This is a genomic window from Amycolatopsis sp. NPDC051903 (assembly GCF_044452505.1).
Taxonomy (GTDB): Bacteria; Actinomycetota; Actinomycetes; order Mycobacteriales; family Pseudonocardiaceae; genus Amycolatopsis.
Map to the genome: position 1 here is coordinate 1 of NZ_JBITBT010000045.1, position 55835 is coordinate 55835.

54 protein-coding genes (1 of these 54 running past the window's edge) are annotated in these 55835 nt (G+C 70.1%); 31 read left to right on the top strand and 23 right to left on the bottom strand.

Going from position 1 to position 55835, the window contains the following annotated elements:
• Positions 1-219 precede the first annotated feature (219 nt).
• From ACIA77_RS45270 to ACIA77_RS45295, 6 genes are all read left to right on the top strand, one after another.
• On the top strand, positions 220-1152 hold the full coding sequence (locus tag ACIA77_RS45270; RefSeq protein ID WP_395892368.1) for a cyclase family protein: 933 nt from the start codon (positions 220-222) through the stop codon (positions 1150-1152).
• Between the two features lie 332 nt (positions 1153-1484).
• Positions 1485-2219 (top strand): FadR/GntR family transcriptional regulator, encoded by a 735-nt coding sequence (locus ACIA77_RS45275; protein WP_395892369.1) that lies wholly within the window; start codon positions 1485-1487, stop codon positions 2217-2219.
• A 20-nt stretch (positions 2220-2239) separates the two neighbouring features.
• Complete coding sequence (locus ACIA77_RS45280) at positions 2240-2611, top strand: cupin domain-containing protein (RefSeq protein ID WP_395892370.1); 372 nt, start codon at positions 2240-2242, stop codon at positions 2609-2611.
• Positions 2612-2714: 103 nt separating this feature from the next.
• The gene (locus tag ACIA77_RS45285; RefSeq protein WP_395892371.1) at positions 2715-4079 is read left to right on the top strand and encodes an MFS transporter; all 1365 of its coding nucleotides are present in this window, start codon (positions 2715-2717) and stop codon (positions 4077-4079) included.
• A gap of 38 nt (positions 4080-4117) precedes the next feature.
• Complete coding sequence (locus ACIA77_RS45290; protein ID WP_395892372.1) at positions 4118-5047, top strand: polysaccharide deacetylase family protein; 930 nt, start codon at positions 4118-4120, stop codon at positions 5045-5047.
• Between the two features lie 117 nt (positions 5048-5164).
• A complete protein-coding gene (locus tag ACIA77_RS45295) occupies positions 5165-5938 on the top strand; it encodes a maleylpyruvate isomerase family mycothiol-dependent enzyme (RefSeq protein ID WP_395892373.1) in 774 nt (257 codons plus the stop codon).
• Positions 5939-6024: 86 nt separating this feature from the next.
• On the opposite strand, the gene ACIA77_RS45300 is transcribed toward ACIA77_RS45295, so the two are convergent.
• The 3 genes from ACIA77_RS45300 to sigJ form a co-directional block, all read right to left on the bottom strand.
• A complete protein-coding gene (locus ACIA77_RS45300) occupies positions 6025-6534 on the bottom strand; it encodes an OsmC family protein (RefSeq protein ID WP_395892374.1) in 510 nt (169 codons plus the stop codon).
• Positions 6535-7130: 596 nt separating this feature from the next.
• Entirely contained in the window at positions 7131-7589 is a 459-nt protein-coding gene (locus ACIA77_RS45305; RefSeq protein ID WP_395892375.1) for a carboxymuconolactone decarboxylase family protein, read from the bottom strand.
• A gap of 140 nt (positions 7590-7729) precedes the next feature.
• Positions 7730-8620: an RNA polymerase sigma factor SigJ gene (gene sigJ, locus ACIA77_RS45310; protein WP_395892376.1), complete on the bottom strand. Its 891-nt coding sequence runs from the start codon at positions 8618-8620 to the stop codon at positions 7730-7732.
• Positions 8621-9033: 413 nt separating this feature from the next.
• Here sigJ and ACIA77_RS45315 point away from each other — a divergent pair, with 413 nt between their 5' ends.
• Positions 9034-9438: a hypothetical protein gene (locus tag ACIA77_RS45315; RefSeq protein WP_395892377.1), complete on the top strand. Its 405-nt coding sequence runs from the start codon at positions 9034-9036 to the stop codon at positions 9436-9438.
• Between the two features lie 201 nt (positions 9439-9639).
• Here ACIA77_RS45315 and ACIA77_RS45320 read toward each other — a convergent pair whose 3' ends face one another.
• Entirely contained in the window at positions 9640-10656 is a 1017-nt protein-coding gene (locus tag ACIA77_RS45320; protein WP_395892378.1) for a hypothetical protein, read from the bottom strand.
• Positions 10657-10726: 70 nt separating this feature from the next.
• Positions 10727-13630 (bottom strand): CHAT domain-containing protein, encoded by a 2904-nt coding sequence (locus ACIA77_RS45325; RefSeq protein ID WP_395892379.1) that lies wholly within the window; start codon positions 13628-13630, stop codon positions 10727-10729.
• Positions 13631-13815: 185 nt separating this feature from the next.
• Here ACIA77_RS45325 and ACIA77_RS45330 point away from each other — a divergent pair, with 185 nt between their 5' ends.
• Positions 13816-14217, top strand: coding sequence for a hypothetical protein (locus ACIA77_RS45330; RefSeq protein ID WP_395892380.1), 402 nt, complete (start codon positions 13816-13818; stop codon positions 14215-14217).
• On the top strand, positions 14214-15113 hold the full coding sequence (locus ACIA77_RS45335) for a hypothetical protein (RefSeq protein WP_395892381.1): 900 nt from the start codon (positions 14214-14216) through the stop codon (positions 15111-15113). The genes ACIA77_RS45330 and ACIA77_RS45335 overlap by 4 nt, the downstream gene beginning before the upstream one ends.
• 4 nt (positions 15114-15117) lie before the next feature.
• Here ACIA77_RS45335 and ACIA77_RS45340 read toward each other — a convergent pair whose 3' ends face one another.
• On the bottom strand, positions 15118-16140 hold the full coding sequence (locus ACIA77_RS45340; RefSeq protein ID WP_395892382.1) for a hypothetical protein: 1023 nt from the start codon (positions 16138-16140) through the stop codon (positions 15118-15120).
• Positions 16141-16543: 403 nt separating this feature from the next.
• On the bottom strand, positions 16544-17881 hold the full coding sequence (locus tag ACIA77_RS45345) for an acyl-CoA dehydrogenase family protein (protein ID WP_395892383.1): 1338 nt from the start codon (positions 17879-17881) through the stop codon (positions 16544-16546).
• A 136-nt stretch (positions 17882-18017) separates the two neighbouring features.
• On the opposite strand from ACIA77_RS45345, the gene ACIA77_RS45350 reads away from it, so the two are divergent.
• Positions 18018-19220, top strand: coding sequence for a LytTR family transcriptional regulator DNA-binding domain-containing protein (locus ACIA77_RS45350; RefSeq protein WP_395892384.1), 1203 nt, complete (start codon positions 18018-18020; stop codon positions 19218-19220).
• A 60-nt stretch (positions 19221-19280) separates the two neighbouring features.
• Here ACIA77_RS45350 and ACIA77_RS45355 read toward each other — a convergent pair whose 3' ends face one another.
• The gene (locus tag ACIA77_RS45355) at positions 19281-20897 is read right to left on the bottom strand and encodes an MFS transporter (protein ID WP_395892385.1); all 1617 of its coding nucleotides are present in this window, start codon (positions 20895-20897) and stop codon (positions 19281-19283) included.
• Positions 20898-21206: 309 nt separating this feature from the next.
• Positions 21207-22274: a LacI family DNA-binding transcriptional regulator gene (locus ACIA77_RS45360; RefSeq protein ID WP_395892386.1), complete on the bottom strand. Its 1068-nt coding sequence runs from the start codon at positions 22272-22274 to the stop codon at positions 21207-21209.
• A 158-nt stretch (positions 22275-22432) separates the two neighbouring features.
• Here ACIA77_RS45360 and ACIA77_RS45365 point away from each other — a divergent pair, with 158 nt between their 5' ends.
• The 6 genes from ACIA77_RS45365 to ACIA77_RS45390 are packed head-to-tail and all read left to right on the top strand — an operon-like array spanning position 22433 to position 27580.
• Positions 22433-23422, top strand: a complete 990-nt coding sequence (locus ACIA77_RS45365) for an asparaginase (RefSeq protein ID WP_395892387.1) — start codon at positions 22433-22435, stop codon at positions 23420-23422.
• A 52-nt stretch (positions 23423-23474) separates the two neighbouring features.
• The gene (locus ACIA77_RS45370) at positions 23475-24365 is read left to right on the top strand and encodes a polysaccharide deacetylase (RefSeq protein ID WP_395892388.1); all 891 of its coding nucleotides are present in this window, start codon (positions 23475-23477) and stop codon (positions 24363-24365) included.
• Positions 24362-25753: an MFS transporter gene (locus ACIA77_RS45375; RefSeq protein ID WP_395892389.1), complete on the top strand. Its 1392-nt coding sequence runs from the start codon at positions 24362-24364 to the stop codon at positions 25751-25753. Before ACIA77_RS45370 ends, ACIA77_RS45375 begins: the two co-directional genes overlap by 4 nt.
• The gene (locus ACIA77_RS45380; RefSeq protein WP_395892390.1) at positions 25743-26510 is read left to right on the top strand and encodes an SDR family NAD(P)-dependent oxidoreductase; all 768 of its coding nucleotides are present in this window, start codon (positions 25743-25745) and stop codon (positions 26508-26510) included. The genes ACIA77_RS45375 and ACIA77_RS45380 overlap by 11 nt, the downstream gene beginning before the upstream one ends.
• Positions 26507-27211 carry an SDR family NAD(P)-dependent oxidoreductase gene (locus ACIA77_RS45385; RefSeq protein WP_395892391.1) on the top strand — a complete coding sequence of 235 codons (705 nt, stop codon included), beginning with the start codon at positions 26507-26509 and terminating at the stop codon, positions 27209-27211. The genes ACIA77_RS45380 and ACIA77_RS45385 overlap by 4 nt, the downstream gene beginning before the upstream one ends.
• A 27-nt stretch (positions 27212-27238) precedes the next feature.
• A complete protein-coding gene (locus ACIA77_RS45390) occupies positions 27239-27580 on the top strand; it encodes a hypothetical protein (RefSeq protein WP_395892392.1) in 342 nt (113 codons plus the stop codon).
• A gap of 125 nt (positions 27581-27705) precedes the next feature.
• Here ACIA77_RS45390 and ACIA77_RS45395 read toward each other — a convergent pair whose 3' ends face one another.
• From ACIA77_RS45395 to ACIA77_RS45405, 3 genes are all read right to left on the bottom strand, one after another.
• Positions 27706-28071: a cupin domain-containing protein gene (locus ACIA77_RS45395; RefSeq protein ID WP_395892393.1), complete on the bottom strand. Its 366-nt coding sequence runs from the start codon at positions 28069-28071 to the stop codon at positions 27706-27708.
• Positions 28072-28137: 66 nt separating this feature from the next.
• On the bottom strand, positions 28138-30033 hold the full coding sequence (locus ACIA77_RS45400) for an amidohydrolase (protein ID WP_395892394.1): 1896 nt from the start codon (positions 30031-30033) through the stop codon (positions 28138-28140).
• A gap of 530 nt (positions 30034-30563) precedes the next feature.
• Positions 30564-31133: a TetR/AcrR family transcriptional regulator gene (locus ACIA77_RS45405; RefSeq protein ID WP_395892395.1), complete on the bottom strand. Its 570-nt coding sequence runs from the start codon at positions 31131-31133 to the stop codon at positions 30564-30566.
• 83 nt (positions 31134-31216) lie between these two features.
• Here ACIA77_RS45405 and ACIA77_RS45410 point away from each other — a divergent pair, with 83 nt between their 5' ends.
• Complete coding sequence (locus ACIA77_RS45410) at positions 31217-32134, top strand: NADP-dependent oxidoreductase (RefSeq protein WP_395892396.1); 918 nt, start codon at positions 31217-31219, stop codon at positions 32132-32134.
• Between the two features lie 61 nt (positions 32135-32195).
• Here the strand turns inward: ACIA77_RS45410 and ACIA77_RS45415 are convergent, their stop codons facing one another.
• From ACIA77_RS45415 to ACIA77_RS45430, 4 genes are all read right to left on the bottom strand, one after another.
• Complete coding sequence (locus tag ACIA77_RS45415) at positions 32196-33476, bottom strand: ATP-binding protein (protein ID WP_395892397.1); 1281 nt, start codon at positions 33474-33476, stop codon at positions 32196-32198.
• A gap of 92 nt (positions 33477-33568) precedes the next feature.
• Positions 33569-34786 carry a hypothetical protein gene (locus ACIA77_RS45420; RefSeq protein WP_395892398.1) on the bottom strand — a complete coding sequence of 406 codons (1218 nt, stop codon included), beginning with the start codon at positions 34784-34786 and terminating at the stop codon, positions 33569-33571.
• 113 nt (positions 34787-34899) lie between these two features.
• The gene (locus tag ACIA77_RS45425) at positions 34900-35142 is read right to left on the bottom strand and encodes an amphi-Trp domain-containing protein (RefSeq protein ID WP_395892399.1); all 243 of its coding nucleotides are present in this window, start codon (positions 35140-35142) and stop codon (positions 34900-34902) included.
• A gap of 538 nt (positions 35143-35680) precedes the next feature.
• A complete protein-coding gene (locus tag ACIA77_RS45430) occupies positions 35681-36235 on the bottom strand; it encodes a TetR/AcrR family transcriptional regulator (protein ID WP_395892400.1) in 555 nt (184 codons plus the stop codon).
• A gap of 131 nt (positions 36236-36366) precedes the next feature.
• Between ACIA77_RS45430 and ACIA77_RS45435 the strand changes: the two genes are divergently transcribed.
• Positions 36367-36918 carry a hypothetical protein gene (locus ACIA77_RS45435; RefSeq protein ID WP_395892401.1) on the top strand — a complete coding sequence of 184 codons (552 nt, stop codon included), beginning with the start codon at positions 36367-36369 and terminating at the stop codon, positions 36916-36918.
• A 125-nt stretch (positions 36919-37043) separates the two neighbouring features.
• Here ACIA77_RS45435 and ACIA77_RS45440 read toward each other — a convergent pair whose 3' ends face one another.
• Entirely contained in the window at positions 37044-39035 is a 1992-nt protein-coding gene (locus tag ACIA77_RS45440; RefSeq protein ID WP_395892402.1) for an ABC transporter ATP-binding protein, read from the bottom strand.
• A 683-nt stretch (positions 39036-39718) separates the two neighbouring features.
• On the opposite strand from ACIA77_RS45440, the gene ACIA77_RS45445 reads away from it, so the two are divergent.
• The 6 genes from ACIA77_RS45445 to ACIA77_RS45470 all read left to right on the top strand — a co-directional run bounded on the left by ACIA77_RS45445 (position 39719) and on the right by ACIA77_RS45470 (position 44212).
• Complete coding sequence (locus ACIA77_RS45445; RefSeq protein ID WP_395892403.1) at positions 39719-40045, top strand: 2Fe-2S iron-sulfur cluster-binding protein; 327 nt, start codon at positions 39719-39721, stop codon at positions 40043-40045.
• 95 nt (positions 40046-40140) lie between these two features.
• A complete protein-coding gene (locus ACIA77_RS45450; RefSeq protein WP_395892404.1) occupies positions 40141-41424 on the top strand; it encodes a Rieske 2Fe-2S domain-containing protein in 1284 nt (427 codons plus the stop codon).
• Positions 41425-41458: 34 nt separating this feature from the next.
• A complete protein-coding gene (locus tag ACIA77_RS45455; protein WP_395892405.1) occupies positions 41459-41920 on the top strand; it encodes a hypothetical protein in 462 nt (153 codons plus the stop codon).
• Positions 41917-42753, top strand: coding sequence for a 3-methyl-2-oxobutanoate hydroxymethyltransferase (locus ACIA77_RS45460; RefSeq protein WP_395892406.1), 837 nt, complete (start codon positions 41917-41919; stop codon positions 42751-42753). Before ACIA77_RS45455 ends, ACIA77_RS45460 begins: the two co-directional genes overlap by 4 nt.
• 26 nt (positions 42754-42779) lie before the next feature.
• Positions 42780-43634 carry an alpha/beta fold hydrolase gene (locus ACIA77_RS45465; RefSeq protein WP_395892407.1) on the top strand — a complete coding sequence of 285 codons (855 nt, stop codon included), beginning with the start codon at positions 42780-42782 and terminating at the stop codon, positions 43632-43634.
• Positions 43631-44212 carry a 2,3-bisphosphoglycerate-dependent phosphoglycerate mutase gene (locus ACIA77_RS45470; protein WP_395892408.1) on the top strand — a complete coding sequence of 194 codons (582 nt, stop codon included), beginning with the start codon at positions 43631-43633 and terminating at the stop codon, positions 44210-44212. Before ACIA77_RS45465 ends, ACIA77_RS45470 begins: the two co-directional genes overlap by 4 nt.
• On the opposite strand, the gene ACIA77_RS45475 is transcribed toward ACIA77_RS45470, so the two are convergent.
• Positions 44193-44633, bottom strand: a complete 441-nt coding sequence (locus ACIA77_RS45475; RefSeq protein WP_395892409.1) for an RpiB/LacA/LacB family sugar-phosphate isomerase — start codon at positions 44631-44633, stop codon at positions 44193-44195. The genes ACIA77_RS45470 and ACIA77_RS45475 overlap by 20 nt on opposite strands.
• A gap of 3 nt (positions 44634-44636) precedes the next feature.
• Positions 44637-45572 (bottom strand): ABC transporter substrate-binding protein, encoded by a 936-nt coding sequence (locus ACIA77_RS45480; protein WP_395892410.1) that lies wholly within the window; start codon positions 45570-45572, stop codon positions 44637-44639.
• 104 nt (positions 45573-45676) lie between these two features.
• On the opposite strand from ACIA77_RS45480, the gene ACIA77_RS45485 reads away from it, so the two are divergent.
• The 4 genes from ACIA77_RS45485 to ACIA77_RS45500 are packed head-to-tail and all read left to right on the top strand — an operon-like array spanning position 45677 to position 49515.
• Positions 45677-46822 carry a zinc-binding dehydrogenase gene (locus tag ACIA77_RS45485; protein WP_395892411.1) on the top strand — a complete coding sequence of 382 codons (1146 nt, stop codon included), beginning with the start codon at positions 45677-45679 and terminating at the stop codon, positions 46820-46822.
• Positions 46819-47529: a 4-carboxy-4-hydroxy-2-oxoadipate aldolase/oxaloacetate decarboxylase gene (locus ACIA77_RS45490; protein ID WP_395892412.1), complete on the top strand. Its 711-nt coding sequence runs from the start codon at positions 46819-46821 to the stop codon at positions 47527-47529. Before ACIA77_RS45485 ends, ACIA77_RS45490 begins: the two co-directional genes overlap by 4 nt.
• Positions 47526-48524 carry an amidohydrolase family protein gene (locus ACIA77_RS45495; RefSeq protein ID WP_395892413.1) on the top strand — a complete coding sequence of 333 codons (999 nt, stop codon included), beginning with the start codon at positions 47526-47528 and terminating at the stop codon, positions 48522-48524. The genes ACIA77_RS45490 and ACIA77_RS45495 overlap by 4 nt, the downstream gene beginning before the upstream one ends.
• A 4-nt stretch (positions 48525-48528) precedes the next feature.
• A complete protein-coding gene (locus ACIA77_RS45500) occupies positions 48529-49515 on the top strand; it encodes an ABC transporter substrate-binding protein (protein ID WP_395892414.1) in 987 nt (328 codons plus the stop codon).
• A 57-nt stretch (positions 49516-49572) separates the two neighbouring features.
• Here ACIA77_RS45500 and ACIA77_RS45505 read toward each other — a convergent pair whose 3' ends face one another.
• The gene (locus tag ACIA77_RS45505) at positions 49573-50817 is read right to left on the bottom strand and encodes an NAD(P)/FAD-dependent oxidoreductase (protein WP_395892415.1); all 1245 of its coding nucleotides are present in this window, start codon (positions 50815-50817) and stop codon (positions 49573-49575) included.
• A 90-nt stretch (positions 50818-50907) separates the two neighbouring features.
• Entirely contained in the window at positions 50908-51642 is a 735-nt protein-coding gene (locus ACIA77_RS45510) for a FadR/GntR family transcriptional regulator (RefSeq protein WP_395892416.1), read from the bottom strand.
• Between the two features lie 178 nt (positions 51643-51820).
• Here ACIA77_RS45510 and ACIA77_RS45515 point away from each other — a divergent pair, with 178 nt between their 5' ends.
• From ACIA77_RS45515 to ACIA77_RS45525, 3 genes are read left to right on the top strand one after another with little or no spacing between them, the layout of a single operon-like run.
• Positions 51821-52699 carry an ABC transporter ATP-binding protein gene (locus ACIA77_RS45515; protein WP_395892417.1) on the top strand — a complete coding sequence of 293 codons (879 nt, stop codon included), beginning with the start codon at positions 51821-51823 and terminating at the stop codon, positions 52697-52699.
• Positions 52696-53556, top strand: coding sequence for an ABC transporter permease (locus ACIA77_RS45520; protein ID WP_395892418.1), 861 nt, complete (start codon positions 52696-52698; stop codon positions 53554-53556). The genes ACIA77_RS45515 and ACIA77_RS45520 overlap by 4 nt, the downstream gene beginning before the upstream one ends.
• A 43-nt stretch (positions 53557-53599) precedes the next feature.
• On the top strand, positions 53600-54580 hold the full coding sequence (locus tag ACIA77_RS45525) for an ABC transporter substrate-binding protein (RefSeq protein ID WP_395892419.1): 981 nt from the start codon (positions 53600-53602) through the stop codon (positions 54578-54580).
• Between the two features lie 83 nt (positions 54581-54663).
• Here ACIA77_RS45525 and ACIA77_RS45530 read toward each other — a convergent pair whose 3' ends face one another.
• Together ACIA77_RS45530 and ACIA77_RS45535 are read right to left on the bottom strand one after the other, a co-directional pair.
• On the bottom strand, positions 54664-55542 hold the full coding sequence (locus ACIA77_RS45530) for an AAA family ATPase (RefSeq protein ID WP_395892420.1): 879 nt from the start codon (positions 55540-55542) through the stop codon (positions 54664-54666).
• Positions 55539-55835 carry the 3' end of a cupin domain-containing protein gene (locus tag ACIA77_RS45535; protein WP_395892421.1) on the bottom strand. Its footprint extends 774 nt past the window's final position, so the window shows 297 of its 1071 coding nt (coding positions 775-1071); the start codon falls outside the window, past its right edge — the gene reads right to left on this strand; its stop codon occupies positions 55539-55541. Before ACIA77_RS45535 ends, ACIA77_RS45530 begins: the two co-directional genes overlap by 4 nt.

The window sequence follows — 55835 nt, forward strand, 5'->3', positions numbered from 1 at the left end:
GCGACCTACTCGCCACCCACCGCCTGCTCTCGCTCCACGACGACAGCCTGCGCATCGCCGACGTCCGCTACCTCAGCGCCACCCTCACCAAGACCGGGGAATAGCGCTGGACAGCGCGGCGCTGGTCGATGCCGAGGTCCCGGGATGGCGCATTGGATGGTGGCACCGTCGCAGACCGCTTTGGTTCTGAGGAAGGCGTTTCTGCCGTAGAGTAAGGAGATGCGGCCACCCGACGAGATGAGCGGGGCCGACTTCCAGGTGCTCTACTCGCCGCTGCGCAGTACAGCCCCCGGGGCCGGCGCTCCCCGGGGCGCCTTGGACACGGTGACGCGCGAACAGGTTCTCGCAGCCATCCGCGAGGTTCGTTCCGGTTACCCGGTCTCGCTCGCCGCCCCGGTGAACACCCGAGCCGCGGCGGACGACGATGAGCCGGCCGAGTACCGGCTGACCGCCCCGGCCCGTGGCGTCGCGCCGCAGACCGGTTTGCAGTTCGCCCGGGACCGCTTCGCCATGAACGTGCACGGTGACGTCAACAGCCACCTCGACGCGCTCTGCCACGTCATCTACGACGGCACTCTGCACCGCGGCGTGCCTGCGACGGAAGCGTTCTCCCAGGACGGAGCGATCGAGCAGTCCATCGAACTGGCGCGGGACGGAATCGTCGGACGCGGAGTGCTTTTGGACATTCCCCGGCTGCACGGTGTTCCCTGGCTCGAACCGGGAACCCAGGTGACGGTTGAGGATCTCGCCGCCGCCGAGACGCGGCAGGGTTCGCAGGTCGGCCGTGGCGACATCCTCCTCGTCCGCGTCGGCCATCGACGGCGCCGCGACGAGCTCGGTCCCTGGGACGTGGCCGAGGCGAGGGCCGGGCTGCATCCGACCGCCGTGCGCTTTCCGGTCAACCGGCAGGTCGCCGCACTCGGCAGCGACGGCAACAACGACGCGGCCCCCAGCGCGTCGCGCGGCGTCGCTTTCCCCGTGCACGTGCTCGCCATCCACGCGGCGGGCCTGCACCTGCTCGACTACCTGCAGCTCGAGGATCTCGCGCGCCTCTGCGCAGAGGAAGGACGCTGGTCGTTCCTGTGCGTGATCGCGCCTTTGCGGTTGCCCGGTGCCACCGGTTCCCCCGTGAATCCACTCGCCATTCTGTGACCCTCCGCCGGGCGCTTCGGAAACGGCACTGCGGCACTGTCCGATGAGACTCAGCGTCGGTCCGAGGGAGGCCGGCCATGCTCCGGTGACGGTGGTCCACCAGGACCAGTGATCTTCGCATCTCGGCCGTGGTGTGGAGATCGGCCGCGCGCGGCGCTCAGGAGCGAAAGGCGCTTCGACGACGCTCTCGTGACCTCGCCTGCGCCCGGTCGCAGTACGAAGCCCGGCGCCTACGTTCCGTTATTTGCGCTGATCCAGCTCGGAAAATCGGCCCCCGGCCAGGCAGCCCGCCGGCCCTTGTGCGTCCCGAGGCACTGGTCTAACCTCTCAGGATGCAGTCGTCAGACCAGTCAGCTCTACCGCAGCGGCGGTACTTGCGCGTAGCTCAGGCGCTTCTGAGCGACATACAGCAAGGAGGCTTGCCCGCGGGGGCTCGACTGCCGTCGGACCGCGAACTCGCCACCAAGTTCGAGGTGTCGAGAGCGAGCGTTCGTGAGGCGCTCTTCGCGCTGGAACTGAGCGGTGCCATCACGGTGCGGCACGGGGACGGCACCTACGTGGCGGACCTGAGCCGGGGACTGTCGAAGCGCTCCGGGCACGAGATCGGCTCAACGCCCGAGCACGTCATCGCAGCTCGGCTGGTGGTCGAGCCACCGGTTTCCCGTCTGCTGGCGGCAAGTCCCGGTGATCTCGACCTGGACAAGGTGCAACGCGAGCTCGACCTGGCCATCCGCTTGATCGACGAGCCGGCGCAGCTTCCCGACTTCGTCAACCACTCGATGGCTTTCCACGCCGACCTGGCCGCGATGTGCCCGAACCACATTCTCAGTCACTTCGCGTCGGAGCTGGTCGAGATCGACCGGCAGCCCCTGTGGGTCTTGATCAACCAGATCGTGCTCCAGGACCACAAAAATCGTGTCCAGCTGATCAGCGACCACCAGCGCATCCTCGACGCAATTCGCAGCGATGGCCCCCAGGGTGCCGAAGACGCCATGAGGGATCATTTGCGCCTGAACAAGGAACAGCTCTTCCCCGGGCAAGCCGGGATCGAATGGCCAGGACTCTGACAAAATCTCGAAGGGGAAGCATGACCGACAGCGTCACGGGAAAATACGTTCAGGTTACCGCGGATCCCGCGAACCCCCCGGCCGACGGCCTGTTGCTGAGCGGAACCAACGTCCCCGAAATCCAAAATTCCCTCGGAGTTGCGACGATCCCACCAGGAGCGCCCCGGACGGAAACCATCGCGCACGCCACTTCCGAGGTCATGTACGTCGCCCAGGGAGTGGGTCGGCTGCACACCGACCAGGGAATCCTTGATTTCGAGCGAGGTCAGGCCATCTTCATCCCGGCGGCTTCCTGGCACGCGCTGGAGAACACCGGAACCGAGGACCTCGTTTCCGTGTTCTCCTTCCCCTCGCCTTCGCGGCCGTCAACGCGCGCCAAAAGGGTGTCTTGAGAAAAGACCGGAAACACTCGAAACAGGAAGTTGAATCATGGCATTCGACGCTAAGCCCGCCATGAGCCAAAAGCCCAGGTCGCTCGGTGAGATCATCGACGGCATGAGGCTCACCAGGACCCATTACCTGGCGCTCACCCTCGTGGTGCTGGGTGGCCTCTTCGAGGTGTTCGAACAGCTCATTCTCTCGGCGCTCGGGCCCTCCCTCGAAAAGAGTCTCGGGATCGACGCCTCTACTTTGGCGTTGCTCTCGACCGTGAGTCTCATCGCGATCGTCGTCGGTGGCATCAGCGGCGGAGTGATCGCCGACGTGCTGGGTCGCAGGAGCCTGCTGGCCGTCAGTCTCGGGATCTACTGCGTGGGCTCGGTGCTGTCGGCGATGGCTCCGAACTCGGTCGTCCTCGGCCTCACACGGGTGGTGACCGGCCTCGGGGTCGGCGGCGAGATCGCCGTCGGGCTCACGTACCTCTCGGAGTTGACACCGACCAAGGTCCGGGGCGTGTTCGTTTCCCTGTTCAACACGATCTCCGCGGGTGTCGGCTTGTTCCTGGCCTACGCCTACACCTTGCTGGTGATCGGCCCGTTCGCCTCCGCGGTCGGCGCCGGCGACAACGCCTGGCGGTGGGCCTTCGGCTTGCTCGGCCTTCCGGCTGTCCTGATCTTCTTCTTCCGCCGGTACCTGCCCGAGACGCCGGCTTACCTCCTGAGCCGGGGCAAGATCGAGAAGACGAACGAGGCTCTCACGCGACTGGCCACCGGAAGGCTGCGCCTGCGTAGTGGTGACATCCAGCACTACGTCGACGGCCGGACCGTCGCCGTCTCGGAGAGCGCGCAGCACGAGGGTTCCGCGTTCCAGGCGTTGAAGAGTGTGCTCACCAGGCCGCTTCGCCGGCGCACCCTCGCTCTGGGGATCGCGGCGTTCCTGGCTTGGGGTGCGGAGTTCAGCGTCGTCCTGCTCATGCCCATCATGCTGGTGAACCGAGGATATTCGGTGCAGGGCAGTGTGGCCTTCACCATGGTGCAGAACCTCGGCGGTCTCGTCGGATGCGCGATCGCCTCGTACGGCGGGTTCGCGATTTCCCGCCGGACCGTGGTTTGCCTGGGTTCGGTCTGCGGCGCGGCCGGCGTTCTCGCCTTCGCTCTGTTCGCTCAAGGTGCCACGCTCATCCTGGTGCTCGGCTTCTTGTTCCAGATCTTCGTGCTACTCGTCAACACCACCATCTGGACTTGGGCGCCGGAGCTGTTCCCGACCCGAGTCCGGGGTTTCGGCACGGCCGTCGTCGTGAACACCGGTTTTGTCGGCGGAGCGCTGCTTCCGCTGGTCGCCAGCTCTCTCCTGCAAGGTGTCGGTGAGTTTTGGGTGTTCGCCATCGTGGCCGTGATGTACCTGGGCTTGGCGCTGGCGGCGCTGTTCGTGCCGGAAACCCATCGCGTCCCCCTGGAAGTTCTTCACGGATCCGGCAAGTGAACAGGTTCTGCCGCAGTTCGATCGAGGATATGAGGTAGATGAAAGACATTTCCAGCAACCTGAGCCGAGACCTGATCGGATACGGCAAAGACGTGCCGGCGGTCCGGTGGCCGAATGACGCCAACGTGGCGGTCAACATCGTGGTGAACTACGAGGAGGGATCCGAATACTCCCACGAGATGGGAGACGGCGAGAACGACAGCCTCGCCGAAGTGGACTACGCCTTTCCTCCCCATTTGAGGGACCTGGCCAAGGAGTCGATGTACGAGTACGGCAGCCGGGTCGGCGTGTGGCGCTTGCTTCGCCTCTTCGATGAGTACGACATCAAGGCCACGTTCTTCGGCTGTGCAGTGGCCTTCGAACGCAATCCGGAGGTCGCGTCCGCGGCCCGGGAAGCCGGGCACGACCTGCTCGGGCACGGGTGGCGCTGGGAAGAGCACTGGCGCTTGACGCGCGAGGAAGAAGCCGACCGGATCAAGAAAGCTGTCGAGTCTTTCAAGGAGACGTGGGGGGAAGCCCCCAGCGGCTGGTACTGCCGCTACGGCCCCTCGATCAACACGCGGGAGCTGGTCGTGGAGCACGGGGGATTTCTGTACGACTCGGACGCGTACAACGACGATCTGCCGTACTACGTCGAGGTGAACGGTGTCCGGCAGCTCGTGGTGCCCTACTCGTTGACCTACAACGACATCCAGGGAACCCGCTCACCGAGCCTGTTCCTCGATTACCTCAAGCGCGGCTTCGACGAACTCTGGCTGGAAGGCTCACGGGGTCGTCCCAAGATGATGTCCATCGGCCTCCACCCCCGGCTGGTGGGACAGGCGGCCCGCACGGGAGCGTTGCGGGAGTTCATCGAGTACGCCCAAGCCAAGGGCGGAGTCTGGTTTGCCCGCAGGGCGGATATCGCCCGCTGGTGGGGCGAGCACTCGGACGAGTTCGTCACCGCGCGGGCGAACAGCGACAGCTAGGACCGCACCGGCAGTCGAGCGAGTGGGTAGCCGTGGCCGCGAGCAGCCCGGGAAGTTCGATCCACCGGGAACGGTGATCAGCGGAACACACACGTCCGTTCGGGAGTTGAGCGTGACATGAGTGAACTCGTGGACCGCACGATCGCAGCCCTCCGCGCCGAGCACGACACGCTCGCCGCCCTCGTGAGCACCCTTACCGACGAGCAGCTGGCCACCACCAGCGGCGCGGCGGACTGGACTGTCGCGCAAGCGCTTTCGCACCTCGGCAGTGGTGCGGAGATCGGCCGTGCGCCGATCGCGCGGGCGGCGGGCGAGACGGTGGCGGCCGAAGACAACCAGACGATCTGGGCTCGCTGGGACGAGTCGGCGCCGCGGGCGCAGGCCGAGGGGTTCCTGGAGCACAACGGCCGCTGGCTGGAAACGGTCGAGGCGTTCACGCCCGAGCAGCGCTCGTCGCTGGTCGTCGATCTCGGGTTCCTGCCGGAGCCGGTGCCGCTGGTGACCGCGCTGGGCATGCGGCTCAACGAGGTGGCCAACCACTCGTGGGACGTGCGCGTGGCCTTCGATCCGAACGCCGGGGTGGACGCCGGCTCGGCCGAGGTGCTCATCGACCTCATGGCCGGGCCGGTGGGCTTCATGCTGAGCTTCCTCGCGAAGCCGGCCGAGCTCGCGAACCCGGTGTCCGTCGCGATCCCCGGGGCCGGGCTGGTGATCGACGACGCGGTCACCGTGGTGACCGACCTCGAGTCCCCGTCCGCGACGTTCACCGGGCCGGCGGAGGCGTTCGTGCGGCTGATCAGCGGCCGTCTCAAGGCACCGCACGACAACGGCGTCACCGTCGACGGCAACGTCACGCTCGACGACCTTCGCCGCGTGTTCCCCGGCTTCTGACGGGATCAGCGGGCCCGGCCGAGTCGTCCACACAGGGGAGAGGCGATCTCGACGATCGCCTCTCTTCCGGGGCCGGCGGCGACGGTTCAGGCCGCCGCGAGCGTGACGTCGAACTCCGGCGGCGTGCGCAGCGACTGGAACACGACGCAGTAGCGTTCGGTGAGCTTCTTGAGCGTCGCGAGCTGGTCGGCGTCGGCGTCGGTGTCGAGGTCGAACGACAGGCGGATCGCGCGGAAGCCCACGGGAGCGTCCTTCGCGACGGCGAGCGTGCCGCGGAAGTCGAGGTCACCCTCGGCGCGGACGCGGCCGCCCCGGACTTCGAGGCCCAGCGAGGTCGCCACCGCCCGCAGGGTCACCCCGGCGCAGGCGACGAGCGCTTCGAGCAGCATGTCACCGGAGCAGGCGAGGGTGCCGTCGCCGCCGGTCGCGGGGTGCAGCCCGGCCTCGACGATCGCGCGGCCGGTCTCGACCTTGCAGGAGATGCCGAGGCCGTCGAGCTCGGCGTCGGCGTGCAGCGTGACGAGCGCGCTCTCCGGTTCGTCGCGGTACTTGTCCTTCAACGGGGCCTGGGTCGCGCGCAGCTCTTCGGAGTCCATGCGTCCGATTATGCCCGTGGACACCCGGCCTCCGCCGTGCTCGAGGGCGCCCTCCGGAATCGGGGGAGCGGTGCCAGCCGGCCCTGTTGCGCCGTCGTGCCTGCTCGCAGCGGTCGGAACGCGGCCCGCAGCTCGGCGGCGAACAGCTCGGGTTCTTCGCACGGCGCGAAGTGGCCACACCGTTCCGCTTCGTGGAAGTAGCCGAGGAAGGGAGGCGTGGTCCGCCCAGCTGCGCGATGTCCGCCGGATCTCGCCGGGGAACGTGCGAACCCGACCAGGACGCGGACCGGAGGTGTCTGTTCGGCCGGGTCGTTCCTCGTGGGCACAAGCAGGGTGGTGTGGAGGCCCAAGCCGTCGGGGCCTGGCGGCCCCTTGGTGTGCGCAAGCCGGCCCGGGCGATCACGCTGTCCGTCGAGGTCAGGCCGTTGCGGGACGGATCCTGCGCGTGACACCGGCGTTCCGCGCGTCCGTGACCGAAGCCCGCGCAGAGCCTGGCCGGTCGCGAAGACCGGGCAGGTGCTCGGCGTGGGCCTCGGCGGCCCAGCGCTGGACCCGTTGGTCACGGGCCGGACCGTGCCCGGCCGCCGGCGGCGGGGTCAGGCGGCGACCTGGTACCGGCTGGTGATCGCGACGCGGTTGAAGGCGTTCATCACGATGGCGAGCCAGGCGACCGCGGAGATCTGGTCCTCGGTGAGGTGGGCCGCGGCGGCGTCGTAGTCCTCGTCGGGGACGTGGCCGTCCGCCACGCGGGCGACGGCCTCGGTCAGGCGGAGCGCGGCGCGGTCGGTCTCGGAGAAGTATTCGGTCTCCTCCCAGGCGGGCAGCACGGCGATCCGGTCGGGGTTTTCGCCTTTCTTGAGGGCGTCGCGGGAGTGCATGCGCAGGCAGAACGCACAGCCGTTGATCTGGGAGGTGCGGATCCGCAGCAGCTCGACCAGGAGCGGGTCGAGCCCGGCTGCGGCGGCGTTGGTGTCCGCCTCGGCCGACAAGGTGATGAGGGCCTTGTAGGAGGCCGGGTGCTGCTTGTCGATGCGGACGCGCTGCGTGTTCGTCACGGGTTCCTTCGCTTCGTTCCGTGGCCCGCGCCGTGGAGTGCGATCCAGGCGCGCCGGGATGGCCGGTGGTGGTCAGGCAGAGGCGGTGTCCCGGTTCCGTCTCGCCAGGGAGACGAGGCAGCCCCACGGGGTGTGACAGCTCAGACGTGAGAAAGTTTGTCCGGGTTGATCACGCGGCGGTACGCGGTGATCAGGCCGTCGGAGATCTGCACGGTGTCGATGGAGTAGACGCGGCCCTGCCAGCGGCACACGAGGGCGAGTTCGCCACCCACCTCGACGAAATCGATGTGGTCCGGACGCCACATGCGACCCACTCGCACCATCACCTCGGCAACGCGCCGGCCCCCGTGGATGATCTTGCGGGCCGCCGAGACCTTGCCGCCGCCGTCGGTGACGTAGACGGCGTCCGGGTGCAGGAGCCGGACCAGACCGGCCAGGTCGCCGGATTCGTAGGCGGCGCGGAAGATCGCCAGCAGCCGTTCGCGCTCCGCCTTCGGTGCGTCCGCAGTGGACTGCTTCGCCTTGGCCACGCGCCGTCGAGCCCGCGACGCGAGCTGCCGGGAGGCGGGTACGGACACGTCCAGCACTTCCGCGATCCGGCCGAACTCGAGCCCGAAGACGTCGTGCAGGACGAAAGCCACCCGCTCCGGCGGGCTCAGCTCTTCCATGATCAGCAGCATGGCCGTGCTCACGGACTCGTCGACGAGCACCGGCTGCGCGGCGTCCGGCCCCGTCAGCAGCGGTTCCGGCAGCCACGGCCCGACGTAGGATTCGCGGCGCGACCGAGCGCTCTTGAGGATGTCGTACGACCGCCGCGCGGCGACCGTGACCAGCCAGGCCCGCAGGTCGGCGACCTCGTGCAGATCCGCCCCGGCCGCTCGCAGCCACACGTCCTGGGCCACGTCCTCGGCGTCGGCCACGCTCCCCAGCAACCGGTAGGCCACCCCGAACACCGCGGGTCGATGCGTCTCCCACTCGGCGATGAGCGTGTCCTGTCGCTCAGAGCTCCGGGGCGCCTGGGCGTCACCCATGCAGATCGCGTCCTCCTCCGACGTGCGGGTCCAGCGTACGGCCGCGGACCGTTCCCGGCATCGGTTCCCGGTGCGCACCCCGCGATCGGGCTCGGCTGCCTTGGTCGTAGCGGATTGTAGGCATGGGTGTGCACGGGCGAGGCGGGTGATCGTGGTGCGTGTTTGCGGGGCGTGTTTGCGTGCTGGTGGGGGACTCGGGACCTCCGGCTTGCCACTGTGCCGAACTTGGTCGCAATCCTCGTGCTGCGGTGGCGAAAATCGTCTCGTCCTCGACGGGGCGCAGCACGGTGCCCGCCCAGGTCGCCACCGTCTCCGGGGCGCCGTCGCCTCACCTTTCGCCCGCCTGCTTCGTCGGGTCCGGTGACAGCTTGTCGGTCCATTTCGAAGTCGGGCGCGGAAAAGGAGACGGTGACATGGCCACTCAGGTGACGACGAGGGCGAGCGCACAGCGCACGTCCTCGTTCCTGCAGCTCGCGATCGCGCTGCAGACGCTGACCATCTTCGTTCAGGCGGTCTCCGCCGGGCTGCTGCTGACCTCGTCCTACGGGGCGACCCTGCACAGCGTCGGAGCTCGCGTGATGTACGGGGCGTCGATGCTGTACGTCCTCGCGGCCGTGCTGGCGTGGAAGCCGGGCGGCGGCTCGCCCCGGTCCGTCGGGCACGCGGCGGGGTTCCTCGTGCTCGCGTCGGCCCAGGTCGTGCTCGGCATCGCCCACGTCCCGGCGGTCCACGTCCCCCTCGGTGTCGCGATGTTCGGCCTGAGCGTGCTGGCACTCGGCCGGGCGCTGAGGTCCGAAATCGGGCGGGCTCGCCGCTGACGCCGGCCAGGCCGTCGAACAGGTCGCGGGCGGTGTTTCGGCGTCAGCCCGCCGTGTCGACCAGGCTCGGGGTCCCGACGGCAGGAATACCGGGGCATGGCGGAGCCGATCTGCACGGGCTGCTGAACGTCGCGCGGTCTTCTCCCAGCCGCACCAGCGCCAGTGCTGCCGGATCAGCGCACCCCGCGGCAGCGCCTCGATTCATCCCTGCCAGTCGCCGATGCCTTCCCAGAACAGGGGGATGACCGCGCCGACCAGCTGGGACTGGCTCACCCGTTCCGCCTGCGCGATCGTTTCCGTCATCAGCCGGGCGCCGCCCTCGCGGTTGAGCTGGTGTCCGATCGACCTGATTTCGATGATGCGGGCGAGCCAGTCCGGCGGAGATTCGTAGCCGGTCACCGCGCCGACGATGATCGCGTCGAGCTGGCGCCAGTTCGACGCCAGTGATTTCTGCTCCTCGGTGAGGCCGGCGAAGTGCTGCTGGTTGGCGTCCATCAGCTCGGCGAGGCGGGCCGATACCTGCGCTCGCCGCTCTTCGGTCGCCGAATAGTCCGGCGCCGCGGTGGAATCGACGGACAGCGGACTGGTGCTCCGCTGTTCGTCGACCACGTAGAAGGTGATGTTCGAGGAATCGACCAGATTTCGCGCGCCGCACTCCGGGCAACGCGTGAGGGTGGTGGTCTGGTAGCGGACTCCGTCGATCCACCGGTGCGAGCAGCGGCCGCAGCCCACCCACACCAGGAAGTTGTTGTGGCTGCCGCGCATGGCCATCTGGACGCTGTCCGACGAGCCGGCGATGGAGCCCGCGGGCACCCGGCAGTCCGCGGACTCGGTCTCCAGCTGCCAGGGGCGCAGGTTTTCCAGGTAAAGCCCTTCGATATCCAGGCCCCACACCCCGTCCGGGGTTTCCACCACGAGGTAGTACAACTTGCGGTCGACGGCTTCCTCCCGCAGGAATTCCTTCGCCCGCTCCGCGTCGGGTCCGTTGAGCGTCAGGTACGTGGCCTGCCCGTTGAATTCCACCCCCGCCACGGTGAGCCCGAATTCGGCCACTTTTCTTTTCCAGGACGCCATCGCCGCGTTGTCGGAGAAGGTGACCGATCGTCCGTCCGCGCTCGGCCTCGGCGTCGGCGAGGTGGCCGGGGTAGGTGGTTTCACGTCTGCCGAGGCTTGCTCGGCTGCCGGGGTCTTCCGCGCGTTCCGCCTGAAAAGGCCCATTGCCGGAGGGTACCGCCCGCGTCCGCTTCCGCACCACCGCCGGACGATCCCCGCACTCCCGGCCGGTCGCTCAGCCGCCCGAGTGGAGATAGGCCGCCCAGCGGCTGGGCAGGGCAGGAGTCAGGTCGCGCATGGTACGTACCGCGTGGTGCAGCGCCAGCGCCGCACGCTCCGGTGCGGGCGGCCCGGTGCCGGCGGAAGTCAGCTCCGCGTAGAAGGCGCACGCTGCCGTGAGCGCGGTCTGATCGGTGATGGGCCAGAGCGTGCCGACGACGTTGCGGTAGCCGGCCAGCTGGAAGGCCGCGGTGAGGTGGGTGGCCTCGTCGGCCTGTTCCTGATTGGTCTCGGTCGTGCTGCAGGCGGACAAGTACGCCAATTGCGCGCTGTTCAGGTTCTGGCGCGTGATGGCGTGCAGCGTCAGCGGATCGGCGACGTGGTCGGGCAGCAGCAACCGGCTGGCCGACGGGTTGTGCAGATCAGCGTAGCCGTGACAAGCGAAATGGACGATCCCGTGCTCGGGCAGCCGTTCGGCCACAGTGGTGTGGCACACCGGAACGTCGTCAGCCGGAAGGACCGTCGCCGAGGGGATGAACTCGCGAACGAGAGCGGCTTCCTTGACGGTGCCGGCGAGCGGCGGGCTTCCGGGCGCCTCCGGCACGCCGACGAACAGCGCGGACGTCGTTGCCGGGCCGGCCCGGCGCGCGTGAGCCAGCGCGCGAATGCTGGGTGTGTAGGAACTCACGACCCGATCGAGCACGGCATCGGCGCTCTGCGGCGAACCGTGGCGGCCCGCGGCGTGGAGCGGAAGCAAGGTGACCACCCCGACCGGGCACCACCACACCCTGGGCCAGGGTTCGCCCACGAGCGGCGGTCCGGTGCGGCCGAGTCGCTTCAGCACGGGCTCGGTGATGTTTTCCCAGATCCACACGAGGATCTCGAGCATTCGTGGTTGCGCGGCGCGCCGCGCGCGCACCGGCTGATCCTGATCGAGCGCAACACCGCGCGCCTGGCGGAACGCGTCGGCCTGTTCGATCACGGCATCTCTCGTGACCGCTTCGGGAAGCTCGACCACGTGAACCGGATCTCCGGGATCGTCGCGGACGATCAACGCATACGCGCGCGATTCGTCGGCCACCACCGAGACGATCGGGCCGTGCGCCGCGTGCCGGCAGAGTTCGGCGATGGGCGTCGGCCGCTGAAAACCGGCCAGGCCGGGACGCAGCCGGATCTCGTCCAGAAGGTCGTCCCACTGCCGGCTGAGTTCCTCGCGGCGCGCGGCGAGTTCGCGCGGGTGCGGTCCGGCGATGTGTTCGCCGGACGCCGCCGCCGCGATCTCGTGATCGGCGGCGTTGATCCCGGTGCGCAGTTGCTCGAACCGCGGCAGCAGATCGGCTGCCAGCCGGCTCAATTCGGCGGTGTCTTCGCGAGTGTCCAAGGTCCCGGAGAACACGATCCCGCGGGTCTGCTCGAGCAGTTCGACCGCGTACCCCGGCCGCCCGGCCGCGATGGCCACGGCCGCGGCGGTCGCGGGCAACCGGTGCGCAGCGGCGACCCGGTGTTCCCGGTCGGCGCGGTCCACGTCCCGGAAACCCAGCTGTGGCAGCAAATCCGTCGCGAGCTCGACCATCCCCGCCGCGTGCCGGACGCGGCCGAGCTGAAGATCCGCGCTCGCGGCCCGCTGCGCCGCGGCGATGCGCCGGCCCGCCGACGTTCCGGTCATCTTCGCGACGGCGGAATACACCCGGCTGTATTCGCGCAGCGCGGAGGCGTCCTGAGTCCGGGCGAAAAACAGGCTGAGCACGTCGCCGAGGCCGAACAACGTGGCTGCCCGATCGGGATGGTTCGGCGCAGTGCTCGCCACCGCCTGTCTCGCGTGCTCGATCGACTCCTTGAGGCCTTCGACGTTGTTTTCGCGCTCGTTCAGGAAGACCTCGCGCAAAGCGCCGCTCAGGTACGACAGGTACCGGCCCCGGTCGGGGTGGTCGGCGGGCGCCGTTCCGGCCAGCTCGCGGGACACCTCCACGATCTGGCCGAGCAGCGAGAGGTCCGCCGATCGCTCGTACTGGACGGTCAACGCACGGTGGAGAACGTTCACCCGGGACAAGTAGTCCGGGTGGAACGCCGAGGTCGCGGCAACGGCCTTCCTCGCCTCCCGCACGGCCTCGCTCATCGTCCGGCCGTCGCCGGTTCTCGCGGCCAGGTTCGTCATCGCGCTGCCCAGGACGGACTGGATCTCCGCCCCGTCCGGATCGGTGTCCCGAACCTCCGCCACCGCGGCCCGCGAGAGGCTCACCGCTTCGCGCGCCATCGCCAGGTCGCTCGTTCGTTCCGACAGCATCCTCAAGTCATCGGCCAAGTTCGCGGCGGCCCTCGCGCTGTCCTCGCCGATGCCGGCCGCGACTGCGGAACGGGCAACGTCAACGGCTTCCCGCAGCGCCTGGGTGTCGCCCGTGAGCTCGTACTTCCGTTTCAGGGCAAGGGACAACGCGTGCAGCCGGGCGCCGCGCGCCTCCGGGGGGACCGCCGGCACCGCCTCCCGCATGATGCGTACCGCCTCGTCCAGCGCCGCCGGATCGCCGTCACGTCCGGAAAGGATCCACAACAGCGACGCGAGATCTGCCCGGTACGAACCACGGCGTGGATCGTTCTCCCGGGCTGCGGCGACGACCTGGCGAGCGGTTGCCACCGCATCGCGCAACGTGGGGAGGTCGTCTGTTTGCTCGAATTCCCTCCGCAAGGCGGCTGCCAGCTCGGCCAAACCGGCAACAGCCTCACCGGTCGTACCGGTCGGCTCGCCCGGCAACGGATGCGACCAGCGCAGCGCCTGCTCGAGATCACGCGGGTCGAGATCCGTGGTGCTCTCCAACAGCCGCAGCAGGAGCCGGCGCAGTTCCCCCACGTAGCGGCCGTGGTCCGGGTGGTCCGCGGCGGTGAGCGCGACCGCGGCCCGGCAGGTCGAGACGGCTTCGCGCAACGCTTTGAGGTCCGCCGTCCGCCCGGAGAGCCGCAGCAGCGCCGTGGCCAGCTCGGCCAGCCGTTCGGCCCGCTCCGGGTGGATCCGGGACAGCCCCTCCAGCTGCCACCGGAGGTACATGACGTGCGTTCGCAGGCTTTCTTCGGTTTCGTCCATCGGCCCCGGAATCGTGCGAGGATCACGGCATGCCGGATCTTACGCCCCTGCTGCGCCGCGTCGGCCGACTTTGCGCGAGTCTCGAGTCCGATGCCGAGCTGAGAGACGAGATCGACCGCGCGGGATTCGCCAGTGGGGGCTGGCAGGAGCTGGCCGGCGCGATCCGGACCGGTTCGGCGCGCGAGCTGACGGCGCTGCTCGACGCGATCGAGGATGCCGCCGCGGCGGCTGGTCTGGACGGAGTCACGCACCCGACGCGCGAGTTCCGGCCGCTGCCGAACGGCCTGCCCGAGTTCCGCGCGGTCACCGGCTGGCGATGCCCGCACCCGCACCGCTGCGGACGCGTCGAGCTGGCTGCGGAACCGGCCGGCTCGCCGCGGTGCGCGGTCACCGGCGACTCGCTGACCTGGATTTCGGTGGACAGCAGGTGACCGGTTTCCTCGAACAGCTCAGCGTCAAGATCGTCGACCGGTGGCTGGCGAATTTGCTGGTTCCCGGGCTGTTGTGGCTGTGCTGCGCGGTATTGGCCGTGCGGCTGGGCTGGGCGCACGCGGTCGATCTGCGAGCGGCGGAGGCCTTGGTACGGGAGCTGCCCGCCGGCCGATCGGCCGGGCAGGCCCTGCTGCTCGTGGCGGCGGCCCTCTTCGGCAGCGCGGTCGCCGGGCTGGCGGCCCTCGGCCTGGCAGCCGCACTGCGGCGCGCCTGGACCTGGCCTGGCACCACGGTTCCGGTGCGGTGGCTCCGGCAGTGGCGTGGCCGCCGGTGGCACGCGGCTGATCGCGACGCCGTCCGGCACCGGATCACCGCGCTGAACGCGGTCGAGGATTCCGCCACCACGGTCGGGCCGGAGTACGGCGACGCGATGGCCCGGCGAGACTCGATCAGCCTTGAGCCGCCGGAGCGGCCGACGTGGATCGCCGATCGCTGGTTCGCCGCGGGGCTCAGGATTCGGCGGGCGTACGGCCTGGATTTGACCGTCGCGTGGCCGAGGCTGTGGCTGGTCGCGCCGGAGGCGACGAGAAGCGATCTCACCGTTGCGCAGGCCGCCTACCAGAAATCCAGCGTCACGGTCGCCTGGGCGATCCTCTACGGCGTGGTCGGACTGTTCTGGGGACCGGCGCTGCTCATCGCGGTCTGCCTTGCGGTGACAGGCATCCTGCGGGCCCGGGAGGCGACCGGGAACCTGTGCGAACTGGTGGAGTCCACCTGCGACCTGTACGGCCCGTCGCTGGCCGTGCAGCTGAAGGTGCCCTGCCCCGACCGGCTGACGCCGGAGATCGGCCGGGAGATCACCGCTCAGCTGCGAAGGAAAGACATCCCCGGATGACGGGTCACTTCTGCCAGTCGCCGATGCCGTCCCAGTACAGCTCGACCGTCCGGGCCGCGACCCGGTAGTTCAGCCCCAGCTCCATGACGCGCTGATGCGTTTCCCGCAGCGCGCGCATGCCGCCCGAGCGGTAGGTCTCGTGTCCGATCGCCCGGATTTCGACGACCTCGCGCACCCAGTCCGCCAGCGGGCTGGGCGAAGAGCTCAGCGAGTCCAGAAAACCGTTGTCCCGGAGCAGGTTCCGCTGTTGTTCAGTGAGGTCCGAATACCGCCGGTCCGCTGATTGCGCCGCGTGGGCAAGGCGGCGCGCGACCCGGGTGCCCTCGTCCTCGCGGGCGTCCCTCGACCCGGCCGGCCGGATTTCGTTCGCTTCGAGCGTCAGCCTCCTGACCACTTCCGGCGGACGCAGGGTCTTCCCGCACACCCGGCACCAGACAGTCGCCGGAATGGTGAGGTGCAGACCGCAGTCCGAACCGGGGCACACCGTCGCGATCGTGCCGCCGGGCTTGGTCGGATCCAGGGTCAGGTGGACGTTGCTCCCGCATCGGGGGCAATCGAAGGAGATCGTGCTCGTGGCACCGTGCAGGTGCTGACTGCAACCGGCGCAGGAGCCAGGGGGCGGCGCGAACTCCCCGTCGTTGGCGAGGAACCGGTCTTCCAGCTCCTCGTTGACGTGCGGCACCAGCCACTGACAGGTGCCGCACACCAGTTCGGCGCCGAACTCGAAGGCCAGCGCTTCGCACGACGGGCACCGGCCGACCAGTTCTCCGCTGCGAAGGATTTCCTCGACGAGACCGGGAACCGTCGTCGCACGGAGTTCCTGGAAACACGCCGGGCAGACCGGGCGGACTGCCTCGCATTCGGCACCGCTGTGCACCACCTGGCAGGAGCCGGAATGCCCGCACGAAAGGTCGTGTGGCGCGTGCGGGCAATCCGTGCGGACGTGGTGGGAGTTTTCCTTCGGGCCGTTCCGCACCTCCTGCTGGATCGCCTCGGCACCCGTGACCGAGCCGTCGTCGTGCACCACGCACGAGACCTCGCTGGTGTAGAGGCGTTCGTTCAGCCTCCTCCCTCGCCAGAAGGAGATCCTGAGCTTGAGCTCCATCGTCCGGTAGCGGTCCATGACGGCCATCGCCGCGTCGGGAAGTCCGCTCTCCGTCGCCTCCAGCACCCCGAAGGTGCCGCTCAGGGGCGCGCCGGTGCGGGGCTCCCGCAGCGTGGCCCAGCCACCGCCCCCTTGAGGGAGAACCTGAAGGAGGTAGGTGTAGGCGGGCATGCGAGCAGCGTACCGAGGCCGAACGCCTCGCCGGGGCTACTTCGGCACAGCGGCGAAGACGGTCGAAGCGCATTCCGCCGAGGTCGCCGGCACCGGTTCCGCCGGGCCGGCGCCCGGGCGCGTCCGGGGAGGGGCGCGCCCGAGCGCTCGTCCGTCACACGGGAAGCGGGGTCTCCGGGTAGGCCGGGACCGTGTCGATGGTCTCCATGAACTTCGTGAACGGCACGAACTCGTCGTCCATCAGTGCGCGCGGGTCGTAGTCCGGGCTGGCGAGCACGCCGTGGACGCGGCGGCGCTGCATGCCGAAGTTGCCGGCGTCGTAGAGCGGCAGGACCGCGGCCTCGCGCAGCAGCTTTTCGAACTCGTGCTGCTTGTCGAGGCTGTTGACGCCCACGACCTGCATGCACTTGTAGACCGCGTCGAACATGAGTTCCGTGCATTGGATCTTGCACATCGCGCCGATCAACTCGCCGTGGTAGTCGTGGCGGTCCAGGAAGTGCGCGGTCTTCCAGCAGAAGCAGCGGCACATCTCGATCCGCGCCGCGACGTCCCCGAGCACGTACCCGACGTTCTGGTAGTTGATGATCGGGCTCGGGCCGCCGGCGGTGTACGTCCGCGCCCAGTCGAGGGCGGACTCGTACGCGGTCCGGGCGACGCCGACCGCGGCGATCCCGGCCACGGGCCCCGACCAGGCGAAGTTGCGGTTGATGAGCAGGTCGCCGTTGCCGCGAGTGCCCTCGACGAGGTTGTTCGCGGGAACCCGGGCGTCGGTGAAGACGATCTCGGCGTTGGGGGTGAGCCGGTGCCCCATCTTGCTGATGAGCTTGAAGCTGACCCCGGGGGTGCCGCGCTCGACCATGATCGCCGAAAGCCCCTCGGTGCCGCCCTTCGACGGGTCGGTGCGCACCACGACGATGCTCGCGTTGGCGCCCTGCCCGTCCCAGCCCGCGACGTTGCACGGCCAGTACTTGCGGCCGTTGAGCACGTAGTGGTCGCCGTCGAGGGTGGCGGTGACGCCGATTCCGACGGGTGACGCATCGGGTGCGTCGAAGTTCGCCGTGCCGCCGGGGCTGCCGGCCGGCTCGCTCACCGCGTAGCCGACGAGGTACTCGCCGGTCGGGTCGGAGGTGGCCGCGCGCAGGAACCGCTCCTTCTGCTCGTCGCTGCCCCAGTACCAGACGGGCAACAGGCCCAGCCCGTTCACCAGGACGGTGCAGGCGAAACCCGGATCCACCGCGCACACCTCCTCGGCGGCCAGTATGAGGTCTACATTGGACAGACCCCCGCCGCCGTACTGCGTGGGCAGCATGCAGAACGCGATGCCGGCGCGGTAGGCCTGCACGTAGGCGTCCTTGGTCAGCTGGAAGGCGCGCAACGGGTCCGTCTCCGCGTCGGCCGCGCGGACCACCGGCGCGAGGATGTCGCGGGCGAAGGCGCGGGTGCTCGCCTGGAGTTCCCGTTGGTCGGGGGTGAGGGTGAAGTCGATGGCCATGACGAAACCTCCCTGCATCGGGTCGTCGGATCGGCCGGACTCGTCGATCTGCCCGGGCGGCAGCACGGGACGCTATCCGGCGGGCCAGGTCCGTCCTAGTCTGTTCAGGGGGCCGCCCGAACGCGAGGAGGTCGGCGTGGACGGTGAACGGGCCGGCGCCGGCGGTCACGAACCCGGCACGAACGGCACCGCCGCGATCCGGCCTGCGATCCAGGCGTCCTGGCGGCGCTGCCGCGAGGTGCACGGCCTGGCCCCCGAGCCGCCATCCGGCCCCCGTGCCGACTCGGGTGCCGCGGCGCCGCGCGCCGTGGTGTCCGCCGCCCGTTCGCTGGCGGCCGATCTCACCCGAACCGACGGGGTGGTGGCGGTCGCGGGCGGGGACGGGCGGGTCGCCGCGGTGTTCGGCAGCCGGTCAGCCGTCGCGCTCGCCGCCGCGCACCAGCTCGCCCCCGGGCACGACTGGTCGGAGAACCACCGCGGTACCAATGCCCTCGGCACCGCGCTGCTGGACGGACAAGCCCGGGTGACGGGCCCGGAGCACTGGCGCGACGACCTGGCCGGCTGGTCCGGTGCCGGTGTCGCGGTGGCCGGCCCCGACGGGCCCCGGCCGTGCGCGGTCCTCGCGTTCCTGGTGCACCGCCGTCCACTGACGGTGCTCACGATCGCGCGGCTGCACAGCTGCGCCCAGGAACTGGGCCACGGCCTGCACCGCCGGCGCGACGACGTGCTCACCGAGCTGGCCGGATCGCTGCGACCGCAGGCCGCCCACGACGCCGGACCGCTGGCGGTCATCGACCGGCGCGGGCGGCTGGTGGCGGCGAACGAGGTCGGGCACGCCGTGCTCGGCTCCCGTGCGCGGGCCGGCGCGCTGCGGCTGGCCGCGTGCGCGGAGGACGGGTGCCCGATCACCGTACAGCCCATCGAGCACGACGGGCAGCTCATCGGCACGCTCCTCACCACCGGCCCGGACTCACCGCCGGCGACCGAGGCCGCCCAGGCGCCGGTCTTCCGGCTCGCCGGCATCCACGGCGGGCACATCCTGCTCATGGCCCCGGCGGAGATCCGGGTCGCGCAGGCCGAGGGCAAGACCGTGTGGCTGCTGACCGACCGGGGCCGGCTGCGGGCGCTGAACCACACCCTGAACCGGCTGGCGACGCGGCTGGCACCCCACGGCTTCCTGCGGGTGCACCGGCACTACGTGGTGAACCTGCACCGGGTGCGCGAAATCGCCCCGACCTTCCACGGCGGGTTCGCGCTCGTCCTGGACGGGCCCGATCGCGAGACCGTCGCGGTGTCGCGCCGGAACCTGGCCGAGGTCCGGCGCGCGCTCGGCCTGTGAGCGGGGTGCGTCCCTTCCCGGTGGCGGCGTCTGGGGCGCGTCGTCTCCGGTCGGAAGCAGTCACGGCTTCCTCGAGCGGGGCTGCGTCGTCGGGATCCGGTTCGTGAAGAACATGGCGAGGACGGTGGTGAACGCGAGGATGGCGAGTGCGGCACGCAGGCCGTCGAGCCTGGCGGCCGCGTTGGCGTCGAGCGCCGCTTGGGCGACCTCCGGGCTGGTGCCCGCCGCATCGAGGGCGGTCTGGAGCTGGGCGTCCGACAGCAGGGGCACGCCGCTCTGGAGTTCGACGGCCGCCTGGCTCTTCACTTCGGCCGGAATCGCCGGGTTCTGCTCGATCGTGGTCAGGAAGGACGTGGTCAGCGCGGTGATGAGGAACGAACCGGCGACTGCCGTACCGATCGACGCGCCGAGGTTCGTGACGGCGTTCTGGATGCCGCCGACGTCGGCACTCTGCCTGTCCGGCACCGCGGACACGGTCACCGCGCCGAGCTGAGACGCCAGCGCTCCCATCCCGAGTCCGATCAGCAGGAGCGGGATCGTGACGATTTCCGCGCCGGCGTCCGCGTCGAGCGCGGCCATCAGGACCACCGCCCCCACGAGCAGCGCGAGGAGGCCCAGCCGCACCACCCGTCGTGGCGAGACGTTCGGGAAGAACCGCGGGATCAGCACCACGACGGCCAGCATCGTCAGGGAGAGCGGCAGGATGCGCACACCGGTGGCGAGTGCGGACAGGCCGAGCGCGATCGACAGGTAGAGCGGTACGACGAAGAAAACGCCCATCAGCACGAGGTATTGGAAGAAGAACATCGTCAGCCCGCCCGTGAGCTGCCGGTTCCGCAGCAAGGCCGGGTCGACGAGGGGTTCCCGATCGCGCTCGACGAGGCGGGCCTCGTAGCGGAAGAACAGCCAGACCAGGAGCAGGCCCGCCAGCATCAGCCAGACGACGAGCGAGACCCCGAGCCACGCGGGCGCGCCGGGCTTGGGCCGGAACCAGCCCCATTCGTCCGAGCGGAGCACGCCGTAGACGAAGATCCCGAGCCCGAGCGCGGAGAGCGCGGCGCCCACGAGATCGATGTGCGCGCGCCCGCCACGCGGCGCGTCGGCGATGCGACGGGCGAGGGCCAGGATGCCGAGCACGATCGCGACTTCGCCGGCGAAGACCCAGCGCCACGAGAAGTAGGTTGTCGCGACACCTCCGATGAGTGGACCGATCGCGATCGCCACTGCTCCGGCAGCGGCAACGAGTCCGTAGGCGGCCGGCCGCCGTTCGACGCGGAAGTTGCCGGCGACGAGCGCCACGATCGCCGGCAGGATGAGCGCCGCCCCGACCCCTTCCAGGAACGACCAGCCGAGCAGGAGGACCGGCAGGCTCGGCGCGAGGGCTGTCGTCAGCGAACCGCAGCCGTAGATGCCGCAGCCGATGGTGAACGCTCGCTTGTGGCCGATGAGTTCGCCCACCTTGCCACCGGGAATCATGAACATCGCCATCACGAGCGTGTAGGCGGTGATCGCGCCTTGGATCCCGGTCACCGTGGTGCCCACGTCGTCGGCCACCGACGCGATCGACACGTTCATCACGGAGCTGTCGAGCGCCATGAGGAACTGACCCGCGGCGAGGGTGAACAGGACGAGCCCCGGTTTCGCCGAACTCTCAGGAACGCCTGTCCGAGGTGGCATGCACCTATCGTCGCGCCACCCCGGTGGGCCTTGTCAACTCCGCGTGAATCGTGACCCGGGCTCCGGGTGAACGTTGCCCGGACCTCTTAGGTTGTCCGTCGTCACCGCGCGGGGAACGATCGGCGAAGGCCTGCGGACACCCGGTGATCAACCCACGCGCCACGATCACGTCACCGGCCCGAAGCCTGTGGCCCCACGACTTCGGCCTCGAGGGGAGCGGCTCTGCCGCGTCCGGCCGCTGCCCTTCGCGCGAGCCGGATCACGACCGCTCGCGCGACTGTCGCAAGTGGACCCACCGGCACCGGTCGGTCAGCTGCTGCTTTCGCGGACGTGGAGAGTCGGCGTGAGGCGGGCCGATTCGGCGGGTTCGCCGCGCATGACGGCGCGGAGGAGGCGCACGGCGGTCTGGCCGATTTCGAACATGGGGGAGCGCACCGAGGACAGCGGGATCGGCAGCTCGGCGGCCAGCGAGGTGTCGTTGAACCCGACGACCGCGCAGTCCCGGCCGACGGTGAGGCCGTAGGAGCGCAGGGCGCCCATCGCGCCGATCGCGGCGAAGTCGTTGACCGCGAACAGCGCCGAGGGCCGGCGGCCGGACGAGAGGATCTTCTCGGCTGCCTCCCGGCCGCCCTGGGTGTCGAACCGGGACAGCACGATGTCGCCCTCGGCGATGTCGCCGCCGAGTTCCCGCCAGCGCTGCACGAAACCGGCGGTGCGGTCCACGCCGGTGGTCGCGTAGGGCTCGCCGGCGATCACGCAGACGTCCCGGTGTCCCTTGTCCCACAGGTGTTCGGCGACCAGTTCGCCGCCCCGGGTGTCGTCGCACGTGGACGACGGGATCTCCGGGTGGCGGCGGTTCATCAGCACGAACGGCACCGCCCGGCGGCGCAGGTCGGACAACACCACGTCGACGTCCAGGTGGCGGTCGCCGATGATCAGCCCGTCCACCCGGCGCGCCAGCATCAGCTCGACCTTGCGGCGCTGCTCGTCCACGTCGTCACGGGAGTTGGTGACGAACGAGGAGTACCCGCTGGTCGCCGCCTCGGCCTCGACCCCCTCGTACATGACGGCCAGCACCAGGTCGGACAGCCGCGGTACGACCACGCCGAGCAGGCGCGTGCGGCGGGTGCGCAGGCCGGACGCCTGCGGGTCGGGGGAGTAGCCGAGTTCGGCGGCGAGTTCCCGGATCCGGCGCGCGGTGGCGTCGGACGCGGCGCCGCGCGCCGATTCCGGGTCGGAGTGCAGCACGCGGGACACGGTCGACGGGTGGATGCCCAGCTGCCGGGCCAGGTCCTTGAGGGTCGGCACGCGCTCGGCGGCCGCCCCGTCCGGGACGGCCGTGCCATCGCCTTCGCGCGAAGCCTTCGCTCTGGGCACGCCCGCGCCCACCGCCTCTCCACCTTGGGTGTTGACCGTGCTTCGACGCACACCGTACAGTTCCCCACCACTGTACCCAATCGTTTGGGTACGAGCGCCGTCGCCGCTACCCAAACGATTGGGTACGACTACTCACGAGGCACGGAGGTGAACCGGCCGTGACGACGAACCTGAAGACCGAGCGGGGCGAGCACGTCGTGCTGCTCGCGACGGGCGGCACGATCTCCTCCCGCAGCCGCGCCGAGCTCGACGGCGCCGCCGTCGCCTCGGACGGTGCCGACGACCTGCTGCGCAGCACCGGCGGGCCGCACTCGCTCCCGGTCCGGGTGGTCGACGTGCTGCGGGTCGGTTCGTACACCCTCGACGTGGACGACATGCTGCTGGTCTGCGCCCGGATCCGCGAGGCGCTGGCCGACCCGTCGGTGGTCGGGGTCGTGGTCACCCACGGCACCGACACCATGGAAGAGACGGCGTTCCTGGCCGACCTGGTGCACGCCGATCCGCGGCCGGTGGTGTTCACCGGCGCGCAGCGCGCCGCGGACGCGGCCGCCCCGGACGGTCCGGGCAACCTGGCCGGCGCCTTGGCCCTGGCCGGTTCGCCGGACACCCGCGACCGCGGGGTGCTGGTGTGTTTCGCCGGCGAGGTGTTCCCGGCCCGCGGCGTGCGCAAGTCGGAAACCCTGCTGGCGCGCGCCTTCAGCAACCCGGACGACGGCCGCGACGGCTGGGCCGGCGACCGGCCGGAGCCGCTGCCGCTGCCGGACGGCGGCAGTGGCTGCCGCGTGGACCTCGTGGCGTCCTACCCGGGCGCCGACGCGGCGCACCTGCGCGCCTCCCTGGCCGCCGGCGCGGCCGGGATCGTGGTGCAGGGCACCGGGATCGGCAACGCCAACCCGGTGCTGTGCGCGGCGGTGGCCGAGGCCACCGCGGGCGGAGCGGTGGTCGTCACGAGCACCCGCGTGGAGGCCGGCCCGGTCGTCCCGGTGTACGGCGCCGGCGGCGGCAAGGACCTGCTGACCGCCGGCGCGATCCCCGCCGGGCTGCTGCGGCCCTCCCAGTCGCTCATCCTGCTGTCCCTGCTCCTGCGGCTCGGGTGGTCCCGCGAGGACATCGCGGCGGCCTTCGCGCGGAGGGGAGGCGAACCCTGACTCCGCTGCTCCGCCCGCACCAGTTGCTCCCCACTCCACGAAAGGCTTGTTCATGACGAAGGAAATCCAAGTCGCGTTCGGTGTCGACGTCGACGCCGTGGCCGGCCAGCTCGGCTCGTACGGCGGCGAGGACTCGCCGTGCGACATCTCTCGCGGCATGTTCAGCGGCGAGGTCGGCGGGCCGCGGCTGCTGCGCCTGTTCGAGCGCTACGGGCTGACGACCACGTGGTTCGTGCCCGGCCACTCCATCGAGACCTTCCCCGACCTGACCCGCGCGATCGTCGACGCCGGGCACGAGGTCGGCGCGCACGGGTACTCGCACGAGAACCCGATCGCGATGACCCGCGAGCAGGAGACGGCGATCCTGGACCGTTCGATCGAGCTGATCGAGAAGGTCGCCGGCCGCCGCCCCACCGGCTACGTGGCGCCGTGGTGGGAATTTTCCCCCGTCACCAACGAGATCCTGCTCGAGCGGGGCATCAAGTACGACCACTCGCTGATGCACCGCGACTTCGAGCCGTACTACGTCCGGGTCGGCGACAGCTGGACCAAGATCGACTACGCCCAGCCTGCCGAGACCTGGATGAAGCCGCTGGTCCGCGGCGAGGAGACGGACCTGGTCGAGATCCCGGCGAACTGGTACCTGGACGACCTGCCGCCGATGATGTTCGTGAAGGCGTCGGCCAACTCGCACGGCTTCGTCAGCCCGCGTGAGCTCGGCCAGACCTGGCAGGACCAGTTCGACTGGGTCTACCGCGAGATGGACCAGGCGACGTTCACCATGACCATCCACCCGGACGTGTCCGGGCGCCCGCAGGTGCTGCTCATGCTGGAGCGGCTGATCGACCACATCAACGGCCACGAGGGCGTCAGCTGGCTGACCTTCGACCAGATCGCCGACTCGTTCCTGTCCCGCAACCCCCGGAAGGGAGCGGGCTCGTGAGCGTCGAATCCGCCAAGCCCATCGACCTGACGGCGCCTGCCGTCGACGAGAAGCGCAGATTCCCGGTCTTCTCCCGGAAAGCGACCCGCACCGCCACGGTCCTGGCCCTGATCGCCTGGACCATCGCGGTGTTCGACTACGGCCTGTTCGGCACGCTGCTGCCCGCGATGCAGGAGTCGTTCGGCTGGACCGCGTCCGAGGCCTACCAGATCAACACGTGGATCGCCGTGGGCACCGCGATCGTGTGCTTCGGGATCGGCCCGATCATCGACCGGCTCGGCCGCCGCCGCGGCATGATGACCACCATCGGCGGCACCGCGATCATCTCCACCCTGACCGCGGTGATCCCGGCCGCGCTGGGCGCGGTCAGCGGCGTGATCATCACCGTCATCCGCTCGTTCGGCGGCCTCGGGTTCTCCGAGCAAGCGGTGAACGCGACCTACATGAACGAGGTCTACCAGGTCACCGAGGACGAGAAACGCCGCAAGCGCCCCGGTTTCTACTACTCGTTCATCCAGGGTGGCTGGCCGCTGGGCTTCCTGCTGTCCAGCGCGCTCGCGTTCGTCTTCCTGGACTCGCTGGGCTGGCGCGCGCTGTACGTGATGGCCGCGGTCCCGGCGGCGATCGTGGTCTGGGTGATCTGGCGCAAGCTGCGCGAGACGCCGCAGTTCGAGCTGCACCAGAAGCTGACCGAGCTGGAGAAGGGCGGGCGGACGGCCGACGCGCACGCGCTGGCCGCGTCCTACGGGGTCGAGCACTCCTCGGCTTCGCCGCTGAAGCGGTTGTGGGAACCGGCGTTGCGGCGCAACACGATCGTGCTGTCGCTGGCCTGGATCCTCAACTTCTTCGGCATCGCGATCTTCAGCGTGCTGGGCAGTTCGGTGCTGAAGAACGCCAAGGACGTTTCGCTGTCCAGCGCGTTCTGGATGCTGATCGTGATCAACGCGATCGGCTACTTCGGGTACGTGTTCCACGGCTGGCTCGGTGACCGGATCGGCCGCAAGCGCACCATCATCATCGGCTGGATCATCTCCGGCCTGTGCTTCGCGCTGATGCTCAGCCCCGCCGCGAGCAGCTCGTTCGTGATCATCCTGACCTACGGCGCCGGGCTGTTCTTCCTGGTCGGCCCGTACGCGGCCATCCAGTACTTCATGGCCGAGTGCTACCCGGTCAGCTGCCGGGCCACCGGCACGTCGTTCATCGGCGCGATGAGCCAGCCCGGCACGATCATCGGCGGCGCCCTGTTCACCGCGGTCGCGGCGGGCGCGGGCACCGGGGCCGCGGCCCTGTGGGTCGGCGCGCTCGGCACCGCGGTCTCCGGTGTGCTGATGATCGGGGCCAAACCGCCCGTGGCCGCGCTGCGAGAGGACCACCCGGATGTCGTCTGAGCCGAAAGCGGCGATCGTCACCGGTGCCGCCAGCGGCATCGGCCGCGCACTGGCCGTGCACTACGCCCGGCGCGGCGTGCACACGGTGATCGGCACGTTCCCCGGCGACCCGCACGACCCGGCCGAAACACTGCGGCAGGTCGAGGCGGCCGGCGGGAAGGCCGTGGTCCACGAGGTCGACGTGCGCAGCACCGAGGAGGTGGAAGCGTTCGCGCAACGCGCGGTCGACGAGTTCGGCCGGCTGGACTACGCGGTCGCCAACGCCGGCATCCTGCGCAACTCCGCACTGGCCGAACTGTCCGACGAGCGCTGGCACGACATGCTCGACGTCGACCTGACCGGGGTGCTGCGCACGCTGCGGTCCGGGTCGATCCGGATGGGCGAGGGCGGCGCGCTGGTCGCGGTGTCCTCGATCGCCGGCGGCGTCTACGGCTGGGAGGAGCACGCCCACTACGCCGCGGCCAAGGCCGGGGTGCTGGGCCTGGTCCGCAGCGTCGCGGTCGAACTCGGGCCGCGGCAGATCCGGGCCAACGCGGTGATCCCCGGCCTGATCGAAACCCCGCAGTCGCTCGATCCGGTCAACTCCCTCGGCCCGGACGGGCTGCGCCGCGCGGGCGGCGACATCCCGTGGGGCCGCGTCGGCCGGCCGGAGGAGGTGGCCGAGGTGATCGGGTTCCTCACCTCGCCGGCCGCGAACTACGTGACGGGGCAGGCCATCGTCGTCGACGGTGGCCTGACCGTCCGGATGCGCGCGTGACCCGCGCGAGCGGCCGGACGGTCGTCGTCACCGGTGGCGCCAGCGGCATCGGCAAGGCCATCGCGGCCGCGTTCCGGGACAACGGCGACCGGGTCGCCGTCCTCGACCGGACGGCCGGGCCCGGTGTCACCGCGGTGGACGTGTCCGATGAGGACAGTGTGCGGTCGGCGTTCGCGGCGGTGCGGGCCGAGTTCGGCACCGTCGACGTCCTGGTGAACTCGGCCGGGCTGCTCACCGAGTCGCCGGCCGAGGACATGGACCTGGCGGTGTGGAACGAGACCATCGCGGTCGACCTCACCGGGGTGTTCCTGTGCAGCCGCGAGGTGCTCAAGCCGATGCGCGCCCAGCGATGGGGCCGCGTCATCACCATCTCCTCGCAGCTGGGTATCAAGGGCGGCACCGGGCTCGGGCACTACAGCGCCGCCAAGGCCGGCGTCATCGGCTTCACCAAGGCGGTGGCGCTGGAGGTGGCTGCGGACAACGTGCTGGTCAACGCCATCGCCCCCGGACCGATCGAAACCCCGCTGGTCGACGGCATCTCCGAGGCGTGGAAGGTGGCCAAGCGGGCCGAGCTGCCACTGGGCCGGTTCGGCACCCCGGAGGAGGTCGCCCCGGCGGCACTGCTGCTGGCCAGTGATCCCGGCGGGAACCTGTTCGTCGGGCAGACGCTGGGGCCCAACTCCGGCGACGTGATGCCCTGACAACGCTTGCGAGGAAAGGGGTTCGAGGTGTGCGGAGCCTGCGGCCGGACGGTGGCCACCGACCCGGTGTTCCCGGACGGCCGCACCACCCGGGGCAACCTGATCGCCGGCCAGATCCTCGACGCGTTGTGCGCCGCCGCGCGCAACCGGATCCGCGTCGCCGGCCGCCCGGACGGCTTCGCCGTCTCCCTCCCCGGCCGGCAGCCGGTGCCGTGCGCGACCGTGGCGGACGTCTGGTCCGCCATCCTCGCCACGGCACCGGCCACCGCGACCACCCCGACCGCCGAGCTGGAAGCGCGGTACCGGACGGAATCCCGGCTGGTGCGCGCCATCGTCGCCGCTGCCAACGCGGTGCGTGGAGGCGGTTGACCGGGAGAAGCGTCGAGCCGGTCGCAGCCAGGTGCGTCGACGGCGACCGGCTCGGCTGATCCGCTTTCAGCAGGGGAAGGGGGCCGAAACCGCGTTTGTGGGAATCGCGGCTCCGCGCCCGCCGATCATTCGGCCGCGCACCCGGGGTCGGTCGCGGACGTCGCGAACGGGGCGCCGTGGGGGAGGGCACCGAGGCCGACGACGACCGTCGGGGTGGTGCCGAGGTTGCGTCCGATGTGGACTTCCCCGGGGTGGTCGACGAAGGGTTCGCCCGGTCCGATGACCTCGGTGCTGCAGCCGGCGAGGCCGTGGGTGAGGGCACCGCTGTGGACGACGGAGTAGATGGCGCCCGGGTGGGTGTGCCAGCCGGTGGCGGCACCCGGCGCGAGCGTGGTCAGGGTGAAGACGTAGTCGACGCCGTCGATGGTCCTCGTCGCGAGGACCTCGTCGGTGACCCCGGACCTCGGGTCCGGGGTGGGGGAATCGGACATGAACACGGCCTTCCTTCGCGGTTCGGGCCGCCGGGACCCCGGGGGCGGGGTGGCAGCGGGATTCGGTCAGCAGGGGTCGAACGTGGCGGAGCCGGGGACGCGGTCTTCGGCGTCGCCGCGGGCGACGCGCCACTGGCGGTGCTCCTCGGACTCGGCGGCCGCCTCCGCCACGGCCCGCGCCTGGCGGACGCCCGACGGTGAGCTGGGCGGCATCGTCCGGTAGTAGCCGCCGAAGGCGGCGACGGGGCTCCACGACGGTTCGACCGGCGACAGCGGAGCGGCCATGCCCTCGAACTCGCCCGCGGCGTGGACGAGCCGCCCGCCGACGACGGTCAGCAGCGATTCGAGGTGCGAGATGTCCTCTTCGGGCACGGTGAAGTAGTCCTCGGACAACACGGCCAGGTCAGCGTAGTAGCCCTCCTTGAGCACGCCCTTGACGTGCGCCTCCCCGGTGAGCTCCGCACCGGCCACGGTGTAGAGCCGCAGCGCCGTTTCGCGGCTCAGCCGGTTCTCCGGAGCGGCCAGCAGCCGGCCGCCGACGCTTCGCCCGCGGACCAGCCACTCGAGCGAGAGCCACGGGTTGTAGCTCGACACCCGGGTCGCGTCGGTACCGGCCGCCGTCACGAGCCCGCGGTCGAGCATCTGCCGGATCGGCGGGGTGTTCGCGGCCTTCGCCGTGCCGTAGCGGTCGGCGAAGGCGCTGCCCTGGAACATCATGCGGTTCTGGATCGAGACGGCGCCGCCCAGCGCCGCGATCCGGTCGAGGCTCGCTTCGGAGACGGTCTCGGCGTGGTCGAAGAACCACCGCACGCCGCGGGGGAACCCACCGTCGGCGGCCACCTTCTCGAACACGTCGAGGTCGGCGCGGATCGTCTCGTCGTAGGTGGCGTGCAGCCGGAACCCCCAGCCCTCGTCGAGCAGGAGGCGGATCGCGGCCTCGAGCTCCCGGTCCGCGCGCTCCGGGCGCAGCGGCCGGGGCTGTGTGAAGTTCTCGAAGTCCGCGGGTGACCACGCGACGTTCTCGCCGGCACCGTTCAACCTCAGCCACTCGTCGCCGTAACCCGGCTTCGCCAGCCCCGTCCACCGCCGCAGGTCCTCCAGTTCCTGGCCGGTGTTGTACGCGAACAGGTGGTAGGCGATCCGGACAGTCAGCCGGCCCTGCTCGGCCAACTGCATCACTGTCGCGTAGTTGTCGGGGAAGTCCTGGAAGGTGGCACCGGCGTCGATAGCGCTGGTGAGCCCGAACCGGTTGAGCTCGGCGAGGAAGTGGCGCGTCGAGACGACCTGCTCCTCTTCGGTGAGCGCCGGCGCCTTACCGAGCGCCGAGAACAACAGGGCCGACGCGGGTGTGGCGAGCAACAGGCCGGTGGGCTCCCCCGCGTGGTCCCGGACGATCTCTCCGCCCGGGGGTGCCACGCTGTCCTTGGTCAGCCCGATCGCCCGCACCGCCGCCCGGTTCAGGATCGCCGACTGGTAGAGGTGCAGCACGAACACCGGTGTCTCGGGCGCCGCGGCGTTCAGCTCGGAGACGGTGGGCAGTCGTCGTTCGGCGAACTGCTCCCCGGTCCAGCCGCCCACCACGCGGATCCACTGGCCCTCCGGCGTTCGCCGGACTTGGTCGCGCAACAGCCACAGCGCGGTGTGCAGCGACGGCACGCCGTCCCAGCGCAGCTCCAGCAGGTAGTTGAGCCCGCCGCGGATCACGTGCATGTGCGAGTCGTTCAGGCCGGGGATGATTCGTTTGCCGAGTGCGTCGACGATGCGCGTCGCCGGACCGACGAGGGGCGCGACGTCCTCGTCGTCACCGACCGCCACGATCCGGCCGTCGTGCACCGCCAGCGCCGACGCCGCGGGGCGGGCCGGGTCGCCGGTGTGGATCCGGCCGTTGCGCACGAGCAGATCGGCGTAGGTGCCGCTCCCGGAATTTCGCGCCGTGCCGTCCACGGACATGGTGTTGGTCATGGTCTGTGCTCCTTTTGCTACCCCCGTCACTGCGGAGCATGATTGCAGTGCTGCGCCCTTCGCGGCCATTGTGCGTTGGGGCACAACGGTTTTCTCTGACCAAGAGTGATAGTCAATGTAACTGACTGTCAGCAAAAGTTTTCGCTTTGCCTGTGTCCGATAAGGTCTGATTAGGGCAAAAGAATCGAGTTCCGCACTGCAGAATCGGGCGATTCGGGCAAGGTGCGCCGCCGTCGGACGCGGGTGACTGCTCGTCCCGGGTCGCTCCGGGGCTGATGATGATGTCGGCCACACCGCGTGGTGGTGCACCCCGCCTGGGCGCGGGTGGAAACGCAGTCCGGAACTCCGCCGGAATGAACAAGGCGCACGAGTGCCATTTTCCGCAAGGATCGTGCCGGTCATTCACCGGGCGCCGCCGAAGTGTCCTAACGGGACTCTGGGGAAACCTCGCCCTGTGCGGGGTGGCCGGGTTCCCCGATGTCGTCCGGACGATGTGGTCGAGCTGAATTCGCGCGGTTGCCGGTCTGCTGTCAGCACAAAGCGCTGGCAGCCCGCACCTCGTCGAGTGCTCGGCGTGCGACTTCGCCGAACTCGTCGTCGTTGGCCGGGTCGCTCCAGCGTTCGTAGGCGATCTTCCAGGCGAGCGCGCCCAGTTCCGCGGCCACGCACGAGGCCAGGTCGGGGATGCCGCGGCGCTTGAGCGCGTCGATCATCGACGCGGTGAGGCCGAGCCCCTTCAGGGCCTCCCGTTCCCGTAGTTCCGGGTTGGCGGCGATCACCGCCCGCCTCCGGGTGCTGAACTCGCGGCGGTCGGGGGTGAAGGCTTCCCTCCCGATCGCGTCCAAGGCGTGAGCCACCGCTTCGAGCGGGCCGGCCTCCGCCGGCGCCGCGGCGATCCCCTGGGCGACCAGGTCCGCCATCGCCTCCCCGCCGAAGAGAACTTCCCGCTTGTCGGGGAAGTGGCGGAAGAAGGTGCTCTTCGTGAGTCCGGCGCGCTCGGCGATCTCGACCACCGTCGTGTTCTCGTAGCCCCGCTCCGAGAAGAGATCGAGGGCGGCGACGACGAGTCGCTGCGATGGGTTGGGTAACCAGCGGGCCATGCGAACAGGGTACGGCACTTGGTCCCGTGACTCGTGTACGGTGATGGGACCAAGTGCCATCACTGAGTGTGTGGAGGTCCCCCATGAGTCGAGCGGTTGTCTACGAGACGTTTGGCGGTCCCGAAGTGCTGGAGTTGCGAGACGCCCCGGAACCGCACGCCGGGCCGGGCGAGGTTCGCGTCCGCGTCTCGGCCGCCGGGCTGAATCCCATGGATTGGCTCCTCGCCGAGCGGCCCGAGGCGGCGGCGCAGTTCGGCATCACCGTGCCGTCGGGCTTCGGCTACGACTTCGCCGGAGTGGTGGACGAGGTCGGCGGCGGCGCCACGGGTTTTGCCGTCGGCGATCGCGTTTTCGGCGGCGCGCTGGGCAAAGCCGCTGCCGATTTCTTGGTGAAGACGCCCGCCGAAGCGCTCTGGCACACGCCGGAAGGCATCAGCGACGAGGTCGCGGGCACGATTCCGGTGGCCGGGCTGACCGCCGCCGCCGCTCTGGCGGCGATCGACCTGCGGGCGGGTGACACCGTCCTGGTCGGGGGTGCCGCGGGTGGTGTGGGTGTGTTCGCGGTGCAGCTCGCGAAGCTCGCCGGCGCGCGGGTGATCGGAACCGCCTCGCAGAACACGTTCGAGTTCCTGCGGAAGTTCGGAGCCGAGCCCGTGGCGTACGGCCCTCGACTGGCCGACCGGGTCCGGGCCCTGGCTCCCGAGGGCGTGAGTGCGGCGACGGACCTGTTCGGCACCGAGACGGCCGAGGCCGCGCTCGCGCTCGGCGTGCCACCCGAGCGGATCTCCACCATCGCCGCGGGCCCCAACCCACCCGGCGGCGTGCGCGCGACCGGCGGCTTCGACGCGGGTCCGGGCGCCATGGAGCGGATCACCGACGCGATCCTCGCCGGCCGGCTCACGGTGCCGATCGCCGCGACCTTCCCGATCGAGCAGATCCGCGAGGCCGTGGCCCGGCAAGCCGGACGCCACGTCCACGGCAAGATCGTGATCACGCTGTAGGACACGGGGCCTGCTGCCGATCGTGCGGCCGTGAACCGTGCGCCCCGGCGCTCGATGGCGTTCACATCCGCACGTACTTCTCGATGTCTTCCTGGAACTCGTTGATCGCCTGGTCGGTGAGGGTGGGCCGCGTGTCGGCGATGGCGGCGAGGAAGTCCTCCGTGCCGGCGGGGGTCTCGTGACCGTGGACGACTTCGCGTTCGAACGCGGCCTGGGCGCCTTTGCGGGCGGCGAACTCGATGTCGGCGGGCGTGAACAACTCGCTCGCCGACACCAGGCGGCCCAGGTCGACACCGCCGGCAGCCGGTCCCAGGTAGCGTCGCCAGATCGCCGCGCGAGCCGCCGGGTCCGGGGGACCGACCGGGATGATGTAGTCGAACCGCCCCGGTCGTAGGAAAGCCGGATCGAGGGAGCGGACGGAGTTGGTGGCGCAGATCAGCAGGCGGTTGTCGTGGTCGCGGAAGCCGGGGATCAGTTTGAGCAGTTCATTGGTGACGCCGTGGCCGGGATCGACGGCCAGCCCGGACCGCACGCCGGCGATCTCCTCGACCTCGTCGATGAACAGCACCACGGTCTCGAGCGCGGCCAGATCGGCGAACGCGTCGCGCAGCGAGTCGGCCAGACCGCCCGCTCCCACGGATGCGAGCCGGGAAGGGAACAGCTCCACGAACGGCCACTCCAGCCGCGAGGCCACGGCTTTGGCGAAACTCGTTTTGCCGGTGCCCGGCGGGCCGAAGAGGACAACCGCCTTCGGTGGGGTGACGCCGTGCCGGTCCGCCACCGCGGGCTCGGCCAGCGGCAGCACTATCCGCCGCTCGATGGTCTCCTTCTCGTGCTCCATCCCGGCGAGATCCGTCCACAGTCCCCGCGGCAGCACCCGCCCGCCGAGTTCCGCGAGCAGACCCGCGTCGCTGGCACCGAGGTGCTCGACCTTCTCGTAGAACACCAATCCGGGCCGCGCGAGGTAACCGGAGTTCTCCAGGGCCGTCGCTCCCGTCGCGCCGGGCGGGAGCAGTGCACTGATCCGGCGGATGCCCTGCGCTCGCAGGCGCCGCTCGAGTTCGCCGACCAGGGAGCTGCCGATCCCGCGGTTGCGCCACATCCGGGCGAGCGCCATCCCGACGATCCAGGCCCGCTCACCCCGGGCCTGGGCGACCGCCATGCCCACCACGTCGTCGCCGACCACCGCGACCACGACGAGTTCGCCGGTCCGGGTCGCGGCGATGACCTCGGAAATCGGAAACACCGGAGGGGAATCGTCCGCCTGCCGGTCCTGATCCCAAAGCTGGATCACGCGGTCCAGATCGTCGTCGTGGAAATCCCGTAGTCGCCACGTCGGCACCGGCACCACGATACCGACAACCCGCCCTCGCGCCCAGATCTCGGGGAAGGCGCGGATGGACAAGGGCGAGGAGCCGCCGAGGCGAACTCCGGTCACCTCTGTTGAAGTCGCCTGAACTCATCCGCCCACGCAGTCGTCCGGCCCGGCAGGCCGGACGGCGCCGGAACGACCACGAGGGGGCAGAAGACGCTGGTGAAGAGCCAGGGCGTCGAATCCGGGCCGAAGTCGTGGACCATGGCGGAGTCCTGCGTGATGCCGTAGGTGGCGACGGCGAGGCGGGAAGTGGCGCGGAAGCGGGTGAGCTGGTTCGAAAGGAACTCGTGGTGGTTCTGGAACCACGGCGACAGCCCGAGGAAATCGTCCCACTTCTGCTGGGAGAAGGGGGTTTCGGCGGCGTCCCGGACGAGCTGCCAGACCATCGTGGCGCGCGGGACGCCGTAACGGGCGGCGAAGCGGGGGTCGACGGGCTCCTTCAGGTGCTGTTTCCACAGCAGCACCAAGGAGAACTCGGTGGCCAGGAACTTCTGGTCGGCGCGCAGCTTGGGCAGGACGTAGTCGAGGAACGCCTGGTCGTCGCCGGGGGGCGGCGAGGTGGGGTGGATGTCCACACCGGACAGTTCCGGGGTGTCGTGGGTGTAGGTCAGCCACCGGGCGGTGGCCGCGGTGCGCCAATCGGGCCGGTCGAGGTGGTTGAGCGCGCCCAGGTACAGCTGGGTTTTGCAGCCCGCGCCGCACTTCCGCGCGCGGTAGTCGATCACGTGCCGCGCGACGGCCTCGTAGAACACGTTGAGCCGCTCGTCGCGGTCCTGGTCGCGGCATTCGATGAACGGTTCGTTCCCGATCACCAGGATGTCGACCGTGCCCAGGACGGCCGGGAGGACCGCGTCGAGCCGGCGCAGCGCGGTGGCCATGTCCGGCGTGCCGGGCGCGGGCATCGGGTCCCGGTTGTACGGGAACTTGAGCGACAGCACGGTGCCGTAGCCGTTGCCGACCGCGGTGGTGAGCATCCGGATCACGGGCGCGTCCGCCACCGCGCCCTGATCGGCTTGCGGCATGGGGAAGAACCCGCGCAGCCAGGTCGCCGAGACGTCCTGCAGCTCGGCGAAGCTCACCCGGCTGGGATCGCCGTTGAAGTTCGCGCCCAGGACGCCGTCCGGTGGTGGCGCGACGACCCGCTGCGGCGTGTCGTCCGGGGCGGCAGGCTCGCTGCAGCCGGACAGGCCGAGCCCGGCCGCGGCGATGCCCAGCACGCCGAGCGCCGAGCGCCGGGAGATCGCGATGCTGTCCCGATCGGCCGGCACTGCGCGCACGAACACCTCCGCGTGGCTGGATCAAGTCCTTGCGCCGCGGACCATACCTGCCGAGCGGCTCCCGTGCCGGAGGCGCGGTTCAGGCCGGCGGCACGCAGGAGGTTCGGGGTGGTTCAGTGCTGCTGGTGCTCCGGCGCGGGCCACTTCAGCTCGATCTCCAGCTCGACCTCGTCGCCGTCGACCTCGAGTTCGATCTCGCAGCGCACGTGGTCGGGCACGTGCACCTTCACCTTGCTGCCGCCGAGCGGGACGACGACCTTCTCACCGCCGGCGAGCGCAGCCGCCAGCGTCGACAACCGGTTCGCGGCTTCCTCGCGGGTGAGCAGCTCTTCGCGCGTCACTTCCAGAGTGGACATGCTCGAAGCAAACGCGAACCCGCGCCCGGTTGCCTCACCCGCAGCTGATGAGCGGGTCCGCCCGCGAGATCGGTGTGGCCGGCCGCGGCGATCTCGCGGGGAGCCGGGCTCGGCAGAACCCACCCGGCCGGGGCTTGGTGACGTGCTCCTCGCGTAGCCCTCAGTCCAGCCGCCGCTGGGGGAGTAGTGCGAGAGCCCGAAGTGGCCACCGCGGTAGAGGGCGCCGACGATGACGCCGGCGGTTCGAGATGGTCCCGCCGGCGCTCTGCGCGCTCGCCCGCGCCGGCCCGGCGGCGAACCCGGCCACGCCGAGCACCACCACGACCGCCGCGACGGCCCGCGTCGCTGAAACGCTGACGGCTGAACCGCATCGTTCGTTCCTCTCCGGCCGGGACGACCGCCGGCCGGAAAGGGAGTACCGAGCCGTGGCGGCCCGCAGGAAGACGCGCGGTGGACACTCGTCTTCGGCGTCCGGTGCGATCCTCGGCCGGGCGGAGATCGGCGGAACGGGTTGGTCGCTTCGGCGGCGGGCGCCGCGCTAGCGGGTTCCCCGGTGCTTCAGGATCCCCTCCACGCCCAGGAGGAACGTTTCGCAGACCGGCTCGGGGTCGGTGAGGCAGCCGGCGGCCATGGCGCCGTCGCGCAGCATCACGAAGTGGCGCGCGGCGGGGGCGGGGGCGCCGGTGGCGGCGAGCAGGTCGGTGACGGTGTCGAGGAACCACTGGCGGTGCACGAGCACGGCCTGGTGCGCCGGGTGGGCGGGGTCGGGGTACTCGGCGGCGGCGTTGAGGAATGCGCAGCCGCGGAACCCGCGCGTGCGGATGTCGTTCGCGATGGATTCGGCGACGGCGCGGACGGCGTCGGCCGGCGAGGCGGCGCCGGAGCGGGCCTGCTCGACGTGGCTGCGAATCAGCTGGTCGGCGCCCTGCAGGTAGGCGACGACCAGGTCGTCTTTGCCCGGGAAGTGCCGGTACATCGTGGCGCGCGTGACGGCCGCCTCGGAGATGATCCGGTCGACGCCCACCGAGTGGAGTCCCTCGAGGTAGAACAGCCGGCTCGCCGTGGCGAGCAGCCGGGAACGTGCTTCGGACACCACTTCGGCCGCCTCTCGGATCGCTGGGGCCAGCTTAGCAGATAGAACGTTCGGTCTTGCGTAAGTGAGCGAGTGCTGACATAGTTCCCCACAGAAAGACCGAACGTTCTATCTACTTACGGGGAGCCTCTGTGACCACCACTGCCGTTGCACCCACCGGCGTCGCGCTTTCCTTGCGGCGCTTGTACTTCGTCCGGTTCGCCTTCGCCGTCGTGTGGGCGGGCCTGCTGTTCGCGACCGCGTCGGCGCTCGGGCCGGTGAGCGTCGCGCTGCTGGTGCTGTACCCGGTGTTCGACGTCGCCGCCGCGGTCGTCGACGCCCGCTCGGCGCGCACGACCAAACCGGTCGCCGGGCTGTACGTGAACGTCGTGATCAGCCTGCTCGCCGCCGTCGGGCTGGCCGTCGCCGCTTCGTCGGGCATTCCCGGCGTGCTGCGGGTGTGGGGCGTGTGGGCCGTGGTGGCGGGCCTGGTCCAGCTCGTCGTCGGGGTCGCGCGCCGCGGGATGGGCGGCCAGTGGCCGATGATCCTCAGCGGCGGCATTTCCGTGGTGGCCGGGACGACGTTCATCCTCCAGTCCGCCAAGGAAGGTGCGGCCCTGACCACTCTCGCCGGCTACGCGGTTCTCGGCGGGATCTTCTTCCTCGTCTCCGCGCTGCGGCTGGGGCGGGCCGCGAAGAACTGACCCGCGGCGTCCCCGGGGCCGGCGGTCCGTGTGAACGGCTGCCGGCCCGGATCGGCCCTGCGCGTGAGGAATGGCCCCGTCCGGCACCGAGTTTCGGTTCCACGCAGCCTGGTGACGGTCATGCGTCATCCGCTGCGGCGCCCGGATTCGGCCGTCGACAGGCCTTCCCCCGGTTCGAAGAGCTGGCCGTGGATCCGCCAGCGGACTGGTTCCCCCTCGATGCGCCGCGCGGCTGTCGCGGGCCTGTGACTGCCGGAACCGCGGCCCGGCGGGAGAAGACCGGTTCTTGCCCGCAGCCGTGGCGACGTGGGTACGGGGTTCACTTCGGCCCGATGCTGCGCGTACAGCGCGGCGTACGGTCCGCCGGCGGCCAGCAAGTCCTCGTGCCGTCCGGCTTCGACCAGCCGGCCGTGGTCCAGCATCAGGATGTGGTGGGCGGCCGGAGCCAGGGACAGGTCGTGGCTGATCAGGATGGTCGTCTTGCCGCCGGCCAGCCGGCGCAGTGGTTCGATCACCCGCTGGACGGCACCAGCGTCCAGCCCGGCGGTGGGCTCGTCCAGCACCAGGATCGGGGCGTCGCGGACGAATGCTCTGGCGATGGCCAGCCGTTGCCGCTGCCCGCCGGAAAGCCGCTGGCCGGCGCTGTCCAGCACCGTCTGGTAGCCGGCCGGCAGGGCCGAGATGAACTCGTGGGCGTCGGCCGCGATCGCCGCGGCGACGATCTCGGCGTCGGTGGCCGTGGGCCGCCCGTAGGCGATGTTGTCGCGCACGGTGCCGTGGAAGACCTGGGTCTGCTGCAGTACCAGGGTGACCTGTTCGCGCAGCGATTCGGTGGTGACCTCCCGCAGGTCGAAACCGTCGAGCCGGATGCTGCCCGACGACGGGTCGGCGAAGCGCAGCAGCAATTTCGTGATCGTCGACTTGCCGGCGCCGCTGGCCCCGGTGATCACCACCAACTCGCCGCGGCGGACCGTGAACGACAGCTCGGCCAGCGCCGGCCGGTCGGCGTCCGGATACCGGTAGTCGACCCGGTCCACGCTGATCTCGCCGTGGGAGTGCGTCAGCACGCGAGCGCGTGGGTGGTCGGCCACCGCCGGTCTCGTGGTCAGCAATTCCGCGATGCGGTCGGAGCTCGCCGTGGCCGCGTTGACCATGATCGTGAGGGAACCGAGTCGGCGCAGCGGCGGGTAGAGGTAGCCGAGGTAGGCGGTGAACGCGAGCACGCCGCCCGGGGTCAGCTGGTGCTGGCTGATTTCCCAGATCCCCCCGCCGACCACCAGCAGCAGCGCGGTGACCTCGGTGATGTCCACCAGCGGCGTGTACGCCCCGGACACCCGTGCCTCGCGGACCCTGGTTCGCATCCAGGACGCGCCGTGGTTGTGCAACCGCTGCTGTTCGGCCCGCTGCTGGTTGTACGCCTGCACCAGGGTGAGGTTGGTCAGGCTCTCCTGAACGGCGGTGGTGATCAGGCCGTTGTAGTCGCGCTCGTCGCGGGAAACCGCCTTGATCCGCTTCGAAAACACCCGCGCCGCCAGGAGGAACAGCGGGGTGAGGAGGAACGCGGCGAGCGCCAGGTGCCAGGACACGATCAGCGCGGCGCCGCCGTAGAACACCGCGGTCACGATCGCGCTGATGGTTTCGACCGTGCCCGAAGCGGTCAGTTGTTCGACCATTTCGACGTCGCTCGTCACTCGGGCGACCAGATCACCGGTGTCGTGCCGCGCGAAGAAGTCGGGGGAAAGTTGTTGCAGGTGCGCGTACACCGCGTCGCGCAGGCGAAGCAGGAACCGTTCGGTCGCCACGGAAGTAAGGATCCCGCCCCCGAACGAGGCGAACCCCCCGACCGCGGTCATGACCACCCACACGCAAGCGGGGCGCCAGAACCCGTGCAGGTCGCCGGTGGTCAAGGCGTCGTCGACGATCGCGCCGAAGGTCCAGATCGCCACCGTCTCCGTGGCCGCGCTGAGCACCAGCAGGAGAACGGCCAGGAGCAGCAGCCGGCGTTCGCCGCGGACGTAGGGCCAGAACCGGCGAAACGCCTGACGAACCGACGACGGCTTCGGCCGGCTTTCCGCGTCGGTGGTGTAGCTGCCGCCGGCGCCCACCGCGGGAGTCATGGCGGTCACGCTGCACCTCGTTTCGAATCGTTCCAGGACGGGGCGCGGATTCCTGCCCCGCCTCCGATAAAAGGAGTGAGGGCCGGCGCTTTCGGCGCGCCGGCCCTTCCCCCTCTTTTCGGATCAGGACTGGCTCGCCCCGATCTTCAGCTCGGGATCAGCGACCGTAACGACGGTTCCGGTTGTTCTTCCGGTTGCGGTCGTAGTGGCCATCGCGTCGAGTTTCGCAGTGGTCGCGGGGAACCGGCTTGAAAGAACCCATTGTTTTCTCCTTCTCGAATTCTGCTTCCCGATATTCCGTCGGCGCGCCCCGACTTCACCGACGGTACTCCGCAAATCCGCGGACACCTGCAGCAAGAGAAGTGTCCTCGGACACGTCACTTCGCGTGTTAGAACCTCGTAAGAAAATGCTTTCCCCGGTGACCAAAGACCATATTTACGCAGACCTCGCCAACGCGATGACAACCGGTCAAAGGTCACACGTCGCGCAATTTACAGATCAACTCGTGCGTCCCATTCGAATGGGAGTGGCGCAGGGTGGGGCGGCTCGGTGGCGTCCGCAAGCCGGCGAGCCGCCGTGGACCTGATCGCCGGGCGGTGGCTCCGCGCACCCTCGGTGTCTTGCGCCCCTCAGGCGAACCGGTATATTGGTAAGTCCATTAGCCAGAGTCGAGGAGTGGGCTATGCCGAAGGTCGTGTACGTCGACGACGCCGGCGCGGAGCGGGCGGTCGACGTCTCCGTGGGGGAGAGCGTCATGAGCGCGGCCGTGCGCGCGGGGGTGCCGGGGATCATCGGCGAGTGCGGGGGCTGCATTTCGTGCGGTACCTGCCACGTCTGGGTGCGCGAGGAGTACCTGGACCAGGTCGGCGAAGTCGGCGACATGGAAGACGACCTTCTTGATCTCGCGGTCGGCGACCGGCGGGCCGGCAGCCGCCTCTCCTGTCAGATCGAGGTGACTCCCGAGCTCGACGGGCTGACCGTCGACGTGCCCGGTGAGCAGGTCGTCTGACTTCGGGGCGCGCAACTGGCCATTGCCAGTGGTTCAATGGTCTGATATTCAATCCTATAGCGTCTTCGTGATCGCCGGTGTGAAAGGACTTCAGCGTGCTCCGAACAGAGATCAACGAACTGCTGACGCAGACGGGGCCGGGTACCAAGATGGGCAGCCTCTTCCGGCGCTTCTGGCAGCCGGTGCTCCTGGCCGAGGAGCTGCCTGCCGACGATTGCCCGCCCGTGCGGGTCAAGATCCTTTCGGAGCGGCTGATCGCGTTCCGGGACTCGGAGGGCCGGTACGGCCTGATGGACGAGTTCTGCGCGCACCGCGGCGTCTCGCTCTGGTTCGGCCGCAACGAGCAGGGCGGGCTCCGCTGCCCCTACCACGGCTGGAAGTACGACTACACCGGTCAGGCCATCGAGGTCCCGAGCGAGCCCGAGACCAGCAACTTCTGCGCCAACGTCAAGCTCAAGTCGTACCCGATGGTCAAGCGCGGCGACGTGCTGTGGGCCTACTTCGGCGACCCTGAAACGCAGCCGCCGCTCCCGGAATGGGAATTCGTGACCGTTCCGGAGGGCCAGGCGTTCACGTCGAAGCGCTTCCAGGAGTGCAACTGGCTGCAGGCGCTGGAAGGCGGCATCGACTCCAGCCACGTCACGTTCCTGCACTCGGGCAGCCTGGACAGCGATCCGCTGTTCAAGGGGTCGAAGGGCAACGCCTACAACCGGGCGGACCTGAAGCCGTTCTTCGAGGTCGTCGACTACGAGGGCGGCCTGCTCATCGGTGCCCGCCGCAGCGCGGAGGAGGGGCACTACTACTGGCGCGTGACGCCGTGGGTGCTGCCGAACTTCACCATGGTCCCCCCTCGCGCCGATCACCCGCTCCACGGCCACTTCTGGGTGCCGATCGACGACGAGAACTGCTGGGCCTGGAGCTTCGACTACCACCCGACCCGCCAGCTCGAGGCCGACGAGGTCTCCGCCATGCGCGCGGGCCTGGGTGTGCACAGCGCGAACGACGAGAACTACCGGCCGCTCGCGAACAAGGACAACGACTACCTCATGGACCGCGAGGCGCAGCGGCGCGGGGAGACCTACTCCGGCATCAAGGGCATCGCGCTGCAGGACTCGTCCCTGCAGGAGTCGATGGGGCCGATCGTCGACCGGACCAAGGAACGCCTCGTCGCCACCGACGCGGGCATCATCAAGGCCCGCCAGAAGCTCCGCAAGGCCGCGCTGGCGCTCGCCGACGAGGGCGTCGAGCCGGTCGGCAACCGTCCTCAGGACCAGAAGGTGCGCTCGGTCGCGATCGTGCTGCCCGCCGACCAGTCCTTTGTAGACGGGATCGGCGAGGCGATGGTCGCCAAGCCGGGCGTCCGGCAGACGACGGTCTGAGACGGCGGGCGACGACGTGACGCAACGTGGATTGGTGAGCAGCTGCGCCCGGGCGGCGACCGCCGAGGAAGCGGCCTTCCGGATCGACTACCCGCTGGCCGCCGCCCGCAACACGCGCGTGGTGGCGCTCGACGAAGCGGCGGAGCGCATCGTCCGGCACGCTTCGGCCGAGTCGTGGGCGCAGGCGCGGTTCTACTCGGTCTCCGGGTCCGGTCACGAGCTCGTCACCATGGCGGGCGATCCGGTGGCGCTCACGGGGGAACTGCAGGATAGCAACACCGTCGTCCTGGTCTCGACCACGGGGGAGAACGCGGAGGCAGCCGCCACCATCGGTGCGGCGTGCACGGTGCGTGGCATCATGACGGCGGGCTTGGTCGTGACACCGGACCGGATCGCCAACGAGGCGCTGTTCTCGCTGCGCCCGCACGCCCGGATCCTGCTGGTGCCGGCCGAAGAGGACGACTTGCTCGAGCTGCTGAGGGCGACGCGCGCATGAGCCCCGCCGACGAAACCAAGGTCACCATTCCATCGCTGCAGGCGATGAAGGAGCGCGGCGAGAAGAGTGTCTGCGTCGTCGCCTGGGACTACCAGATGGCCCGCATCGCCGACCGGGTCGGCGTGGAGATCGTGTCGGTCGGCGACACCGTCGGGGTCAACCTCTGGGGGCAGCCGCACCCGCTCGAGATCACCTTCGACGAGGTGCTCGTCGTCGCGAAGGCGGCCCGGCGCGGCGTTCAGCGCGCACTGCTCAGCTGCGACTTCCCGTTCGGCCCGCTCCAGCGGGGTGCGGCCAGTGCCGTCGACGCGGCGATCCGGCTGGTCAAGGAGGCGGGTGTCGACCTGGTGAAGCTCGACGGCGCCGCCGACTTCCCGGACGCGGTCGAGGCGGTCACCCGTGCGGGCATTCCGGTTTTCGCGCAGTTCGGGATCACGCCGCAGACCGCGCTGAAGTACGGCATCGAGTACTCCGCCGCCAGCGCCGCGCAGGTGCCCGACGAGATGCTCGACGAGCTGGTCGCGGAAGCCCGGCGGCTCGAATCAGCGGGAGCGGTCGCGCTCAACTTCACCAACTCCGGTCCGGTGGTCGGGCCGGCGGTGGTCGACGCCGTGGCGATCCCCGTGCTCGGTGGCTTCGGCGGCGGTCCGTGGCTCGACGGGCGGATCCGGATGGCCACCGCGGCCATCGGGTACAACGCCGCCAACGTCGACCGGGACGTCGACACCTACGCCAACGTCGCCCGGGTCGTGTTCGACGCCCTGGCCGAATGCGCCGAGGACATCCGGGGCGGCCGGCAGATCCGGGGCGGCATCAAGGTGCCCCGGAACTGAAGGGCGCAGAGCTGAGGAGTGCGCGCATGCCCGTGGCCGTGCTGGACGGAATCGCCACGCGTTACCGGACTGTCGGCGACGGCCCGCCGCTGCTGATGTTCAGCCCGGGCGGCTTCGATTCCAGTTTGGACAACTGGACGAGCTTCGGACGGTATCGCGAGCTCGGTTTCGTCGACGCGTTCACACCCGGCTACACCTGCATCGTGTTCGACCGGCGCGAATCGGGGCAGTCGGGTGGCCGGGTCGAGCGCCTGGACTGGCCCGGCTACGTCCGCCAGGCGCTCGGGCTGCTCGACCACCTCGGGATCGACGAGGCACACACCATGGGCGGGTGCGTCGGCTGCTCCACGGCGGCGGCGCTCGCCGTCGCGGCGCCGGAGCGCGTGCGCAGCATGGTGTTGTTCTCGCCCGCCGGCGGGCCCCGCTACCGGATGGCGCAGCACCGCCGGTTCGTCCGGCACCTCGCCTACGTCGCCGAGCACGGGCTGCCGGCGGTGGTCGACCTGGCCCGGTCGACGACCGCGGGCTTCAGCAGCGACCCGCGGGTGGGCCCCTGGGCCGCGCCGCTGCGCACCGACGAGACCTTCGCGAAGGCGTACGCAGCGCTCGATCCGGCGCGCTACGACCTGCTCGTGACCGGCTCCGTGCGCGGGCTCTTCGACCGCGATACCGTGCCGGGTGTGGAGCCCGAGGACCTGATGACTTGCGACGTCCCGGCGCTGATCGTGCCCGGGCAGGACGCGTCGCACGCCCCATCGGCCGCCCGTTATCTCCAGGAATGCCTGCCGGTGCACGAATACTGGGACGTCCCGGTCGCCGAGCAGACCGCGGCCACCGCGCCCGCGCGCGTCCTGGAGTTCCTGCGCGGGCGCGACCGGTGACCCGACTGGTCCTGCTCCGCCACGGGGAGAGCACGGCCAACGCCGGGGACGTCTTCGCCGGGCACCTCGATGTCCCGCTGACGCCGGCGGGTGTCCTCGAGGCGCGCGCCGCCGCGGCCGGGCTCGCCGGCTGGTGCCCGGACGTCGTGCACGCTTCGCCCCTGGTTCGCGCGGCCGGCACCGCGGCGATCGTCCGGGATCTGCTCGCGCCGGACGTCGAGGTTGAGCACCACAGCGCACTCGTCGAGCGGCATTACGGTGTCCTGCAAGGACTCCGGCGCGCCGATGCGCGGGCGCGGTTCGGCGCCGAAGCGGTCGCGTGCTGGCGGCGGACACCGGACGGAGTGCCTCCCGGCGGGGAAAGCCTGGCGATGGTCCACGAGCGGCTGCGGCCGTATTGGCACGAAGAGCTGCTGCCGCGGCTGGAATCGGGCCGTGCGGTGCTCGTGGTCGCCCACGGCAACTCGCTGCGCATGCTGCTGGCTCACGTGAGCGGCCGGCAACTGCGCGAAGCGAGCGCCGTCGAGATCCCGACGGCTGCTCCGCTCCGGCCGGAGGTCAGGCTTCCAGCGCGGTGATCTGGTCGACGCGCTGCTGGTGGCGCCCGCCCTTGAACGGCGTCGACAACCACAGCGCGAGCAGCCGTTCCGCTTCGTCGTCGGTGATGACCTTCGTGCCCAGCACGAGCACGTTGGCGTCGTTGTTGCCGCGCGAGATCTCCACCATGAACGAGGTGTGCCCGAGTCCCGCGCGCACGCCCCGGATCTTGTTGCACGCGATGACTTCGCCCTGCCCGCTACCGCCGACGATGACCCCGGCCTCCGCGCGGCCGTCGCCGACGCGCCGGCTCACGTCGGCGCAGAGCGGGGGGTAGTCGACGATGTCCGTCTCGCTGTGCGAGCCGCGGTCGTCCACCTCGTGGCCGTGGGCGGTGAGCCAGGCGGAGAGGCGAGCCTTGAGCCCGACGCCGTTGTGATCGGCGGCGATCGCGATCCGCACGGCTCAGCCCACCAGGTCGCGGGTCGCGGGTGCGAACATCGAGTCGACGTCCACCGGTTTCGTCAGGATGTGCTGCGCCAGGGCCTGTTCGGCCAGCAGTTCCAGCACGGCCCGGTTGGGCTCGATGCCGTAGGGGAGCGGGTTTCCGGTCTGGGCCATGACCCGGGAGTACCTCCGGTCGTCGGCCGTTTCGACGACCCCGGCCCGCAGCTGCTCGACGTAGCGGCGCTTGGCTTCGGCGAACGCGTCGAACAGCGCTTTCGCGACGCCGGGATGCGCGTCGAGCACTTCGTCCTTGACCACGACGAGGTGGTTGATCGGGTAGAGGCCACGCTCGCGCAGCGCGGTGAACCCGGCTTCCTCGGGGTCGGCGATCAGCGGGACGACTTCGGGCGAGTCCACCTTGACGTTGACGACGGCGTCCAGCTCGCCCGCGAGCAGCATGTCCGCCAGCTTCTTCCCCGGACCGGCCGGTACGACGTTGCGCGGCGGGCGGTAGGACTCGACGTGCTCGTCGCCGCTGAGGACCCACGTGACCGAGTCGAGGTCGAGGCCGTGCTCGAGCGCCAGGATCGCGCGCGCCCAGACGCCGGTGGTGACCGTGTACCCGCGGTTGACGCCGATGCGTTTCCCCGCGAGGTCACCGGGTTGGGCGATCCCCGCCCCCTTTCGCACGAGGATCGCGCCGTGGTGGAACCCGCGGACCAGGAAGACCGGGAGCGCGGTGAACCGCACGCCGTGCTCGCGCGCGGTGAGGTAGGTCGTCAGCGCCATCTCGCAGACGTCGTAGGCGAGTTCCCGCACCATCCGCCGGAACCCGTCGACGAGCACCGGTTCTTCCTTGAAGGCCAGGGGAAACCCGGTGGGGACGACCTCGCCTTCCTTCAGTGCGCGGTTGTTGCCCTGGGTGCGGGTCACGGTCAGCAGGTGATCGGCCATTCGGTCCTCGCCTCGTCCTCGGGAAGTACACGCCGATGGTATATTGGGCTGTCCATTCTGCCAACGAGGTTCTGTCCACGAGGTCTTTCAACGAGGGAGCGCCGATGGTCCAGACTGTGCAAGCGGCGGTGCGGGTCGCGCCCGGCACGACGGAGATGCAGGAGTTCGCACTGCCTTCGATCGACGACGATTCCGCCCTGCTGCAGGTCGAGGTCGCGGGCATCTGCGGGACGGACGTGAAGATGTACGCCAACCCGCCGGCCGTGATCCGGGGCCGGGTGATCATGGGGCACGAGAACGTCGGCGTGATCGCGCGGGCGGGGCGGCGGTTCAAGGAACGCCACGGGCTCGCCGAAGGCGACCGGGTGTTCGTCGAGCACTACGTCGGGTGCTTCAGCTGCGAGTGGTGCCGCCTCGGCGAGTACCGGCACTGCGAGGCGACGGACTGGCGGACCAACCCCGACGGCCGGCGCTTCGGCTACACCTCCGCCGAAAACCCCGGCACGCTGTGGGGCGGGTTCAGCGAGTACATGTACCTGCCGTGGAACTCCGTTCTCCACAAGATCCCCGACACGATCACCCCCGAGCTCGCCGGCATGGTCATGCCGCTGTCCAACGGCATCGAGTGGGCCCTGCTCACCGCCGGTGTCGGGTACGCCGACACCGTGCTCATCCAGGGCCCGGGCCAGCAGGGCCTCTCGCAGCTGGTCGCCGCCAAGACGGCCGGCGCGTCGAAGATCGTGGTGTCCGGCACGACGCGGGACAAGCAGCGCTTCGAGCTCGCCAAGGAACTCGGCGCCGACGAGGTCGTCGACGTCCTGACCGAAGACCCCCGCGAGAAGATCATGGACCTCACCGGCGGCCGCGGCGTCGACATCGTGCTCGACTGCACCTCGCGGGCCGGCACCGCGCCGGTCCTGCTCGGGGTCGACGTGCTCAAACGCCGGGAAGGCACGCTGCTCATCCAGGGGGAGCTGGCCGCGTTCCCGGACTTCCCCGTCAAGAAGATCACCGAGAAGGCCATCACGATCAAGTCCGCGCGCGGGCACTCGTTCCGGGCCTGCGAGCTCGCCGTCGAGCAGCTCGCGTCGGGTCGCTTCCCGCTGGAGAAGCTGGCGACCCACCGCTACGGCATCGACCAGGTCGACCACGCCATCCGCGTGCTCGCGGGGGAGACCGAGGAGGACGCGATCCACATCTCGCTGATGCCCTCGATGGTCGGGCAGGCCGGCGGGGCGGTCGTCCGATGACCGGGATCGTCGTGACGAATCCACCCACGGCCGACGCGGAGACGCGCGACGGCCTGGGCCGGTTCGGGGTCGCCACCATCCACGAAGCCCAGGGCCGCCGCGGGCTGATGGCCGCCGCGCTGAACCCGATCTACCCCGGTGCCCACGTCTCGGGCACGGCGGTGACCGTGAGCGTGGCGCCGTGCGACAACTGGATGATCCACGTGGCCGTGGAGCAATGCCGGCCCGGGGACGTGCTCGTCGTCGCGCCGACGTCGCCGTCGGACGCGGGGTACTTCGGCGAGCTGCTGGCGACCTCGCTCAAGGCCCGCGGCGTCCGCGGGCTGGTCATCGACGCCGGCTGCCGCGACATCGCCGAGCTGCGGGCGATGCCGTTCCCCGTCTGGTCCCGGGCGGTGTCGGCCGAGGGCACCGTCAAGGAAACCCTCGGCTCGGTGAACACCCCGGTCATCTGCGGCGGGCAGCTCGTCGAGGCGGGTGACGTGCTCGTCGCGGACGACGACGGCGTGGTCGTCGTGCGCCGGGCCGAAGCCGGTGAGGTTCTCGCGGCCTCGGCGGCACGGGAGGAGAAGGAGGCGCGCCTGCGGGCCCGCTACGCCGAAGGGGAGCTCGGCCTCGACGTCAACTCGATGCGCGAGCGGCTCGCCCGCAAAGGCCTGCGGTACCTGGACCACGACGAGTACCTCAAGGAGGTCCGCGACCGGTGATCATCGACATCCACGGTCACTACACGACGGCTCCGGCGGCGCTGAGCCGGTTTCGCGAAGCGCAGCTGGACGGTGAGCGGGCCGCGCTGGCGCCGGTGCCCGACGACGAGCTCCGCGAGAGCGTGGAGGACAACCAGCTGCGCGTTCTCCGCGAACGCGGCGGCGACCTGATGCTGTTCTCGCCCAAGGCTTCCGGCATGGCGCACCACGTCGAGGGCGCCGCCGTCGCGAACGCCTGGGCGCGCGCGTCCAACGACCTCGTCCACCGCCTCGGCGAGCTCTACCCCGAGCACTTCGCCCCGGTCGCCCAGCTCCCGCAGACCCCCGAGGGGAACCTCGGCGGCGTCCTGGCCGAGATCCGCCGCACCGTCGAAGAACTCGGCTTCGTGGGCGTGAACCTCAGCCCCGACCCGTCCGGTACCTGGGCGGGCAAGCCGATGACCGACGAATCGTGGTTCCCGGTCTACGAGGTCCTGACGGAACTCGACGTGCCGGCCATGGTGCACGTCTCGTCGGCGTGCAACCCGAACTTCCACACCCTCGGCGCGCACTACCTCAACGCCGACACCAGCGTTTTCGTCCAGCTGCTGGGTTCGAAGCTCTTCCACCGGTTCCCCGGTCTGCGCCTCGTGATCCCGCACGGCGGGGGAGCGGTGCCGTACCACTGGGGGCGCTACCGGGGCCTGGCGATGCGCAACGGCTGGCCGGACCCGGCCGAGCTCCTGCCGAACGTCTTCTTCGACACCTGCGTCTACCACCAGCCCGGCATCGACCTCCTGCTCGGCGTGCTGCCGGCGCAGAACTTGCTGTTCGCATCCGAGATGCTCGGCGCGGTTCGCGGCGAGGACCCGGAAACCGGCATCGCCTGGGACGACACGAAGCGCTACGTCGACCGCGCCGATCTGAACGGCGAGGACCTGTCGGCGATCTACGAAGGCAACGCCCGGCGGGTCTACCCCCGCCTCGACCGGCGGCTCGCCGCCTTGGGAAGGTGACCCGATGAGCCGGCTCCCGCTCACGTTCGCGTGTGGTGACTACGACCGCACCCGCGCCGTCGAGGACGGCTCGATCCGCCCCGACGGCATCGACCTGACGTACCTGCGCCTCCCGGTCGAGGAGACGTTCTTCCGCATGCTGCGCCACGGCGAGTTCGACGCGTCGGAGATGTCGCTCTCGACCTACGTCGCCTCGCTCGACCGCGACCCGGCGCCGTTCGTCGCGCTGCCGGTGTTCACCTCGCGGATGTTCCGCCACGGTGGCGTCTTCATCAACACGGCGGCGGGCATCGAGAAGCCGTCGGACCTTCGGGGCAAACGGATCGGCACGCCCGAATACCAGCTCACGGCGGGCGTGTGGATCCGCGGCATCCTCGCCGACCACCACGACGTCCCGCTGGACTCGGTCACCTACCTCACCGGTGGTCAGGAAACGCCCGGGAGGATCGAAAAGGGCGCCGTCTCGACGCGCTTCGACGTCCAGTCCGTTCCGGACGGCCGGACGCTGTCGGAGCTGCTCGCGAGCGGTGAGATCGACGCGCTGCAGAGCCCGCGGATTCCGAGTTCGTTCGGCGCGGGCGACGGTCGGGTCGCGCGGCTGTTCCCCGACACCGTCGCGGCCGAGAAGGAGTACTACGCGGCCACCGGAATCTTCCCGATCATGCACGTCGTCGTGCTGCGCCGGGAGGTCTACGAGCGCCACCCGTGGGTCGCCCAGTCGTTGACCAAGGCGCTCACGGCGGCCAAGAACGAGGCGTACGAACGGATCTACGACGCGTCGGCGCTGCGGTTCATGGAGCCGTGGTTCAACCAGCACGTGGAGGACGCGCGCCGGCTGCTCGGCGACGACTACTGGTCCTACGGGCTGGACGCCAACCGGCACGTGCTGGACTTGTTCCTCCGCTACCACCACGAGCAGGGGCTCTCGTCGCGCCTGCGCACCGCCGGAGAACTGTTCGCGCCCGAGTCGACGGAATCCTTCGTCATCTGACCGCGGAGGTCAACGGGATCGCCGGCGGGTGGTCGCCCGCCGGCGATCCCGTTTGAGTCACGCCGCGCGCAGGAGTTCTTTCAGCGCCACGTCGGTGTCGGCCGCGACGTGCGGCGGCACGGTACGGCCGGCTTCGAGCAGCTTGCGCACCGCCATGTAGTCGCGGGGCGCGTTGACGGCGTCGATGGCGATGAGGCGTCCACCGCGGTAGTAGAACAGCGAAAACCGTTCGGTGCCGGGGTCTCCGCGCAGCACGGTCTCGTCGTAGCCGCTGCTGATCCCGGCGATCTGGAGTTTCAGATCGGCCTGGTCGGACCAGAACCACGGGATCCCGGCGGCCGGCGCGGCCACGCCGAGCAGACTGGCGGCCGCGGTCTTCGCCTGTGCGATGGCGTTGGGCACCGACTCGAGGCGCAGCGCGCCGTGGTCGGGGTGCGCGAGGATCGTGCAGTCGCCGGCGGCGACCACGCTGGGGGTGCTGGTGCGGGCGGTCTCGTCGACCAGGATCCCGCCGGCGCACGCGAGCCCGATCTGCTCCGCCAGTTCGGTGTGCGGGACCAGGCCGATCCCGACGACGACAACGTCCGCGCGGAGGGTGCGGCCGTCGGAGAGCCCGACACCCGTCACCCGGTCACGGCCCAGGAGTTCGGTCACGCCGGTCGAGAGCACGACCTCCGTGCCGCGCCGCCGGTGCGCGGCGAGGTAGAAGCCCGACATCCGGGGCGCGACGGCGCGGGCCAGCAGCCGGTCGGCCGCTTCGACCACGGTGACGTTCTTGCCGGCGGCGGTGGCGGCCGCGGCGGCCTCGAGCCCCACGAAACCCCCGCCGACGACCACGACGTCGCGCGCGGCCCCGAGGCCGCGCCGCAGCGCCACCGCGTCGTCGACGTCGCGCAGGTAGTGGACGCCGGCGAGCTCGCTCCCGGGGATCCGGAGGCGGCGCGGAGTGCCACCGGTGGTCAGGGCGAGCCGGCCGAACTCCACCGTCCGCCCGGACCGCAGGACCGCGAAGCCGCTGCCGAGCTCGGCGTCGGTGAGGGTGATCGCGTCGATCCATTCACCGCGGACGAGGTCGATCCGCTGAGCCGCGTAGAAGTCCGGGCCGCGCAGTGCCAGCCGCTCCTCGGGCAGTTCCCCTTTGAGGAACGCCTTCGACAGCGGCGGCCGTTGGTAGGGGAGCCGGGTTTCCCCGCCCAGCAACGTGATCGGTCCTGAAGCACCCAGCTTGCGCAGCGAGGCGGCCAGCTCCACGCCCGCCTGGCTCGCGCCGACCACCAGGGTGCTGCTTCCCTCCACCGCCATGGCTCCTCCGTTGGCTAGACCATTAGACCTTAGCGGAAGACGGCAAGCAGTGCGAGGGTGTCCCACAAGGTGGTGCGAGGTTTCCCGGTCCTACTCCGCGTCGTGCGACACGCGTTGCGCGGTCCGGGCGATGTGCTCGCTCATCACGCGCTGGGCGGCCGCGAGATCGCGGTTGCGGATCGCCTCGGCGAGCTCGCGGTGTTCGCCGGTCCCGCGCTTGCCCATGATGGGCGCCTGTTCCCGGGCCTCCCGCAGGGACATCAGGAGGGGGCCGTGGAAGCTCTGGATCAGCATCGTCAGCGCGGTGTTGTGGGCGCACTCGGCGAGCCGGATGTGGAACCGCGCCGAAATGTCCACTGTGTACTCACCCTGGTCGACGGCGCTCTGCCCCTCCTCGACGAGCTTGAACAGCGCGTCGATGTCCTCGTCGGTCGCCCGCTCGACGATCAAGGGCAGTGCGCCGATCTCGACGATCTTGCGCGCCTCGGTCACCTCGCCGGCGGTGAGCACGGACATCGAAAGGAGATCGGCCAGGCCCTCGCCGACGCGGTCGGTGCTGGGCGCGGTCAGGAACGCGCCGCCGTGCGCGCCGACCCGGATGGTGACGAGCCCGGTGGCCTCCAGCACCCGGAGCGCCTCACGCACGGTCACCCGGCTCACGCCGAAGCGCTGGCACAGATCGCGTTCGCTCGGCAGCCGGTCGCCGGGTGCGAGGGAGCCGCCGCGGATCAGGACCTTGATCTGATCCACGATGACCTGGGAGACGCGCGACGTGCTCACACGGCTGAAGAGGTCGTCCTTCGCGCCGCGCCCTGTTGCAGCCATGTTCCCACCTAATCATTGTCGATGCCGGAAATGCACCGTAGCTTAACAGTCAATGGTCTGACCTTACCGCACTAGGCCTGGTCAGAGGTGGCGGCTCCGCTTCGGCCGGTTACGGGGCGGCCAGAAAACTTGACTGGGCCATTGCTTTGGACTGACAATTAGTCCTACGCTCCCACCCATGCTGAGCCGAGAGAAGCCGGCACTGTCTAGCACGGCAGGCCGTGATGCTGCGCACATCGATGTGGGGGCCACGGGCGGGATCGCACACCTCGAGGCCCGGGGTGTCGCGATCGAGTACGCCAAGCCTGGGTCGAAAGAGGTGACGACGGCCGTCGAGCAGTGTGATCTGACGGTGGAGCGGGGGGATTTCGTCTGCCTCGTCGGGCCTTCCGGCTGCGGCAAGACGACCTTGCTCAACGCGGTCGCCGGGTTCGTCGAGCTCGCCGAGGGAGCTCTGGAGCTCGACGGCCGGCCGATCCCCGGTCCGGGGCCCGACCGGGCGATGGTGTTCCAGCACGCCAACCTGCTGCCGTGGCGGACCGTGCAGGCCAACGTCAGCTACGGCCTCGAGCTCACCAAAAAAGTCAAGAAACCGGCGGCCAAGAAGCGCGCCGACGAGCTGCTGGAGCTGGTCGGGCTGGCCGGCGCCGGGCAGCAGTACCCGGCGCAGCTCTCCGGCGGCATGCAGGCCAGGGTCAACCTCGCCCGCGCGCTCGCGGTCGAGCCGGAGATCCTCCTGCTCGACGAGCCGTTCGCCGCGATCGACGCCCAGACCCGCGAGGTGCTGCAGGTCGAACTGCTCAGAGTCTGCGCCGCCCGGGACGTGACAGCGCTGTTCGTCACCCACGACATCACCGAAGCCGCGTTCCTCGCCGACCGGGTCTGCGTGTTCAGTCCGCGACCCGGTCGCATCGTCAAGGAGATCACGGTGCCGTGGGCTCGTCCGCGCTCGCACGAGATCCGGCGGACGCCGGAGTTCGCACAGCTGCGCGACGAGATCGCCGACGTGCTCTACGGCGCCAAGGCCGGCGCCGCCCACGAGGGAGGAGCCCGATGAGCGTGACCTCTTCGCACAAGCCGGCCCCGCGGCTCGAAACGCGGCCGGCCGATCCGGGTCCGCGCGCTCGGCGGACCTCCCGCCGCCGGCTGCCGTCGTGGCTCAGCGAACAGCGCCTGTGGGGCATCGGAGCCGTCGTCGTCGTGCTGGTCGCGTGGGAGATCGTCGCGCTGCTGCGGCTGCAGCCGCAGCTGATCCTCCCGGGGCCGGTCGACGTCATCAACGCCTTCGGGTCACTGATCCAGGGCGGGCAGATCGGGATCGACCTGTGGACCAGTGCCCAGGAACTGCTGGCCGGCCTCGCGCTGGCGGTGGTGGTCGGCTTGCCGCTGGGGCTGCTGATCGGCTGGTACAACCGGATCGCCTGGGCGCTCAACCCCTTCGTCAACTTCCTCTACGCCACCCCGCGCATCGCGCTGACGCCCCTGCTGATCATCTGGCTCGGCATCGGCAGCTCCTCGAAGATCGCGATCGTCTTCCTGATGGCCCTGTTCCCGGTGCTCATCAACACCGCGCAGGGCGTCCAATCGCTCGAACAGGGCACCGTGCGCGTGGCCCGCTGTTTCGGGGCGAGCGACCTCCAGCTGTTCCGCACCGTCGCCCTGCCCGGCACCGTCCCGTTCATCGCCAGCGGGATGCGGCTGGCGGTGGGCCAGGCACTGATCGGTGTCTTCGTGGCCGAGCTCAGCGGTGCGCAGCACGGCGTCGGCATGACGATGAACACCGCCGGGCAGCAGTTCCAGACCGCCACGGTCTTCGCCGGCCTGTTCATCTTCGCCGCGACCGGGGTCGTGCTGACCTCGCTGCTGCGCCGGGTGGAAAAGCACTTCGCGGCCTGGCGCCCGAGCAACGACTGACTGCGTTTCCCGTCCCCACCACCATTCCCAGAAGGACAGAACAATGAAGTTCAAGTCTGGCGCCTTCGGCGTCGCCCTCGTCGCGGCGCTCGCCACGTCGTCCCTCACCGCCTGCGGCGGTTCGTCGAGTGCCGGGGCCGACGGTGCCATCACGGTCAGCTACAGCGAAGAGGTCGCCGACGAGCTGCCCCTGTGGATCGCCTCGGAAGCGGGGTACTTCAAGGAACAGGGGCTCACCGTCAAGCTCATCAAGCTCGACAGCAACCAGGGGTACCCGGCGCTCATCTCCGGCCAGACGCAGCTCGCCTCGATGGGCGGGTCGCAGATCGTGGCCGGCACCGCGGCCGGCGGTGAGGTGAAGGTGCTGGCCGCGCTCACCCCGGTGCTGCCGTACCAGATCTACGCGAACGTGCCGACTGCGGCGCAGCTGCGGGGCAAGAAGATCGGCTACACCACGAAGAGTGGATCTCAGTACATCGGCACGCTGCAAGCGTTGAAGAAGCTGGGGATCAACCCCAGCGAGGTGAACCTGGTCCCCCTCGGCTCGGTGACGAACGTCAACAACGCGCTGCTGGCCAAGACCATCGACGCGTCCGCGACGCACCCGCCGGCGAGCCTGAAGTTCGAGGACGCCGGTCTGCACATGGTGATGGACATGGCCAAGGAGAAGATCCCCAACATCAACGTGGGAATCTCCAGCACGTCCGAGTACCTCAAGGACCACCCGGACGTCGTGGGGAAGTTCATGGCCGGCCTCAAGAAGGGGTTCGACCGCGAGCGCGCCGACGAGGCGTACTCGACCAAGATCCTGGGCGCCCACCTCGGGGTCACCGACCAGCGTGCGCTCGACGCGACCTGGAAGTACTACTCGGGCGAGGTCCTCACCGACCCGCCGGTGGCGACGGTGGATCAGCTCAAGTCGTCCCAGCAGTCGCTGGAGGGCTCCGTGAACGGTGTGGACAAGGTCGACCTCGCGTCCCTCATCGACTCGTCCTTTGTGGACAAGGCGTTCGGGAGCAAGTAGGCCCCGCGAAAAGGCGTGGAAAAGCGCGGTGCCGGGTCGATGATCGATCCGGCACCGCGCTCGCTCGTGTGGTGCCCGGCGCGTCAGCCGTCGAACTGCGTCGCGCGGCGCAGGTCGTCGGCGGTGAGCAGGTTCGGGTCGAGGGCGACCTCGGTGCGCATCGTCAGCGCGGCGAGGATCGTCTTGCGGACCCGCCGGCCGTCGAGACCCCGCAGCCCCTTCGCCAGCTCCGCGCGAAGATCGGCGTCCCCGGCGAGCGGCTTGAGCCCGGTCCACTGCTCGGCCAGTTCGTCGAGCGAGGACCCGACGATCTGCTCGACCACCTCGTCGCCGGGCAGGGTCGTGCTCATGACCAGATCGGCCCGGGAGAGCACGGCCTCGTCGACGGCGTCGATGAAGTTGGTCGTGGCCACGAGCACGAGGTTCGGGCACTGGGCGCGCAGCTGGTCGAGACCCGACAGCACGGCGTCCGTCGCGCGGTGGACGTCGACCGGGTTCGTTTCGAACGACGCCGAACTCCGGCGTACGGCGAGGGCTTCGACCTCGTCGATGAGCACCACGGTGTGCGGTCGCCGCGCGGCGAGCTCCGGCAGGGTGTCGAGGAACAGCCGCGAGACGGCCCGCTGGCTTTCGCCCAGCATGTCGCTGGGAAAGGCGTGCGGGTCGACCTCGACCAGCGTGGTGGCACCGCGTTCGGCCACTTTCCGCGCGGCGGCCTGGGCGAGCCCTTGCGCGAGCGTCGTTTTTCCCGTGCCCGGCGGTCCGGCCAGCACGATCAGCCCGTGCGGCGCGCCGGAGAGCCCGTTCAGCAGCCGGCCCTGGCGCAGCACGAGCACCGCGGCGCCGAGCAGTCGCTCCTTGGTGCCTGGCGGCACGATCATCGAGTCCCACGGCCCGTCGTGGTGGTCGGAGGGAAGGGCGTGCAGCCCGATGACTCCAGGGGGGAGCGTCCGTTCGCTCACGGCCAGGTCGGCCGGTCGAGTTCGGGCCACACGACCGTGTTCACGTCGCCGGCCTGGGCGTCGCGGATGTGCTCCGGCGGCTCCTCGAAGAGCACCCGCGGGTCCATCAGCGCCCGCATCGTCTCGAGCAGGCTGTCGAACATGTGGATGCGGACCACCCGCGCGGTGTTCTCCTGGGAGTCGTTGAAGTGCTGGTGCCACAGGAAGTGGTCGACCACGATCAGGTCGCCCTTCTTCCACGGGTGGTTCTCCCCGCCCTCCGGCTCGGTGCCGAGGTAGGAGTGACCCTCGCC

What these genes read in the sequence shown, in the direction of transcription:
- ACIA77_RS45270 (WP_395892368.1), top strand. Translation starts at nt 220, where the DNA reads ATGCGGCCACCCGACGAGATGAGCGGGGCCGACTTCCAGGTGCTCTAC.
- ACIA77_RS45275 (WP_395892369.1), top strand. Translation starts at nt 1,485, where the DNA reads ATGCAGTCGTCAGACCAGTCAGCTCTACCGCAGCGGCGGTACTTGCGC.
- ACIA77_RS45280 (WP_395892370.1), top strand. Translation starts at nt 2,240, where the DNA reads ATGACCGACAGCGTCACGGGAAAATACGTTCAGGTTACCGCGGATCCC.
- ACIA77_RS45285 (WP_395892371.1), top strand. Translation starts at nt 2,715, where the DNA reads ATGAGGCTCACCAGGACCCATTACCTGGCGCTCACCCTCGTGGTGCTG.
- ACIA77_RS45290 (WP_395892372.1), top strand. Translation starts at nt 4,118, where the DNA reads ATGAAAGACATTTCCAGCAACCTGAGCCGAGACCTGATCGGATACGGC.
- ACIA77_RS45295 (WP_395892373.1), top strand. Translation starts at nt 5,165, where the DNA reads ATGAGTGAACTCGTGGACCGCACGATCGCAGCCCTCCGCGCCGAGCAC.
- ACIA77_RS45300 (WP_395892374.1), bottom strand. Translation starts at nt 6,534, where the DNA reads ATGGACTCCGAAGAGCTGCGCGCGACCCAGGCCCCGTTGAAGGACAAG.
- sigJ (WP_395892376.1), bottom strand. Translation starts at nt 8,620, where the DNA reads ATGGGTGACGCCCAGGCGCCCCGGAGCTCTGAGCGACAGGACACGCTC.
- ACIA77_RS45315 (WP_395892377.1), top strand. Translation starts at nt 9,034, where the DNA reads ATGGCCACTCAGGTGACGACGAGGGCGAGCGCACAGCGCACGTCCTCG.
- ACIA77_RS45320 (WP_395892378.1), bottom strand. Translation starts at nt 10,656, where the DNA reads ATGGGCCTTTTCAGGCGGAACGCGCGGAAGACCCCGGCAGCCGAGCAA.
- ACIA77_RS45330 (WP_395892380.1), top strand. Translation starts at nt 13,816, where the DNA reads ATGCCGGATCTTACGCCCCTGCTGCGCCGCGTCGGCCGACTTTGCGCG.
- ACIA77_RS45345 (WP_395892383.1), bottom strand. Translation starts at nt 17,881, where the DNA reads ATGGCCATCGACTTCACCCTCACCCCCGACCAACGGGAACTCCAGGCG.
- ACIA77_RS45355 (WP_395892385.1), bottom strand. Translation starts at nt 20,897, where the DNA reads ATGCCACCTCGGACAGGCGTTCCTGAGAGTTCGGCGAAACCGGGGCTC.
- ACIA77_RS45370 (WP_395892388.1), top strand. Translation starts at nt 23,475, where the DNA reads ATGACGAAGGAAATCCAAGTCGCGTTCGGTGTCGACGTCGACGCCGTG.
- ACIA77_RS45380 (WP_395892390.1), top strand. Translation starts at nt 25,743, where the DNA reads ATGTCGTCTGAGCCGAAAGCGGCGATCGTCACCGGTGCCGCCAGCGGC.
- ACIA77_RS45395 (WP_395892393.1), bottom strand. Translation starts at nt 28,071, where the DNA reads ATGTCCGATTCCCCCACCCCGGACCCGAGGTCCGGGGTCACCGACGAG.
- ACIA77_RS45400 (WP_395892394.1), bottom strand. Translation starts at nt 30,033, where the DNA reads ATGACCAACACCATGTCCGTGGACGGCACGGCGCGAAATTCCGGGAGC.
- ACIA77_RS45405 (WP_395892395.1), bottom strand. Translation starts at nt 31,133, where the DNA reads ATGGCCCGCTGGTTACCCAACCCATCGCAGCGACTCGTCGTCGCCGCC.
- ACIA77_RS45410 (WP_395892396.1), top strand. Translation starts at nt 31,217, where the DNA reads ATGAGTCGAGCGGTTGTCTACGAGACGTTTGGCGGTCCCGAAGTGCTG.
- ACIA77_RS45425 (WP_395892399.1), bottom strand. Translation starts at nt 35,142, where the DNA reads ATGTCCACTCTGGAAGTGACGCGCGAAGAGCTGCTCACCCGCGAGGAA.
- ACIA77_RS45440 (WP_395892402.1), bottom strand. Translation starts at nt 39,035, where the DNA reads ATGACTCCCGCGGTGGGCGCCGGCGGCAGCTACACCACCGACGCGGAA.
- ACIA77_RS45445 (WP_395892403.1), top strand. Translation starts at nt 39,719, where the DNA reads ATGCCGAAGGTCGTGTACGTCGACGACGCCGGCGCGGAGCGGGCGGTC.
- ACIA77_RS45460 (WP_395892406.1), top strand. Translation starts at nt 41,917, where the DNA reads ATGAGCCCCGCCGACGAAACCAAGGTCACCATTCCATCGCTGCAGGCG.
- ACIA77_RS45465 (WP_395892407.1), top strand. Translation starts at nt 42,780, where the DNA reads ATGCCCGTGGCCGTGCTGGACGGAATCGCCACGCGTTACCGGACTGTC.
- ACIA77_RS45480 (WP_395892410.1), bottom strand. Translation starts at nt 45,572, where the DNA reads ATGGCCGATCACCTGCTGACCGTGACCCGCACCCAGGGCAACAACCGC.
- ACIA77_RS45485 (WP_395892411.1), top strand. Translation starts at nt 45,677, where the DNA reads ATGGTCCAGACTGTGCAAGCGGCGGTGCGGGTCGCGCCCGGCACGACG.
- ACIA77_RS45490 (WP_395892412.1), top strand. Translation starts at nt 46,819, where the DNA reads ATGACCGGGATCGTCGTGACGAATCCACCCACGGCCGACGCGGAGACG.
- ACIA77_RS45500 (WP_395892414.1), top strand. Translation starts at nt 48,529, where the DNA reads ATGAGCCGGCTCCCGCTCACGTTCGCGTGTGGTGACTACGACCGCACC.
- ACIA77_RS45505 (WP_395892415.1), bottom strand. Translation starts at nt 50,817, where the DNA reads ATGGCGGTGGAGGGAAGCAGCACCCTGGTGGTCGGCGCGAGCCAGGCG.
- ACIA77_RS45510 (WP_395892416.1), bottom strand. Translation starts at nt 51,642, where the DNA reads ATGGCTGCAACAGGGCGCGGCGCGAAGGACGACCTCTTCAGCCGTGTG.
- ACIA77_RS45515 (WP_395892417.1), top strand. Translation starts at nt 51,821, where the DNA reads ATGCTGAGCCGAGAGAAGCCGGCACTGTCTAGCACGGCAGGCCGTGAT.
- ACIA77_RS45520 (WP_395892418.1), top strand. Translation starts at nt 52,696, where the DNA reads ATGAGCGTGACCTCTTCGCACAAGCCGGCCCCGCGGCTCGAAACGCGG.
- ACIA77_RS45525 (WP_395892419.1), top strand. Translation starts at nt 53,600, where the DNA reads ATGAAGTTCAAGTCTGGCGCCTTCGGCGTCGCCCTCGTCGCGGCGCTC.